Source organism: Candidatus Chryseopegocella kryptomonas (genome assembly GCF_001536065.1).
GTDB classification, from domain to species: domain Bacteria; phylum Bacteroidota; class Ignavibacteria; order Kryptoniales; family Kryptoniaceae; genus Kryptonium; species Kryptonium kryptomonas.
Genome location: NZ_CZVW01000004.1, coordinates 1 through 57,671, shown reverse-complemented (window position 1 = coordinate 57,671; position 57,671 = coordinate 1). Strand labels below are relative to the sequence as shown.

General features: G+C 36.6%; 53 protein-coding genes (1 of these 53 running past the window's edge). 21 read left to right on the top strand and 32 right to left on the bottom strand.

Features of this window, described 5'->3' with window-relative positions; all coding sequences use genetic code 11:
- Positions 1 to 817: the 5' portion of a dual-specificity RNA methyltransferase RlmN gene (gene rlmN / locus AWW83_RS02400; protein WP_092347902.1), read on the bottom strand. Its footprint begins 242 nt before the window's first position; only the first 817 of its 1,059 coding nucleotides appear in the window; its start codon is at positions 815 to 817; the stop codon falls past the left edge of the window.
- Between the two features lie 132 nt (positions 818 to 949).
- Between rlmN and AWW83_RS02395 the strand changes: the two genes are divergently transcribed.
- From AWW83_RS02395 to AWW83_RS02370, 6 genes are read left to right on the top strand one after another with little or no spacing between them, the layout of a single operon-like run.
- Positions 950 to 1,270, top strand: a complete 321-nt coding sequence (locus tag AWW83_RS02395) for a cupin domain-containing protein (RefSeq protein WP_092347899.1) — start codon at positions 950 to 952, stop codon at positions 1,268 to 1,270.
- Positions 1,271 to 1,276: 6 nt separating this feature from the next.
- Positions 1,277 to 2,254, top strand: coding sequence for an aldo/keto reductase (locus AWW83_RS02390; RefSeq protein WP_092347896.1), 978 nt, complete (start codon positions 1,277 to 1,279; stop codon positions 2,252 to 2,254).
- A gap of 31 nt (positions 2,255 to 2,285) precedes the next feature.
- On the top strand, positions 2,286 to 5,339 hold the full coding sequence (locus tag AWW83_RS02385) for a M1 family metallopeptidase (RefSeq protein ID WP_092347893.1): 3,054 nt from the start codon (positions 2,286 to 2,288) through the stop codon (positions 5,337 to 5,339).
- A 3-nt stretch (positions 5,340 to 5,342) separates the two neighbouring features.
- Positions 5,343 to 6,119, top strand: coding sequence for a DUF3108 domain-containing protein (locus AWW83_RS02380; protein WP_092347890.1), 777 nt, complete (start codon positions 5,343 to 5,345; stop codon positions 6,117 to 6,119).
- A gap of 12 nt (positions 6,120 to 6,131) precedes the next feature.
- Positions 6,132 to 7,109 (top strand): NAD-dependent epimerase/dehydratase family protein, encoded by a 978-nt coding sequence (locus AWW83_RS02375; RefSeq protein WP_092347886.1) that lies wholly within the window; start codon positions 6,132 to 6,134, stop codon positions 7,107 to 7,109.
- The gene (locus tag AWW83_RS02370; protein WP_092347883.1) at positions 7,100 to 7,705 is read left to right on the top strand and encodes a class I SAM-dependent methyltransferase; all 606 of its coding nucleotides are present in this window, start codon (positions 7,100 to 7,102) and stop codon (positions 7,703 to 7,705) included. The genes AWW83_RS02375 and AWW83_RS02370 overlap by 10 nt, the downstream gene beginning before the upstream one ends.
- A 3-nt stretch (positions 7,706 to 7,708) precedes the next feature.
- On the opposite strand, the gene AWW83_RS02365 is transcribed toward AWW83_RS02370, so the two are convergent.
- The 12 genes from AWW83_RS02365 to AWW83_RS02310 all read right to left on the bottom strand — a co-directional run bounded on the left by AWW83_RS02365 (position 7,709) and on the right by AWW83_RS02310 (position 18,963).
- Positions 7,709 to 8,773, bottom strand: a complete 1,065-nt coding sequence (locus AWW83_RS02365; RefSeq protein WP_092347880.1) for a protein-glutamate methylesterase/protein-glutamine glutaminase — start codon at positions 8,771 to 8,773, stop codon at positions 7,709 to 7,711.
- Between the two features lie 20 nt (positions 8,774 to 8,793).
- Positions 8,794 to 10,515 carry a chemotaxis protein CheA gene (locus tag AWW83_RS02360; protein WP_092347877.1) on the bottom strand — a complete coding sequence of 574 codons (1,722 nt, stop codon included), beginning with the start codon at positions 10,513 to 10,515 and terminating at the stop codon, positions 8,794 to 8,796.
- 2 nt (positions 10,516 to 10,517) lie between these two features.
- On the bottom strand, positions 10,518 to 11,354 hold the full coding sequence (locus tag AWW83_RS02355; protein WP_092347874.1) for a protein phosphatase CheZ: 837 nt from the start codon (positions 11,352 to 11,354) through the stop codon (positions 10,518 to 10,520).
- 10 nt (positions 11,355 to 11,364) lie between these two features.
- Positions 11,365 to 11,748, bottom strand: coding sequence for a chemotaxis response regulator CheY (locus AWW83_RS02350; protein WP_200753986.1), 384 nt, complete (start codon positions 11,746 to 11,748; stop codon positions 11,365 to 11,367).
- Between the two features lie 14 nt (positions 11,749 to 11,762).
- The gene (locus AWW83_RS02345; protein ID WP_092347871.1) at positions 11,763 to 12,131 is read right to left on the bottom strand and encodes a response regulator; all 369 of its coding nucleotides are present in this window, start codon (positions 12,129 to 12,131) and stop codon (positions 11,763 to 11,765) included.
- A gap of 11 nt (positions 12,132 to 12,142) precedes the next feature.
- Positions 12,143 to 13,006 (bottom strand): CheR family methyltransferase, encoded by an 864-nt coding sequence (locus AWW83_RS02340; RefSeq protein WP_092347866.1) that lies wholly within the window; start codon positions 13,004 to 13,006, stop codon positions 12,143 to 12,145.
- A gap of 15 nt (positions 13,007 to 13,021) precedes the next feature.
- The gene (locus AWW83_RS02335) at positions 13,022 to 14,329 is read right to left on the bottom strand and encodes a HEAT repeat domain-containing protein (RefSeq protein ID WP_092347863.1); all 1,308 of its coding nucleotides are present in this window, start codon (positions 14,327 to 14,329) and stop codon (positions 13,022 to 13,024) included.
- Positions 14,326 to 15,648, bottom strand: a complete 1,323-nt coding sequence (locus AWW83_RS02330) for a flagellar assembly protein A (protein WP_092347860.1) — start codon at positions 15,646 to 15,648, stop codon at positions 14,326 to 14,328. Before AWW83_RS02330 ends, AWW83_RS02335 begins: the two co-directional genes overlap by 4 nt.
- Positions 15,645 to 16,142 carry a chemotaxis protein CheW gene (locus tag AWW83_RS02325; protein ID WP_092348122.1) on the bottom strand — a complete coding sequence of 166 codons (498 nt, stop codon included), beginning with the start codon at positions 16,140 to 16,142 and terminating at the stop codon, positions 15,645 to 15,647. The genes AWW83_RS02330 and AWW83_RS02325 overlap by 4 nt, the downstream gene beginning before the upstream one ends.
- A 64-nt stretch (positions 16,143 to 16,206) precedes the next feature.
- A complete protein-coding gene (locus tag AWW83_RS02320) occupies positions 16,207 to 18,075 on the bottom strand; it encodes a methyl-accepting chemotaxis protein (RefSeq protein ID WP_092347857.1) in 1,869 nt (622 codons plus the stop codon).
- Entirely contained in the window at positions 18,062 to 18,589 is a 528-nt protein-coding gene (locus AWW83_RS02315) for an ABC transporter substrate binding protein (protein ID WP_092347853.1), read from the bottom strand. Before AWW83_RS02315 ends, AWW83_RS02320 begins: the two co-directional genes overlap by 14 nt.
- Positions 18,586 to 18,963, bottom strand: a complete 378-nt coding sequence (locus AWW83_RS02310) for a response regulator (RefSeq protein WP_268761446.1) — start codon at positions 18,961 to 18,963, stop codon at positions 18,586 to 18,588. Before AWW83_RS02310 ends, AWW83_RS02315 begins: the two co-directional genes overlap by 4 nt.
- 329 nt (positions 18,964 to 19,292) lie before the next feature.
- Between AWW83_RS02310 and AWW83_RS02305 the strand changes: the two genes are divergently transcribed.
- Both AWW83_RS02305 and AWW83_RS02300 read left to right on the top strand, forming a co-directional pair.
- Entirely contained in the window at positions 19,293 to 19,607 is a 315-nt protein-coding gene (locus AWW83_RS02305; protein WP_143713863.1) for a hypothetical protein, read from the top strand.
- 61 nt (positions 19,608 to 19,668) lie between these two features.
- A complete protein-coding gene (locus tag AWW83_RS02300) occupies positions 19,669 to 20,433 on the top strand; it encodes a c-type cytochrome (protein WP_092347844.1) in 765 nt (254 codons plus the stop codon).
- Here AWW83_RS02300 and hypF read toward each other — a convergent pair.
- From hypF to hypA, 3 genes are read right to left on the bottom strand one after another with little or no spacing between them, the layout of a single operon-like run.
- Positions 20,420 to 22,702, bottom strand: a complete 2,283-nt coding sequence (hypF, locus tag AWW83_RS02295; RefSeq protein ID WP_092347841.1) for a carbamoyltransferase HypF — start codon at positions 22,700 to 22,702, stop codon at positions 20,420 to 20,422. The genes AWW83_RS02300 and hypF overlap by 14 nt on opposite strands.
- A complete protein-coding gene (gene hypB, locus AWW83_RS02290) occupies positions 22,689 to 23,360 on the bottom strand; it encodes a hydrogenase nickel incorporation protein HypB (RefSeq protein ID WP_092347838.1) in 672 nt (223 codons plus the stop codon). The genes hypF and hypB overlap by 14 nt, the downstream gene beginning before the upstream one ends.
- A 17-nt stretch (positions 23,361 to 23,377) precedes the next feature.
- Complete coding sequence (gene hypA, locus AWW83_RS02285) at positions 23,378 to 23,719, bottom strand: hydrogenase maturation nickel metallochaperone HypA (RefSeq protein WP_092347835.1); 342 nt, start codon at positions 23,717 to 23,719, stop codon at positions 23,378 to 23,380.
- A 162-nt stretch (positions 23,720 to 23,881) separates the two neighbouring features.
- Between hypA and AWW83_RS02280 the strand changes: the two genes are divergently transcribed.
- Entirely contained in the window at positions 23,882 to 26,665 is a 2,784-nt protein-coding gene (locus AWW83_RS02280) for a TonB-dependent receptor (protein WP_143713862.1), read from the top strand.
- Positions 26,666 to 26,708: 43 nt separating this feature from the next.
- On the opposite strand, the gene AWW83_RS02275 is transcribed toward AWW83_RS02280, so the two are convergent.
- Positions 26,709 to 27,062 (bottom strand): DF family (seleno)protein, encoded by a 354-nt coding sequence (locus AWW83_RS02275; RefSeq protein WP_092347829.1) that lies wholly within the window; start codon positions 27,060 to 27,062, stop codon positions 26,709 to 26,711.
- Positions 27,063 to 27,143: 81 nt separating this feature from the next.
- On the opposite strand from AWW83_RS02275, the gene AWW83_RS02270 reads away from it, so the two are divergent.
- Positions 27,144 to 28,781, top strand: a complete 1,638-nt coding sequence (locus AWW83_RS02270) for an Ig-like domain-containing domain (protein WP_092347826.1) — start codon at positions 27,144 to 27,146, stop codon at positions 28,779 to 28,781.
- On the opposite strand, the gene AWW83_RS02265 is transcribed toward AWW83_RS02270, so the two are convergent.
- Positions 28,778 to 29,803, bottom strand: coding sequence for an alcohol dehydrogenase catalytic domain-containing protein (locus tag AWW83_RS02265; RefSeq protein ID WP_092347822.1), 1,026 nt, complete (start codon positions 29,801 to 29,803; stop codon positions 28,778 to 28,780). The genes AWW83_RS02270 and AWW83_RS02265 overlap by 4 nt on opposite strands.
- A gap of 85 nt (positions 29,804 to 29,888) precedes the next feature.
- Between AWW83_RS02265 and idi the strand changes: the two genes are divergently transcribed.
- Complete coding sequence (gene idi / locus AWW83_RS02260; RefSeq protein WP_092347819.1) at positions 29,889 to 30,428, top strand: isopentenyl-diphosphate Delta-isomerase; 540 nt, start codon at positions 29,889 to 29,891, stop codon at positions 30,426 to 30,428.
- A gap of 2 nt (positions 30,429 to 30,430) precedes the next feature.
- Here idi and AWW83_RS02255 read toward each other — a convergent pair whose 3' ends face one another.
- The 5 genes from AWW83_RS02255 to AWW83_RS02235 are packed head-to-tail and all read right to left on the bottom strand — an operon-like array spanning position 30,431 to position 35,829.
- Positions 30,431 to 31,456 (bottom strand): alcohol dehydrogenase catalytic domain-containing protein, encoded by a 1,026-nt coding sequence (locus AWW83_RS02255; protein ID WP_092347816.1) that lies wholly within the window; start codon positions 31,454 to 31,456, stop codon positions 30,431 to 30,433.
- 4 nt (positions 31,457 to 31,460) lie between these two features.
- Positions 31,461 to 32,684 (bottom strand): 3-hydroxyacyl-CoA dehydrogenase, encoded by a 1,224-nt coding sequence (locus tag AWW83_RS02250; RefSeq protein WP_092347814.1) that lies wholly within the window; start codon positions 32,682 to 32,684, stop codon positions 31,461 to 31,463.
- A gap of 21 nt (positions 32,685 to 32,705) precedes the next feature.
- Positions 32,706 to 33,278: a hypothetical protein gene (locus AWW83_RS02245; protein ID WP_092347811.1), complete on the bottom strand. Its 573-nt coding sequence runs from the start codon at positions 33,276 to 33,278 to the stop codon at positions 32,706 to 32,708.
- Positions 33,256 to 34,767 carry an N-acetylmuramoyl-L-alanine amidase family protein gene (locus tag AWW83_RS02240; RefSeq protein WP_092347808.1) on the bottom strand — a complete coding sequence of 504 codons (1,512 nt, stop codon included), beginning with the start codon at positions 34,765 to 34,767 and terminating at the stop codon, positions 33,256 to 33,258. The genes AWW83_RS02245 and AWW83_RS02240 overlap by 23 nt, the downstream gene beginning before the upstream one ends.
- Before the next feature lie 21 nt (positions 34,768 to 34,788).
- Positions 34,789 to 35,829 carry a proline iminopeptidase-family hydrolase gene (locus tag AWW83_RS02235; RefSeq protein WP_092347805.1) on the bottom strand — a complete coding sequence of 347 codons (1,041 nt, stop codon included), beginning with the start codon at positions 35,827 to 35,829 and terminating at the stop codon, positions 34,789 to 34,791.
- 188 nt (positions 35,830 to 36,017) lie between these two features.
- Between AWW83_RS02235 and AWW83_RS02230 the strand changes: the two genes are divergently transcribed.
- Genes AWW83_RS02230 through AWW83_RS02220 form a run of 3 tightly spaced genes read left to right on the top strand, consistent with a single transcriptional unit; the run spans position 36,018 to position 39,538 of the window.
- On the top strand, positions 36,018 to 37,295 hold the full coding sequence (locus AWW83_RS02230; RefSeq protein ID WP_092347801.1) for a two-component system sensor histidine kinase NtrB: 1,278 nt from the start codon (positions 36,018 to 36,020) through the stop codon (positions 37,293 to 37,295).
- Positions 37,267 to 38,691: a sigma-54-dependent transcriptional regulator gene (locus AWW83_RS02225; RefSeq protein WP_234697227.1), complete on the top strand. Its 1,425-nt coding sequence runs from the start codon at positions 37,267 to 37,269 to the stop codon at positions 38,689 to 38,691. The genes AWW83_RS02230 and AWW83_RS02225 overlap by 29 nt, the downstream gene beginning before the upstream one ends.
- A complete protein-coding gene (locus AWW83_RS02220) occupies positions 38,666 to 39,538 on the top strand; it encodes a UbiA-like polyprenyltransferase (protein WP_234697226.1) in 873 nt (290 codons plus the stop codon). The genes AWW83_RS02225 and AWW83_RS02220 overlap by 26 nt, the downstream gene beginning before the upstream one ends.
- Here AWW83_RS02220 and ilvN read toward each other — a convergent pair.
- The 9 genes from ilvN to rtcA all read right to left on the bottom strand — a co-directional run bounded on the left by ilvN (position 39,535) and on the right by rtcA (position 48,083).
- On the bottom strand, positions 39,535 to 40,095 hold the full coding sequence (gene ilvN / locus AWW83_RS02215; protein WP_092347791.1) for an acetolactate synthase small subunit: 561 nt from the start codon (positions 40,093 to 40,095) through the stop codon (positions 39,535 to 39,537). The two genes, AWW83_RS02220 and ilvN, sit on opposite strands and share 4 nt — an antisense overlap.
- A gap of 18 nt (positions 40,096 to 40,113) precedes the next feature.
- Complete coding sequence (gene ilvB, locus AWW83_RS02210; RefSeq protein WP_092347788.1) at positions 40,114 to 41,853, bottom strand: biosynthetic-type acetolactate synthase large subunit; 1,740 nt, start codon at positions 41,851 to 41,853, stop codon at positions 40,114 to 40,116.
- A gap of 23 nt (positions 41,854 to 41,876) precedes the next feature.
- Positions 41,877 to 42,635, bottom strand: coding sequence for an SDR family NAD(P)-dependent oxidoreductase (locus AWW83_RS02205; RefSeq protein WP_200753985.1), 759 nt, complete (start codon positions 42,633 to 42,635; stop codon positions 41,877 to 41,879).
- A gap of 65 nt (positions 42,636 to 42,700) precedes the next feature.
- Entirely contained in the window at positions 42,701 to 43,636 is a 936-nt protein-coding gene (miaA, locus tag AWW83_RS02200; RefSeq protein WP_092347785.1) for a tRNA (adenosine(37)-N6)-dimethylallyltransferase MiaA, read from the bottom strand.
- 9 nt (positions 43,637 to 43,645) lie between these two features.
- Positions 43,646 to 44,317: a protein-L-isoaspartate(D-aspartate) O-methyltransferase gene (locus AWW83_RS02195; protein ID WP_320409420.1), complete on the bottom strand. Its 672-nt coding sequence runs from the start codon at positions 44,315 to 44,317 to the stop codon at positions 43,646 to 43,648.
- A 2-nt stretch (positions 44,318 to 44,319) separates the two neighbouring features.
- The gene (locus tag AWW83_RS02190) at positions 44,320 to 45,000 is read right to left on the bottom strand and encodes a glycosyltransferase family 2 protein (RefSeq protein ID WP_159421079.1); all 681 of its coding nucleotides are present in this window, start codon (positions 44,998 to 45,000) and stop codon (positions 44,320 to 44,322) included.
- Positions 44,993 to 45,808, bottom strand: a complete 816-nt coding sequence (gene cdaA, locus AWW83_RS02185; RefSeq protein WP_092347779.1) for a diadenylate cyclase CdaA — start codon at positions 45,806 to 45,808, stop codon at positions 44,993 to 44,995. The genes AWW83_RS02190 and cdaA overlap by 8 nt, the downstream gene beginning before the upstream one ends.
- Positions 45,808 to 47,019, bottom strand: a complete 1,212-nt coding sequence (gene folP / locus AWW83_RS02180) for a dihydropteroate synthase (RefSeq protein ID WP_092347776.1) — start codon at positions 47,017 to 47,019, stop codon at positions 45,808 to 45,810. Before folP ends, cdaA begins: the two co-directional genes overlap by 1 nt.
- Positions 47,016 to 48,083: an RNA 3'-terminal phosphate cyclase gene (gene rtcA / locus AWW83_RS02175; protein WP_092347773.1), complete on the bottom strand. Its 1,068-nt coding sequence runs from the start codon at positions 48,081 to 48,083 to the stop codon at positions 47,016 to 47,018. Before rtcA ends, folP begins: the two co-directional genes overlap by 4 nt.
- 150 nt (positions 48,084 to 48,233) lie before the next feature.
- Here rtcA and AWW83_RS02170 point away from each other — a divergent pair, with 150 nt between their 5' ends.
- The 7 genes from AWW83_RS02170 to AWW83_RS02140 all read left to right on the top strand — a co-directional run.
- Positions 48,234 to 50,789, top strand: a complete 2,556-nt coding sequence (locus AWW83_RS02170) for an Ig-like domain-containing protein (protein ID WP_092347771.1) — start codon at positions 48,234 to 48,236, stop codon at positions 50,787 to 50,789.
- A 72-nt stretch (positions 50,790 to 50,861) separates the two neighbouring features.
- Positions 50,862 to 52,157 carry an NfeD family protein gene (locus AWW83_RS02165; RefSeq protein ID WP_092347768.1) on the top strand — a complete coding sequence of 432 codons (1,296 nt, stop codon included), beginning with the start codon at positions 50,862 to 50,864 and terminating at the stop codon, positions 52,155 to 52,157.
- A 21-nt stretch (positions 52,158 to 52,178) separates the two neighbouring features.
- Complete coding sequence (locus AWW83_RS02160) at positions 52,179 to 52,937, top strand: slipin family protein (RefSeq protein ID WP_092347765.1); 759 nt, start codon at positions 52,179 to 52,181, stop codon at positions 52,935 to 52,937.
- Between the two features lie 13 nt (positions 52,938 to 52,950).
- Entirely contained in the window at positions 52,951 to 53,865 is a 915-nt protein-coding gene (locus AWW83_RS02155; RefSeq protein WP_092347762.1) for a PfkB family carbohydrate kinase, read from the top strand.
- Between the two features lie 19 nt (positions 53,866 to 53,884).
- The gene (locus tag AWW83_RS02150) at positions 53,885 to 54,640 is read left to right on the top strand and encodes a hypothetical protein (protein ID WP_092347759.1); all 756 of its coding nucleotides are present in this window, start codon (positions 53,885 to 53,887) and stop codon (positions 54,638 to 54,640) included.
- Positions 54,627 to 57,224, top strand: coding sequence for a glycoside hydrolase family 2 TIM barrel-domain containing protein (locus AWW83_RS02145; protein WP_092347756.1), 2,598 nt, complete (start codon positions 54,627 to 54,629; stop codon positions 57,222 to 57,224). The genes AWW83_RS02150 and AWW83_RS02145 overlap by 14 nt, the downstream gene beginning before the upstream one ends.
- 16 nt (positions 57,225 to 57,240) lie before the next feature.
- The coding region (locus AWW83_RS02140; protein WP_159421078.1) for an AAA family ATPase at positions 57,241 to 57,671 on the top strand (431 nt) is incomplete at its 3' end.

The window sequence follows — 57,671 nt, the reverse complement described above, 5'->3', positions numbered from 1 at the left end:
CTCTATCATTTAATCCATCAAAGAGAATGTATTCATAAGTTATCCTCAAACCGATTTTATCGTAGTAATACTTCAACGCTTCAATTATGGATTGAATTGAAACTTTTTTCGCAAGCGGGATTAATTTCGCTCGTAGATTTTCATCAAGTGTGTGAAGTGAGAGAGCTATTTTAACTTTTTTATCTGAATCAGCAAGTTCTTTGATTTTATCCGGGAGTCCGACGGTTGAGACGGTAAGTTTCCTTGCGCCGATTCTTATTCCATCGTCGCTTGTGATTATGTCAATAGCTTTCAAAAGATTTTTCAAATTCAGAAGTGGCTCACCCATTCCCATAAAAACTATGTTGGTTATTCTTCTTTGTGCAAGTTTCTGCGCCTGAATGACCTGATCAACTATTTCTCCAGCTGTTAAGTTTCTTCTGAAGCCCATCGCTCCGGTTGCGCAAAATTTACAATCAATCGGACATCCAACTTGTGTTGAAACACAAAGCGTAAGCCGTGATTCATCTGGTATCAAAACGCTTTCAATTTTTTCGCCATCTTTAAGCTGGAATAAAAATTTTACAGTTCCATCGCAATTTGATTTTTCAAATGTTAGAAGTTTTAACTCGTTTATCTGCGCAATTTGGGAAAGTTCTTCCCTGTATGACTTCGGTAAGTCGGTCATTTGTTCATAATCGTCAACCTGCTTATTGTAAAGCCATTTGAAAATTTGCTTTGCGCGGAATTTTTCCCAGCCAAGTTCCATAACCAGATTTTCAAGTTCGGGCAAAGTTAATCCCTTCAACGATATATTTGCTTTGTTGATTGTCTCCATTTTAAGATGAGCCAAATTGTTTTTTCTTGTAGAAAATTTATCAAAAGTCCGAGTTTTTCACAAAAATTTTTTCAAACTTTGCTTTCTATCGTCTTAATTTTTAAATTTTTAACAAAAAAGATTTTTTGAGAAATGCCGATCTTCATTGAACGCGGAAAATGGCTCGGCAAGGGAAAAGAAGAAATTGAAATTGATTGGGAAGAAAGAGGTTTTACATGCGATGTCTGGATTGATCCACCGGGACAAAGATGGGAAAATTTTATTCACGATACGGATGAACTTGTCACACCTCTAAATGTTACACTTGAAATTGAATGCGATGGCGAAGTTGCGGAGCTTCATCCCGGAGATGAATGGTTTATCCCGCGTGGCTCGGTTCATTCTGTAAGAAATAAAAGCGATGAAGTCGCTTACTGGCTTTATGGATACAGCATCTCTAAAACAAAAGCATAAATTAAAATGGAATACAGACAATTCGGTCAAACGGAAATCCAAATCCCTGTCGTAACATTTGGGGGTTGGGCTATTGGTGGATGGTATTGGGGCGGAACTGATGAAGAAATTTCAATTAAAGCAATTCAAAAAGCAATTGATCTTGGAATGAATTGCATTGACACAGCGCCTGTTTATGGCTTTGGACTTGGTGAGGAGATCGTTGGAAAAGCAATTAAAGGGAGAAGAAATGAAGTTATAATAGCAACGAAATGTGGTTTAAGATGGGACGCCGAAGAAGGTGAATTTTTCTTTGATACCTATTTCAACGGTAAAAGATATTATGTTTACAGAAATGCACGAAAAAAATCAATCATTGAAGAATGCGAAAGAAGTTTAAAACGACTTAACACAGATTACATAGACATCTATCAAATTCACTGGCCAGATAAAACAACTCCTGTTGATGAATCGCTTGAAGCATTGACTATACTTCAGGAACAGGGGAAGATAAGAGCTTTCGGAGTGAGCAATTTTGATCTAAATCTTTTGAAGGAAACGCTTAAATACGCAAGGGTTGAAAGTAATCAGGTAAAATACAGTTTGATAGATCGCGGGATTGAGAATGAACTTGTTCCGTTTTGCATTGAGAATAAAATTTCAATTCTTGCGTATAGCCCGCTTGAACAGGGATTGCTCACGGGCAAAATCACGATGGAGACAGAGTTTAAAAGCGGAGATTTAAGAAAGAAACAATTTTGGTTTCAACCCGAAAACAGGAAAAAAATTCTTGATGCGCTTGAAAAGATAAAACCGCTTGCGAAGGAGAAGAACGCAACGCTTGCTCAAATTGTAATTAACTGGACTTTTTCACAACCGGGGGTTACAACAGCAATTGTCGGAGCAAGGACACCGGAACAAGTTGAGGAAAACGCAGGGGCTGTGAATTTTAAATTAACAGACGAAGAAATTCGCTTCATTCGGGAGGTCTTCACTTTTGAATAGGTTTATTTTCCAAAACTTATGAGATCAAGAGATGGGATATAGAATTTTGAAAATTGCTGGCTTCACTTTTTTATTTCTGCTGTTAAATTCTGCTTTTGCTCAAAGATATGGCTATTTTCAACAGCGCGTTGATTACACGATGGATGTTTTTCTTGATGTTAAAACTCACAAGCTTTCGGGCAAGCAAATTGCAATTTACCAGAACAACTCGCCGGATACGCTTTACGAAATTTATTATCATCTTTATTTGAACGCTTTTAAGCCTGGAAGTTCAATGCAAGTAAGAGGTGATGTTATAAAAAACGGGCTTGGCGATAGAATAAGAGCAATGAAACCAGACGAATACGGCTGGACAAATGTTAAGTATGTTAAAGCAAATGGTGAAGAGATTGATTTTGAAATTTTTGATACAATTTTGAAGGCAAAACTTAAAAATCCACTCGCCCCGGGTGATTCAATTTCGCTTGAAATGGAATTTGAATCGCAAATTCCTAAACAAACAAGAAGAAATGGAAGAGACAATCGTGAGGGAATTGATTATAGTATGGCTCAATGGTATCCGAAAATATGCGAGTATGATTTTGAAGGTTGGCATGCGGATCAATACATTGAGCGTGAATTTTACGGGGTATGGGGAAATTTTGATGTGAAAATAACTCTGTCGTCTGATTATCTTGTTGGGGCAACGGGAGTAATTCAAAATCCTGATGAAGTTTTGTGCGGTTATGAACTTGGCGCAGTTGATACAGTCATTTTTCCAGTTCAATGGAAAAAGACAAAGTCAGAATTGAAAACATGGCATTTCAAGGCTGAAAATGTCCATGATTTCGCTTGGGTTGCGGATAGAGATTACATTCACGAAATAACATGGCTTTCGCTCGGCGCTGATACTGTTATAATTCATCTTCTTTATCAACCCGATGTTTATATGCTCTGGCGTGAGACTGGAAAATTTACGCGAGAAATAATAAAACTTTACAGCGAATGGTTTTATAGGTATCCTTATAAAAGTTTTACCGTTGCACAAGCAGGTGATGGAGGAATGGAATATCCAATGCTGATAATGATAACGGGAAGAAGAAATAGAACAAGTATGATTGGAATTCTTGCACATGAAATAGGGCATAACTGGTTTTATGGTTTGATTGGAAACAATGAAACGAAAGAGGCGTGGATAGATGAAGGCGGTGCAAGTTTTGTCACTCCGCGTGTTTTCAAAAAAATTCTCGGCGAAAAATGGAAAGATTTTTCCGGGATTAATGCTTTCCTAAGACCTGAATCAGATATTTACGGCGGATACAGAAACTATATAAGATTTTCGCAACTTGGATATGAAGAGCCAGTTTTACTCCATTCTGATTTTTTCCGTGAATCGGTTTCATATACGAATGCTGTTTATGGCAAAGGCGCTTCTGTTTTTGAAATGCTTGAGTATGTTGTCGGGGATAGTGTGTTTGATAAAATAATGAAGGAATTTTTCAAAGAGTGGGCTTTTAAACATCCAACGACGAAAGATTTTGAAAGAGTTGCGGAAAAAGTAAGTGGAATGGAGCTTGATTGGTTCTTTGATCAATGGTTGAAGACGACGAGAAGATGTGATTACGCAATTGAAAAATTTGACGGGAGATGGGAGACAAAAGACGGCGCAAGAAAATATGTCGTGAAAGTTAAACTCCGAAATCGTGGTCAAATTGTTATGCCCGTTGATCTTTATTTTCATTTCAAAGATGGAACTTATCAAAAAGTTATCATTCCGCTTGATCTTCAACTTAAACCAAAACAAGAACCAGGTGCAATTGTTTTGCCATTTTGGTTCTGGGTTAATCCAAGTTATGAATTTGAAATTGCTTTTGATAAAGAAGTTGAAAGCGTTGAAATTGATAAATCTCTGAGATTGAGGGATATAAACCGACTTAACAACAGGGGCGGATTTTTGAATAAGTTCCAGGTTAAATTTTTGGAGCAGACACAGTTAAACCCACCGCTTGATAGATATTGGATAAGTTTCAGACCTTCAATTTGGTTTTCACAGGTTGATGGTATAAGGGCTGGGATTGTTTTTAAAGGTGCTTATCTTTTTGATTATCACGAGACAAATTTCGGTTCTTGGTTTAATTCAAAGACGAAAAATTTTGATTATCTCATAAATTATCGCAACACGACATTGCCCGTGCTCGGGAGGATGAGTGGATTTAACGCTAAACTTTTCAAGATTCACGGGTTGAGAAGAATTTATTTTGAAATTTCAAAGGACATAAGACCGCTATATTTGACAGTTCCGCCGTTTTATAAGGTTTCATTTTTCTTTGAGCATATTTCAAATGTTGAGCGTAAACTTCCGTTTTTAAATTTAAAATTTGATCTTGGGAAGTTTAACAATGTTGGGTTCAAATTCTCGGTAAATTCACGAATTGATGCGACATCGTTAAGCGGGGATTTATTTTTCAAAACATCAACCGCAAACAGCACGAATTATTTCACAAATCTTTCTCTTGAATTAAAGCAGAGGACGCTTTTTAACTCATTTGACTTTTCAACTCGTTTATATTTTGTTAATTCATACGGTCAAGTGCCATCGCATGAGAAATTTTATTTCATTGCTAATCCATATGAGCAATTTTTTGCTCGCTCTTTCAGAATGATTTATTTGGTTGACGAGAGATTTTCTGAAAAGGTGCGTCTTTTTATGAAGGGTGGTTTAAATTTGCGTGGATATTTTGACAGAAGTGATGTATGGATAACAAGAGGCGGAAGTGTTAATTTTGATTTTTCCTTTTTGAGAGTTCAAAATTTTTTGTTTTTCGGAGCGATTGATTTTTCCGCTTTTTCTGATTTAGGAGTTTTCAAAATTGGAAATCTTGGAAATGTTCAAACGCAGCAGTTTCGTCCGATAAATGCAGACACTTTTTGGGCTTATGATTCTGGCTTTGAAATTAAGTTTCAACCTTTTACATTTATTCCATCGGTTGCAGAGGAGATTGTGAATAGGTTTAACAGATTGAACATAACGGCGGTTTTTCCGATTTTGAGATCTGGCGAGAAAATAAAGTTTAGATGGGCTTTTGAAATAAAATCTGAAATTTAAAATATGAAAAAATTTTTTCTGATTTTACCTTTTGCGGTGCTTTTTATTTATTTCGGTGCGAGCGCCGTTCCACAAAATAACTTTAAACTTGAAGATGAATACCTTGAATATCACGCTTTCTGGGGTTTCATAAACCTCGGCAGTATAAAGATATGGACTGAAACAGATGGAGAATATGTTAAGTCACGTTTTCTGATGGATTCAAATCCGTGGCTTTTCTTTATAAGCATTCATTACGGCTTTGAAAGTGAATTCAACATTGATTCGCTTCTTGATGCAAAGTTTTTAATTTATGAGATGATAAAGGGAAGAAAAGTTGTCACAATTTTTGAGCGGATGGGAGATAAAATCGTCGCCGTTCAAAAAGATGTTCAAACAGGTGAAGTGATAAACATTGTGGAGAAAAATACACGAAGTTTTTATAATGGCATCGCAGCTTTTTATCTCACGCGCAAACTCCTTGGAACAGGTCAGAAAATTACCGCACCAATTTTGATTCAGCTTGATGTCAAAGATGTTGAGATAAATTTCCCAAGCGAAAATTCAACGATTAAATTTGGTGATTCATTGATAAGAGCGAAAAAAATAAGCGGATTTATTCCGTTTGTTGCCGAAGAGATAGCTGGTGTAACTGGCGATTTCATCGCTTATTATTCGGATGATTCAGCAAGGATACCTATAAAAGCGTATTTTAAAACTTCTGTTGGTAGTGTTAGAATTGAACTTGTAAAATGGAACAGAGATAAATGGAAACCACCTCAGGTTGCGGATAAAAAATAAACTCAACCGAATATGAAAGCGCTTGTAACGGGAGGAACTGGTTTTATAGGAAGTCATCTTGTCGATGAACTTTTGAAGCGTGGTTATAAAGTAAAATGTATCGTGAGAGATACAAGTAATTTGAGATGGCTTGAGGGAAAGGATGTTGAAATTGTGAAGGGAAGTTTGTTTGATGTTGGTTTCCTTGAAAATGCAGTTAAAGATGTTGATTATGTTTATCACATTGCTGGTGTGACGAAGGGGAAAAATTACAAAGATTATTACGCTGGAAATGTTGAGACAACGAAGAATTTGCTTGATGCATGTTTGAAAAATCAAAATCTTAAAAAGTTTATACTTGCAAGCAGTTTAGCAGCTGTTGGTCCAGGCGAAGACGCTATCCCTGTTGATGAATTAACACCATATCATCCGATAACTTCTTACGGTAAAAGCAAAGCGGAGGCTGAAAAAGTCGCTCTGTCTTACAAGGATAAAGTTCCCATTGTTATAGTTCGTCCGCCATCGGTTTATGGACCACGAGATACTTATACATTTGAAATTTTCAAATATGTTAAATTTGGTTTTCTTCCCGTTGTTATACCGCAGGAGCAAATTTTGAGCTTGGTTTATGTTTCTGACCTCGTTGATGGTTTCATACTCGCTGGTGAAAGTGAAAGATCAACAGGGGAAATTTATTTTATCTCGGGTGAAGGAATTTACACATGGAGAGAGATTGAGGATGCGGTTTTGAAGTCGCTTGATAGAAAAGTTATAAAATTGAAAATTCCAGCGCCGTTTTTGTATTCTTTTGCATTTATATCCGAGATGTTTTTCAAAATCCGTGGTAAAGCATCGCCTTTAAATGTTGAGAAAGTGAAAGATTTAAGGCAAAAAAACTGGGCTTGCTCAATTGAAAAAGCAAAAAAAGAACTCGGCTTTGTCCCAAAGGTATCACTTGAAGAAGGAATGAGAAAGACAATGAAATGGTATGTTGAAAACAAATGGCTCTGAAAAAATTTTTTAGAAAAATTTTCGCCCTTGCGTATGATTTTTTTATGTCGCCTGTTGAAAGAACTGGATTAAGAAAATTGAGAAAGAAAATTTTACGCTTGGTCAAAGGTGAAAATGTGCTTGAACTCGGAGTTGGCACAGGATTAAATATACCTGTTTATCCAGACGGGGTTAAAATCATCGGCGTTGAACCGAAATTTGAAATGCTGGAAAGAGCAATTAAGAGAGCGAAAATTTTTAAAAGCAATGTCTCTTTCATATGTGCGAGTGCTGAAGCGTTGCCATTTGAAGATGAAAAATTTGATACAGTTTTCGCAACTTTCGTGTTTTGTGAAGTTAACAATCCTGAAAAAGGATTTTCTGAAATCCTGCGGGTTTTAAAATCGGGTGGAAGATTGATTTTGCTTGAACATGTCCGACCTGATGGAAAGTTTGCATCAAAAATTTTTGACATAGCAAATCGTTTTACTTCAATTTTTGGTGAAAACATAAATCGTAGAACAGTTGAACTTGCACAGAGGTCGGGGATAAAAATTGAGAAAGTTGAAAATATCTATGACGGTGTTGTGAAGTTGATAGTCGGGATGAAACCATGAACCTTAAAAGCGATTATCCGCCACAATTTTCGCAATTGCTTCGCCAATTTTATCAAGTGGAATGATGCTGTCTGCGATTCCAGCGTCAACTACTGCTTTTGGCATCCCATAGACGACGCATGTTTCTTCGCTTTGTGCGATGATGTATCCACCTTTTTGCTTTACCTTCTTCAATCCTTCAAGTCCATCTTTTCCCATTCCTGTCATAATTACACCTAAAACTTTCTCACCAAAAACTTCGGATGCGGATTCCATCATCACATCAACTGACGGTTTATAAAGCGTATCGGGTTTATCAACAATTCTTACAACTTTTTCACCCAAAACTTTTTCAAAGATCAAATTTTTCCCACCTTGCGCAACGAGAGCAAGTTTAGGTTTAACAACATCACCACTTTGTGCTTCTCTTACTTCAATTTTGCTCACGGCATTTAATCTTTCTGCAAGCAATTTTGTAAAGTTTGGAGGCATATGCTGTGCAATTACAATTCCTGCGGGGAAATTTTCAGGTATTTTTGAAAGGACTTCTTGAAGCGCCATCGGTCCACCGGTTGAAACACCAATTGCAACGAGTTCAAAATCTCGTCTAATTTGAGTTAATTTTATCTCATTGGAAATTGGCTCCGGCTCACGCTTGTAAATTTTGCGTCTGATGTATTTGCTGTTTACAATTGATTTGACTTTTTGAATTAATTCATCTTTTATCTTGATTATGTCAAGCGAGACATAGGAGAGTTGTTTTGGTATGAAATCAACTGCACCAAGTTTCAGGGCTTCAAGCGTTACCTCTGCTCCTTCTGTTGTGAGTGAGCTTACCATCAAGACAGGAACTGGGCATTCTTTCATTATTATTTTCAACGCCGTCAACCCATCCATTCGTGGCATTTCAACATCAAGCGTGACTAAATCAGGTTTAAGATTTTTGATTTTTTCAATTGCTTCCGCTCCATCTCTTGCAGTTGCTATAACTTTTATCTGCGGGTCAGATTCAAGCATCATTGATATTGATTTCCTCATAAAAGCGGAGTCATCAACGACAATGACTTTTATTTCACTATTTGAATCCATAACTTGGAAAAAATTTTTTATTAAACAATGAAACTAAAAGAATTTTCAGCGGACATTTTAAAAATTTGTGCGACATCAATTATCATTCTCACTGTCCCATCGCCAAGTATCGTTGCTCCCGCAATTCCTCTTGTATTGTTAAGATATGAGCCAAGAGATTTTATGACGACTTCTTTTTGCCCTATCAAACCGTCAACAACCACACCAAGTTTTTTCTCCGCAAGACCGAGAACAACGATGTAAAGATATTTTTTCTCATCGCCATTGGTTTTCAAATTGAAAATTTGCTCAAGTCGCACAAGCGGTAAAACCGAATCTCTCAAACGGATCATTTCTTTGTTTTTTATTCTGTGGATTTGTTCTTGTTTTATTCTGACGACTTCAATCACAGACGAAAGCGGTATGATGAAAATTTCATCACAGACATTGACGAGAAGTCCCTGTATTATTGCAAGCGTTAAAGGAAGTTTCAAGATAAATTTTGTCCCGTGTCCCGGCGTTGATTGAACATCAATCATTCCATTTAACTTTGTTATATTTGCTTTGACCACATCAAGCCCGACGCCTCGTCCAGATACATTCGTCACTTTGCTTGCTGTGCTGAAACCCGGAATGAAGATGAAATTTAAAATATCTTTATCGCTTATTGACATCGCTTCCTGCTCGGTCAAAAGTTTTTTCTCAATTGCTTTCCTTCTTATTTTCTCCGGATCAATCCCACGCCCATCATCTTCAACCGATATGACTATGTAATTTCCTTCGTGTTCTGCTTTTAAAATAACTTTGCCTTTTTCAGGTTTGCCAAGTTTTTTTCTCTCCTCAGGTGGTTCAATCCCGTGGTCAATTGCATTTCTTATTATATGAACAAGCGGGTCGTGAATGTATTCAATTACAGATTTATCAACCTCTGTCTCTTCACCGTAAATGAAAAGTTCAACTTCCTTGTTCATCTCTCTTGAAAGGTCTCTCACAAGTCGTGGGAATTTGCTGAAAACTTTTGCAATCGGCAACATCCTCGCACGCATAACAACATTTTGAAGTTCCGATGTCAAATAATCAACTTGAGAAACGGTATCTATTAACTCACGTGCTAAAGTTTCACCTTCAAACTTTTCAACCACATTTGAAATTATCTGTGATAACCTATTTCTCCCAAGCACAAGCTCACCCACAAGATTCATAAGCTCATCAAGCCGTTCAACATCAATTCGTATCGTCTTATCAATTACCTTTGTTTGTGCCTTTTGAGATGTGCTTTGTTCTTCCGTTAGCTTTTCATTGTTTTCGCTTAAATCCTGCTCAACTTTTATCTCCGAACTTTCTTCATCACCAATGATTTCACCACGGCTTATTTTTTCAAATTTTGCGACAACATTTTCAATTTCAATCGGGCTTAAATCCTTCGCTTCAAGTTTTGAAAGCAATATCTTCATCAAATCAAACGCCTCAAGCATTACATCCATTATGTCAGGTCTGACTTTTAATTCACCTTTTCTGAGTTTGTTCAAAATGTCTTCAAATTTATGTGTGAGTTCGCTCATTTGCTCAAATCCGATAAATGAAGATGTCCCTTTTATCGTATGGACATATCTGAAAATTGCGTTTAAAAGCTCGGTATCTTCGGGTCTTTTTTCAAGTTCAATCAAATCATTGTCAAGTTTTTCAAGAAGTTCCTTTGTCTCAATTATGAAACTTTCTACAATTTCCTTCATTTCCTCGTCAAAAATTGCGGGAACCGACATATTCAAACCTCTTGATTATTTTTATCTTTGTTGAAAAGTTTATCAATTTCTTCCTGCGATGCTATTCCCTCGTTTTCGTCAATTGTTTTTAAAGATTTTGGTGAATTTTTTATGATCTCATCAACAATTTCCTGTTTTAAGCTTGATTTGTCATATTCAGCCGATGGGTTAAATGATTTCTCGGAAAAATCCGAATATGTTTCAAGTTCATGTTTCCTTGTTTCCGTATTTCCAAGTTTTGAAAGCAGGTGCGTGATTTTTTCTTGAACTGAGCCGATAAGATAATTTATCGCCGATATCTGTTGTGCAGTTATATCTTGAAATTGAAGTGCATACATTATGTTTTCCGCATTTTGCTTGACTTCCGATAATTTTTCAAAGACATCATCAAACCCGTTGCAATTTGATAAAACCTCATAAAATTTCCCCCATAATTCTTTTACACTTTCAAGATCTCCTTTTTCAATTTGCTTTTTTATTCTTCTTGCCAATTTTTGTTGTTTTTGATAGCAAAGTTTCATAGCGGAGATGTAACCTTTGATCTCTCCAAATTTTAAACTCATTTCATCAAGCGCATCAAGAATTTCGGTTGTTGCCATTTCCGTTGTCTTTGTTACGGTGTTAAGTTGATTTGACGCTCTCGGGATTTTATTTGAGCTTTCTTCAAGGGATTTATTTATCTCCGCAAGCATTGGTCCAACTTCCCTGACGAAGACGAAAAGCTCTTCAAGAAACGGTATTACCCTCTGACCAAGTATGAAAATTGCTTTTAACTCTTCTATCTCACGCAGGATAAAATCAATTTGCTTTATAAAGTTGGATTCTTTTTTCGCTTCCATAATTCGCCTCCTACAATGTTTTCAGAATCTGTTCAATTTTTTCCTTTAAAATTTGCGGTGTGAATGGCTTAACAATGTAATTATTTACCCGAGCTTGAAGTGCTTCAAGCACATCTTGTTTCATACCTCTTGTCGTGACCATAAGGATCGGGATGTTTGCAAAGTTTGGGTCTGAACGAACCGCTTTCGTCAGTTCAAGTCCTGTCATATTCGGCATGTTCCAATCAGTTATGATAAAATCAATTTTTTCAGCATAAAGTTTTGCAAGCGCATCTTTGCCATCTTCTGCCTCAACTATGTCCGTGTATCCGATGTTTTTCAAAGCATTTATAACTATCCTTCGCATAGTTGGTGAATCATCAACAACAAGAAATCTGATTTTGCCATCCTCCATAATTTTCACCTCCTTTAATTTAGATACTTTGAAACCTCGTATTGAATTCGTTTTGCGTTAAATGGCTTGATAAGGTATGAATTTGCACCAAGCTTTAACCCCATGTCAATGCTTTTTCCATCCGACAGAGAAGAAAGAATTATTATCGGAACATCTTTAAATCTATCATCCGAACGAAGAATTTTTATTAGTTCAAATCCATCAAGATTTGGCATGTTTATGTCCGTTATGATTAAATCAACCGAATTAACTTTTGAGAGAACCTCAAAAACTTCCATCCCATCTGACGCTGTGAAAACCTTATATCCGAGATTTTCAAGTGCAAGTGAGACAAATTTTCTTATTGTCGCAGAATCGTCAACTACAAGAATTGTTTTTGACATGGCTTCTCACCTCACTCTTTTTTATATGCGACGACTTTGTCAAAATAAACTATTTTGAACGCCTTTGTCACATTTCTCAATGTCTCTGAATACCCGATCACAAGATACCCCCCACGATTGAGCGAGTCGTAAATCCACGAAACCACCTCTTTCCTTGCATTCTCATCAAAATAAATGAGAACATTTCTTAACAGAACAAGATCAAAATTTCTCATCATCACCATCTGAAATCTATCCATCAAGTTCAATTGCTCAAACCGAACAAGTTTTTTTATTTCTTCGCTTATTTTAAATTCGTCGCCGTTGCAATTGAAATATCTTTGTAGATAATTTTCTGGAACATAACGCATTGAATACTGCCTGTAAATTCCTCTTTTTGCAACCTCAATGACTGAACTGTTTATGTCCGTTCCGATGATCTCAAACTTAACATCTGGAAATTTCGGTTTTATTTTTTCAAGGTAAATCATCGCAATTGTGTAAGGTTCTTCGCCTGTTGAACATCCTGCGCTCCAAATTCGCAAAGTTCTGAAACCATTTTTCGGCTTTGATTGAATAAGTTCGGGTAAAATTTTCTCCTCTATGACTTTTAACTGCAATTCATCTCTGAAAAAATATGTCTCGTTTATCGTTATCAACTTGAACAAAATTTCAAGTTCTCGTGCTCTGAAAGGTGAGAATTTGAGAAAATCAAGATAAGCCCTATAAGATTTCAAGCCAAGCGCTTCAATTCTCGGGCGAATTCTTGACTCAATGAGATACTTTTTGTTCTCTGGAAAGTAAATCCCTGTTAAGCGAGAGATGTAATCTCTCAATTCAAAAAATTCTTCGTCAGTTAATTTCAAACTTTCTATTTCTCTTTGGGAAAATGACATCGTGAATTTTTGTTTTTATTTTGCGAAGTTTAAACCGAACATATCTGCGTAATCTCTGAAAACTGGATCGTCCAATTCCTGCAATTGTTTCATTATTTTTTCAAATGTCTTCACATCAAGCGAAACCAAAAGATTTAAAACTGTGATTTTCTTTTCGTGTTCAACATCGTAAAAAACATTTGTTAATTTATCTACAACCAATTTTCTCAATCCCACATCCTCAAAAATTTTACCGCAATTGTAAAGCAAGATCTCAACAAGGTCAATGAAATTTTCTGCGTTTGTTTCGTTTTCAAGCGAAAATTCTAAAAAATCTTGGGCATTTGAGTTCAAAATATCAATCGCTTTTTCAGTTAGTTCGTTTCGCTCACTCAAAAGATTAAGGATAAATTTTTTGACATAATCGTGTTCAATCCATTTTGAAGCGAAGTTCAAAAAGTTGAGTTTAAATTCCCGATCGTCGGTTTCATTGAAAATTTCAATTGCCTTCTCAAAGAATGATTTGAAGAAATGTTTATTTGATTTAAATTCGCATTTTTCACGAGCGCATATATTGACGATTGAAACGATAGCCATTTTTTGAATTGCGATGTTTCTGTCAAATGTTAAAGACATTAAAAATTCAAGATTCCGTGAATCTCCCGCCTTCCCGATTGCTTCAACTATTGCACATTTTAAAATTGGATCGTCGGCGGTCGCAAATGTTTCGGTAAAAAACTCGCATAGGATTTTCTTTAAGCCAGAATTTTTGCACAACTTTCCAAGCGATTCAACTATTTGAGTTTGTGCGAATGTAAGAATTTGAAATGCATCAATTAACTTCCCAATCGCTTTATCATTTCCGATATTTCCAAGCGCTTCAATTGCAGAAGTTACAACATTTGGGTCTGGATCGTTTAACTTTTCAATTAAAAAATCGGTTACAGAATCATCCCCGATCAGCCCAATCACATCAATAGCCATCTTTCTTATGTCCTTGTCATCGTGATTAGCAAGTTTTATCACATCTTTTAAAGCAGATTTCCCAAACTTTACAAGCAATTCAGCGGATAAATTCCTCAATTTAAGATCTTCACACAGAAGTAAATTTGCGATGCCTTTTATGATTTTATCTTTTGTGCCATCAAATTCATTTGCAATGTGCCAAAGAGAATTTGCGACGGCATCTCTTACTCCTTTATCTTCATCTTTGAGAAGTTCAATCAACTTATCCAGAACTTCTTCTCTATCACCAAATCTCACGCTTGCTTCAACAGATAACCTTCTTTCATCTGGATCAAAAGAATTTAACCCAGCGATAATTGTTTCATAAACCCTGCTCATGTTTCTTGAATTTTTGTTCTTACAATTATCCCCATGTCTTCTTCAAAAATTGAATTTTTCATATCAAAACTTATTTCTTCTTTCGCACCGTTAATTTCAAGATAAGTGTTTTTGTAAATCGTCCCGTAAACAATCAACCTTGCTTTGCCTGCTTTTCTCATATCTTCAAGTATGTTTTTCTTCATATTTTCAAGTTGTTGAAGTCGTTTTGGAATTTCATCTCTCCATTTCATAAGGTTTTGAAGTTGTTTTTCTTGTTCCTCTGGTAGTTCGCCCCAGTCAATTTTCAATCTCGCAAGTGCGTAAATTTCCGATTTTACACCTTCAAGATATGCTTCAAGCCGACGGATTTCGGCGGTAATTTTTTTGATTTTTTCAACTTGAGCATCTCTTCTTCCGATGATTATGACAGTTCTTGAATATTCAGCACCGCCAATTGTTTTAACTTCTATTTCTCCTTTTGTCATTATTGTTCCGCCAATTATCACTGCATCTTTTGCGATTAATTTCCCACCACATAAAATGTTTGCGTTAACTGCTTCACGCTTTATCACGACATTTCCATCCGCAACCAGATTTTGATTTGTTATGTATCTTAACGATACATCGCCGTGGACATAAAGTTTACCCCGACCGTAGCCAATGAATCCACCCCCAATTAAAGCATTTCCCTTTACTTCAACATCTGCATCTTCAATGTTTCCATAAACTTCAAGATTTTTCCCAACTTTAACTTTTGCACCTGATTTTATATCTCCGTTTACAATTAAACTTCCAATGAAATTAACCTCGCCAAAAGTTACATCAATGTTTCCGTTGATTTTCAAGACGGGCGTAACTTCAATTGTTCCATCTTCATTTAAATGAAGGTTTCCGTCGGCTGTTGCAATTATAGTTTTATCAGATTCTGAAAAAGTGACATTTTCACCAAGATAAATGCTGTTTGCTGGTTTGCCCGCTTTTGCTTTTAAAGTTTCACCCGTTACAGCAATTCCATCAACTCCTGATGTTGGAGGATAAATTGTTGCAATTCTTTCTCCTGCTTTAACATTTCGTATCAATGTTTTTTTGCTCATGTCAAATTCAAAAGATATGTAGCCATCTTTACCATCAACAGGCGGATTTCCCTCTGCAATTAAAAATTCACCTTCCTCTGGATTTTGAATTATCTTTTCAATCTCATCAAGTTTGATTCCCTGAACCACGCTATTTGAATTTAAAAACCTCACGATGTCATCAACGCATTTTTCTTTCAACTCGTCTTTTGATTCAATGATTAAAAAAGCTTTGAGTTTGTCTGGCGAAATTTTGACCTTCATTGTGCTTGAAACGATTCTTTTAATGTTTGCTTCTCTTCAACTGTTAAAATTTTTTCAAGGTCAAGAAGTATTAAAAGACGATCCTCAAGCTTTGCAATCCCAGTTATATATTCACTGTCAATTCCTGATACAAGTTCTGGTGGTGGTTCAACAACATTTTTTGAAACCCTTAAAACTTCGCTCACGCTATCAACTATAAATCCAACCGTTTTCCCGTTTAAATCAACAACTATTATCCTTGTATTTTTGTCATACTCTTTCAGCGAAAGCCCAAACCTTTTTCTCAAATTTACTATTGGAACAACCTTGCCCCTTAAATTCATCACACCCTCAATGAAACTCGGTGCATTTGGCACTTGCGTTATTTGGACAAGACGATTTATCTCTTGAACTTTGAGTATATCAACGCCAAATTCTTCACTACCTATCTTAAAACTTACAAGCTGAAGCATCTCCGCATAATTTTCGGTATTTACGACATCTTGAAGATTCATTTTTTCCTTCTCCATTTATTTTGAAAACTTCTTATTATATTTTCGGAAAAAATTCGCTGTCTCTTTAAACGCCATTTCCACCGATCCTGACAAATTTCTCATAACTTTCTCTTCCAATTCCTTGACCTATGTTGAAACGCATAACCATTTGTCTTAATCTTTCTGTTAGCTTGCTTAAATCTTCAACTGCTTTTGCTATTTGATGAACGCCTGCGGATGTCTGCTCTGCGATTGAGCTTATTGATTCAACTGCCTTGCTTATATCTTCACTTACCCTTGATTGTTCTCTATTTGCCCTTGATATTTCCGAGATCAACTGCGATACATCGCCTGCGTTTTTGACTATTTGCTTCAAAGCGAGATTTGCATTATCGGCAAGTTGAATTCCCGTTTCCGCAACTTTAACACCTGATTCCATAATTTTCACAACTTCGTTCGTATCGTTTTGTATTTGTTTTATCATTTTGCTTATTTCTTTCGTTGCTTTCATCGTTCTTTCCGCGAGTTTTCTTACTTCATCTGCCACAACAGCAAAGCCACGCCCTTGCTCCCCTGCTCTTGCTGCTTCAATTGCTGCATTTAAAGCCAGCAAATTTGTTTGATCGGCGATATCTTCAATCACATCAATTATTTCACCTATTTGATTACTGCTTTTCCCGAGAACTTGAACGCTTTGAGCTGAATTTCTGACAACCTCCGCAAGCCGATGCATTTGTTCAATCGTTGAGATAACCGCCTTGCTTCCTTCTTCCGCAAATGAACTATTTGCACGAGCAAGTTCTTCGGCTCTTTCGGCTTGATTGGCGTTTTCAACTATCGTTCTTGACATTTCCTCTATCGCTGAAACTATCTCTGCAATCTGCCTTGCTTGATCCTGAACTGCGGTTGACATCTCCTCTGTTGAAGTGCTAATTTGAGAACTTGAATTTGCAACAGCATTGCTTGTGTCAATTATCTCTTTGATCAAAAATTTCAAATCAGAAATCATCTTGTTTAATCTTCCAGCAAGCACACTGATCTCATCATCGCCATCTATCGTTATCTCTTTTGTCAAATCACCATTTGAAACTGATTCAATCACATCAAAAATTTTTTGAAGTTTAACTTCAAGTGCCTTTTTCTGCTCTTGAATAACTTTTTTCGCCTCCTCCGCTTCAATTCTTAATTTTTCCGCAAGTTCTCTCTGCGATGTTATCGTTTCAATTGAATTTCTTATGTTCTCAACCATTTTGTTGAAAGACCTGACAAGTATCCCAATCTCATCTTTTCTATCCTTGCAATCTTCAATGCTTACATTCACATCTCCTTGCGCAACGAGTTCGGATGCATAACGAATTCTTTCAACTGGATTGACAAACAATTTTAACACGATATATCCGAAGACAAGACCGAGCAAAATTGCGAAAACGATAAAACCAAAATTTATAAAATGTGCTTTTGAAAGAGTTTGCTTTAATTCTCCTTTCAACAAACCAAATCTCACATATCCGACAAATTCATCACCACGATAAACTTTCGCTTGAACATCAAGCACTGGTTCTTTGTCTATTGAGAGTTCGGAATAATTTATATCCCCTTTGAAATTTTCAATTTTCTTCATTTCACCAGAGATGATGTCAAAATTTTTCTGCGCCAGAATTTTACCATCTTTGCTATAAACGGCGATATACTTTGTGAAATTTTCAGTGTAGAAATTTTCAATCGTTTGTTTGAGTTGATTTTCATCTTGTAAAAGTATCCCGAAGATAGATGCTTGTGAGAATTGTTTTACAGTTGCCTCTGCCCTTTTTATAAACTGTCTTTCAATCTCTCTCCCGAGAATCATTGAATAAATTAACGATACAACTATTGCCGTCCCGACAACGATGAATTCAATTCCAATGAATGTTTTATATTTCCATTTGAGATTGTTGAATTTTTCAATTAGCCACATATTGCACCCTCTCCTTATAGTTTTCTGGTATGTTTATTTGTAATGCGTTTGCGATTTTGTTATTGACGAAAACTTTTATTTCTTCACCTGAAACCTCAAGTGAGAAAAGACCACCTTCTTTTACAAGTTCAGGATCGGGAACTGCAACAGGGATTTTGTTAAGAAGTGAATTTTTGAATATATATTCTCGGGCGATTGGATGTGCTGAAACATCTTTTTCATCAATAATCCAGATGAAGTCAACTCCATTTTTCATAAGTTCTGCAAATTTTTGCGAAACATCTTTCAACTCTTTGACATCCGCTATGAAAATTTTAATCCCAGCTGAAAAAGCCGAGCGTTGCAACTTATCCACAATGCCTGGATTTTTATCAAGTTCGCAAAGTATCCCGACTTTTTGCGTCGTCGGTTTAAATGATTTCATCATGTAAAGATATTGAAGTGGAGTTGCTCGCTGTGAAAGGGCAACGAAATTAAACAAAAATAAAGCGAGTAAGATAATCGCTTTCTTCATTTTTTACCCTCCCAATTATTTTTATTTTTTGGATTTGCAAGAAGTTGAGTTATGATTTTTTCAAGAAGCGCAAGATCAATGGGCTTTTGTAAAACGGAAACTATCCCGAGCTCTTCAATCATGTCTTTTGTTATCTCATCCGCATAACCAGTCAAAATCAAAATTTTAAAATCACGCTTAAATTTTTGAATTTCTCTTATCATTTCAATTCCCGTCATATCAGGCATCTTGTAATCAGCAATTAAAATGTGAAATTCAGTTTCAATTGCTTTCTCAATTCCTTCCCTTCCATTCCTTGCTTCAATCACCTGCAATCCAAGTATCGTTAGAAATTCTTTCAATGTCACACGCACGAGCTCATCATCATCAACCAGAAGGATAATTTTTTTGCATTTTTTGAGTTTTTATGTTCTTTTACACCAGATTTTGAACTCTAAAACTGTGCCATTGTCAAGAGTTGATAATTTTGAAAATTTTAAATGTTTTTCTTGGGAATTGTTGGCTAATATTATGCAAGTGTTTGAAGGGGGTGAATAAAATCAGACAGTATCAAAAGAAACCTTATTTAGTTAAAGGTTTGTTATAAATTTTGAACTTCTTTTAAAACCAAAAACGGAGTGCTACGATGCGGGCAATAAAATTTTTTGCGGTTTTGGGGCTTTTGTTAATTTTCTCTATTTCAACCGCCATTCCTCAGGGCAAGATGGATTCAAAAACCACCTCTGCAAAGAAAGTGACTTTAAAGGGTGAAGTTCTTGATCTTGCCTGTTATGTTGCTGGTGAGAAAAAAGGCGCTGAACATAAAAGATGTGCTGTTATGTGTATCAAAGGCGGTGAGCCGATAGGAATTTTAACAGATGATGGCAAGGTTTATCTTGTCGTTGAAGACCACGCAAAACCAGAACCATATGAAAAATTAAAAGAATTTGCTGCGGAAAGGGTGACAATTACAGGTGCATTCTATCAAAGAGGTGGTTTGCCCGGCGTTGTAATTGAGTCAGTTGAGCCGGTGAAATGATAGAAATGAAGGGCGGGTTTTAAAACCCGCCCCCGTAAAAAAATACATTAGAGCCCGCCTTATGAAGCAAGGCAACACCTTCTGGTTAATTTTTTCAATCATATTATCCTCAGTAATTCTCTCAATCTTGCTCTTTTATTCGTTAAGAATGCCAAGTTATTCACCAGCTTGGAAAGGGAGGGAAATCGCTTATAAATATGGTTGTTTCAATTGTCACGGATTTGAAGGGCAGGGGAAGATAAAAAATCCAACTTATCGCTACGATGAAACCCCAGCGTGGCAGGGTGAAACTGCAATGATGTTCATTTTGAACGAAGATGAATTGAGAGAATGGATACTTTATGGGAAGCCGGAAAGATTAAAAAACATAGACCACGGCGGAGTTATAAAAATGCCTGCTTATAAAGGAATTATACCTGAAAAAGAGTTGAATTATTTGATTGTCTATCTAAAAGCGGTTATGGGTTTAATTGAGATTGACAATGATAGTGCAAAAATTGGCCACAAGATTGCTAAAAATTCCGGATGCTTTGGATGCCACGGTCCTTATGGAATGGGTGGAATGCCAAACAAAAATTCATTTAAAGGTTATATCCCCGGATGGGATGGAAAAGATTTTAAAGAACTTGTCAAAGATGAAAGCGAGCTCAGAGAGTGGATACTTGAGGGAAATATAAAACGATTGAAGAATCACCCGATTGCAAAAATTTTCATTCAAAAGCAAATTATAAAAATGCCAGCTTATAAAGAGATTTTGACGGAAGATGAGATTGAGCACATTATCTCGTATATAAAATGGTTAAGGGGAGAGGTTAAATCACATTGAACAGCGCAACCACCGCTTGACCGAGTGATAAACCGCCATCATTTGGGGGAACTTTTGAGTGAGTGTAAACTTCAAAACCTGCTTTTATAAGTTTTGAAGTTGTCTTCTCTGTTAGAAGAGAATTCTGAAAGACGCCACCACTTAACACAACTTTATTTATCTTTGTCTCTTCCTTTATCTTTTCTGAAACGGAGAAAATTATGTCTGCGATCGTGTTGTGAAACTTTCCCGAAATTTTCTGAACCGAGACACCCTTTAAAATGTCTTCGGCTATTTCTTTTATTCCAGATTTAAAAGTTATCACCCAAGGTTTTTTATCATCAATGATCTCAAAGTTATAAGAATCAACTTCGTTTTCGTCAGCTAGCATTTGAAATTCCATCGCTGCTTGCGCTTCGTAATTTACTTTTAATCTAACATCGCAGATTGCAGAAACAGCGTCAAACAATCTTCCAACTGCAGATGTAAGCGGTGAATTAACCCCTTTTTGAATCATCTTCAAAAGGATTTTGAGTTTATTGCTTTCGGTTTGAATTAACTTCTTAACAAATGGAATTTCAAGATTGATAAAATCATTGCCGAATGTATTATAAAGGTATGACACAGCCATTCTCCACGGTTCTTTTATCCCCACTTCGCCTCCGGGCAACGGGATATATTCAAAATGTGCGACTCTTTCAAATTTTGAAGGTTCAGCGATCAAAAATTCCCCTCCCCAAATTTTCCCATCCGTTCCAAAACCTGTCCCATCAAAAGCAACACCTATAACTGGCTCAGATAAATTATTCTCTGTCATACAACTTACAATGTGAGCATGGTGATGTTGCACGGGAATTTTCACGGGAATGTCAAGTTCAAGAGCATATTTTGTTGAAAGATATTCGGGGTGCATATCGTAAGCGACAATTTCGGGATTTAGATCAAAAAGTTTTTTGAAATGTTCAACGCCTTCAATCAGAGATTTTAAAGTTGCCCAGTTTTCAAGGTCTCCGATGTGATGACTTAAAAAGGCGTATCTTCCTTTTAAAAAGCAAAATGTGTTTTTCAAATGTCCACCAAGGGCGAGAATATGTTTTTTTGTCTCAAACGGGATTTTAACTGGATAAGGAACATAACCACGGGATCGCCTTATAATCGTCGGTTTTTTGTTGATCACAACAGCAACAGAGTCATCACATCTTATATGTATTTCACGATTGTGGATGAGAAAGAAGTCAGCGATGTTTTTCAATCTTTCAAAAGCGTCATCGTCTTTGTATGCAATTGGTTCTTCTGTTAAGTTCCCACTTGTCATCACAAGTGGAATGTTAACTTCTTTCATCAAAAGATGATGAAGCGGTGTATATGGCAACATAACTCCAAGATAGGCATTTTTTGGTGCAACTTCATCAGCAATTGGACAGTTTTCCTTTTTTCGTATTAAGACGATCGGTCTTTGAATTGATGTTAAAAGTTTTAATTCTTCTTCATTATAAACGCAAATTTTATCAAGCCAGTCAATTTCAGGTATCATAATTGCAAATGGCTTTTCAATTCTCATTTTTCTTTTTCTCAATTCTCCAACCGCTTGATTATTTAAAGCATCACATGCAAGATGATAACCACCAAGTCCTTTTATCGCAACTATGAAACCATCCTTCAAAATTTTCGCTGTTTCTTTTATCGCATCATCACATTTTATTTCGTTAAATTTGTTGTCAAGAAGTTTTAACGATGGACCGCAAGCGGGGCAAGCATTTGGTTGAGCGTGAAATCTTCTATTTGAAGGGTCGTGATATTCGCTTTCACATTTATCGCACATTTTAAAAACAGACATCGTAGTTTTTGCTCTATCATACGGGACATCAATTATGATTGTAAATCTGGGACCACAATTTGTGCAATTTATGAACGGATATCTAAAACGTCTGTCTTTCGGATCAAAAAGCTCGCGAAGGCAATCTTCACAGGTTGATACATCAGGAGAAATTAAAACAAATTTTTCTTCCCCACCTTTGCTTTTCTCTATGAAAAATTCAGTATAACCTTTAACTTCAGATGGCTCTGTTAAAATCTTCTCAATAAGTGAGAGCGGAGGGGCTTTTTCAGGTATTGATTTTATAAATTCTTCAATTGCAATCTCATCGCCTTCAACTTCAATATAAACTCCGTTAGTATCATTGTAAATGTATCCTTTTAGATTAAATTCATTTGCGAGCTTGAAAATAAACGGTCTGAAACCAACACCTTGAACTATTCCTTCAATGTAGATTTTTTTAGCTTTTAACATTTTCTTTGAATCTTTTGACTCTGTTCCTGAACCAGTTTATCCATTCGTCAAGCCCGTCTCCAGTCCTGCACGAGATTGGGAAAATTTTTGCGGTTGGATTTACTTCAAGGACATTTCTTTTGAGTTCATCAATTTCAACACCGGCGTAAGGTAAAAGGTCAATTTTGTTAAGCAGGACAACTTCAACTTCGTGGAACATCAAGGGATATTTTTTCGGTTTTTCCGCACCTTCAACTACGCTGTAAACCATCGCTCTTAGATCTTCACCGAGATAAAATTCCGCAGGGCAGACAAGATTTCCAACATTTTCAATGAAAAGAATGTCAAACCCATCAAGTTTAAAATCGTGAAGTGCGTTGTGGATCATGCGAGCATCAAGATGACAGACATTTCCGGTTGTGATTTGATAGGCGGGAATTCCAAGTGCTTTGATTCTATCGGAGTCAACGCTTGTTTGCAGATCTCCTTCAATTACAGCGATTGCGAATTCATCTTTTAGGCGTTTTATCGTTTCTTCAAGGACTGAAGTTTTACCTGCGCCAGGAGCTGACATTATATTGACTGTAAAAACCCCATGCTTTTTAAAAATTTCTTTGTTTTCCTGAGCGATTTCTTCATTTGCCTGTAAAATTTTTGCCCCAACATCAATTTTATGCATTTTAGACCTCCTTTTGTTTATTCAATTTCAATATACTCAATTCTCATCTCTCGCCCTGAGATGATTTCAAGGACATTTTCACAATTTGGACAGAAAAGATTGAAATCATCAATTTTTTCAAGTGTAAAATTACATGTCTTGCAGATTGCTTTAAACTTAACAATTTCAATTTCAAGTTGAGCGTTTTCAGCAGGAGTTCCATTTTTGGCGATCTCAAATGAAAATTCAAGTGCTTCTTTTACGACCCCGCTAAATTCTCCTATTTGAACTTTGATTTTTTTGATAGTGCTTGAATTGTGGTTTTTGGCTTCTTTTTCTGCAATTTCAATGATGCTTTGTGCAATCGCTAACTCATGCATCAAATCACATCCATTTCTTTGATAAAATTTTAAAAAATTTCGCAGAGATAGTCAAATTTAAACAAGTTTTGGAAGGTTCACAAAAATGTCAATTTTCTCTTGACAAATTATCATTTGCTTTTTAAATTTAGGTTGAAACAAAAACAAAAATCAAGCCCTGCCATGAGACACACTATATTTCTTGTTATTTTAAGTTTAATCATTGGGGGTTCAATTTCAAAAGCGCAAATTTCAACAGCTCAAATTGAAGGTAGAGTTATTGATAATGAGGGTAAACCACTTTCTGATGTTGAGATTGTGGTTAAAAATGTTGAAACGGGTTTAACACGAGGTGCTATAACTACAAAATCTGGGACATATCATATTCTGGGGTTGCAGCCGGGGAAATATGAGATAACCGCATTACATGTTGGTTATAAGAAGGCTACTACTACGGTTGAGGTTTTAATTGGTCAAACAGGAATTGTTAACTTTACACTTGTGCCCGAAGCCATTGAGCTCGGTGCTGTTGAAGTTGTTGCAACTGCGCCGGTTTTTGAACTTAAACGCACCGATGTTTCTATGCCTGTAAGACGCGAGCAAATAGTTAATTTGCCTCTTGACACGAGAAATGTTATGAATTTAGCAGCGTTAGTTCCCGGGATAAAGTATTATTCGCCAATCGGTGGTAGATCTTTACCCGAAGCCGGTTCGCTGCCTCAACTTAGATTTATTCAACTTTATGTTGACGGTGTTGAGTGGAAAAGCTATTATAACGGGAACATCGTAGGAATTCCACAAACTGGATCACCTCTACCGCAGGAAGCAGTTCAGGAATTCAGAGTTGTATTAAATGCTTTTGATCCCGAATATACAAGAGGGACATCTTATGTGATTTCAGCAGTTACTCAAAGAGGAACAAATGAATTCAAAGCAACAGCTTTTGCCAATTACAGACATAAAAGTTTAAATGCTCGTGGTCCTTTTCAGAGTGTTAAACCTGACTACAACCGCCAGCAACTTGGGTTTGCTCTCTCTGGTCCAATAGTTACGGATAAGTTATTTTTCTTCGCATCCTACGAGTTAAACAATGAGAAAAATTATATTGATGTTGTTCCTGGACGACCTGCATATGCGCCAAATATATGGGATCAATATCGTGGAACTTTTGAATCACCAACTGCAAATCACACAGGTGTTTTAAGATTAACTTATCAACCATCAACTGCTCATACTTTTGATTTGATTTGGGCAACAAGATATATGGACAGCAAATTCTTTTTTGGCGGGACATTTGCTTACACTGCTGGAATTTACGGCAAGTATCATATAAATTCAGTTTTATTAAGAGATACCTGGATAATTTCTTCAAAGGCGATGAATGAACTTACATTGCATTACTTGAGATGGAGACACGATGAACCGTTGATAAAAACTGGACCTGCTTATATTTATCCAAGCATAGCTTTGGGGCGCGGAACTTTCCCAATAAAACTTGCTGAAGATCATTACAGAATAGTGAATAAGTTCACTTATAATTTATCAGATTTTTACGGTGAGCATATTTTTAAAGCGGGGGTTGAGCTTACGAGAACAACTTCTACCCCGTGGTTTCCGTATTATTACTACGGTCAATTTGTTTTTGACACCGATACAAGCACATTGCCAAGAACTGCAACAATTGGCATTGGCTTTACGGATCCTTACACTATGAACGACGCTGAGGGTCACTTGGACGGATGGACAGTTGGTGCCTTCATCCAGGATAAATGGACACCTGTGCCACAATTTACATTGAGCTTTGGCTTAAGATGGGATGCGGATATAAATACATTGAACAACAAATTTAAAGTAAGATGGGCTGATAGCACTGAATTAACAAGTAAAATTCCGCCTGAGTATTTCAATAGGGGTGACAGAGAAAACGATCTTGATAATTTTGCCCCAAGAATTAGTTTCTCTTGGGATATGTTTGGAACTGGAAAAACAATTTTAAGAGGTGGTTATGGGATTTTCTTCGACAGGTTACCTAACTTTATTGCTTATTTTGAGCAACTCTATTCAAAGTGGGGGATATATACTTTTATAAATCCGGGCACAACCGATCCTAATGTTTTGCGTCAAAGAATTTTACAAGGCGAGGGCACGATACGCCCAACGGTTTATTTGCTTCACAAGCGTATGTTAACCCCAGCAGTATATCAATGGTCTATCGGGATAGGACAACAGATAACACCAACCCTTGGTCTTAGTATTGATTATGTCAATAATCACGCTACAGCATTGTATGTGCAAACAAATGCTAACTACTACATTCCAAGCCAAGGCAAAAGAGCTATTTCAAATAGGTATGGAGATATTTATCTCTGGGGAAGTTATGGAAGAGCTTTCTATCATGGATTTTTAACAAACATTTTGTATAAGACAACAAAATTAACAGTGCAGTTATCATATACATTGTCTTGGGCTTATTCTGACTTTGATGGTGTAACTCCACCAGCATATCCGTTTGCCTCAAGCTATAGCAGGCAAAGAAGTAGTGCGGATGAAAGACATAGATTTGTTCTTAATTGGATAATTAACCTGCCATTTGATTTCCAATTCAGTGGGATTGGCATTTTTGCCTCACCAAGACCTTACAATGTTATAGTTGGCATGGACTTGAACGATAACAATTTCTTTGATGATGATTGGCCGAATAATACAAGGGTGAAAACTCTTGATTGGCGTAAAATTAGAAACTGGTATAAGCAAGTTGATATTAGATTGAGCAAAACATTTAACTATAGAGGATTTAAAGTAGCGATCGTTTTTGATGCGTTCAATGTGTTTAATTGGTTTAATGCAGCAAGTTACTTTAATAGAATGTTTGACGCAAGAGGGAATCCACTTTCTAATTTTGGTCAGCCCAATAGCTCCTATGCCCCGAGATATCTCCAGCTTGGTTTTAGATTTTTCTACTTGTAATCTGAACACAAGGGGGATAGTTTAATGCTATCCCCCTTATTCCTCAACAGCAACCGCCGGCTTCTTTTATGCCTTCGTAGAAACTTGCATCTTCAAGCGCCTCTTTTATCATTTCAACAGTTGGAGCACCGTGAAATTTATCACCAATTCTGTAAACTCTGCACATCAAAGCATAATTCCCGCTATCAATGTAATTTGGGTCAACATCAACTCCGTTAACTCTTATCGTGGGGGAACCAGGGAATTTATATCTTTGCGCATCTTCTTCACTTTTTATCTCAATTTCCTCAATCTCATAATGATTTAATCTCACCTTTGAAATTGCCTCCATAAGATTTTTTCGGGCAATTTCGTGATTTGGACAATCGGAAAAATAGAGAAATTGAATTTTGATCATTTTTGTGTCAACCTAATTTTTTTTTAAATTTTTATGCGTTCAATTTTCACAACATACTGCAAAAAAATTTAATTCCTGTTGATGAAAAAAACTAATCTTGTTTTTATCTTTGCTCTTGTTTTCCTCGGTTGCGCAACTCAAGTTCCACCATCGGGTGGTCCACCAGATACAACTCCACCTCAAATAATCAAAACATATCCCGAAAATCGCACAACAAATTTCAAAGATGATTATGTTGAAGTTGAATTCAGCGAGTATGTTGATAAACGCTCGGTTCAGGATGCAATTTACATCTCACCTTATGTTGAAGGCGAAATTAAGTTTAAATGGTCAGGAAGAAAACTTAAACTTATTTTTCCCGAAAAATTAAAAGAAAACAAAACTTATGTCATTACATTTGGGACTGAAATAAGAGATTTAAATGCGGGAAATAAAATGAAAGAATCTTTTGCGCTTGCTTTCTCAACAGGTTCAAAAATTGATTCAGGAAGCATCGGTGGTAAAATTTACGCTTCAAAGGAAAATTTCATGGTGTTTGCTTATTTGATTGACGGAATAAATCCAGACACACTTTCACCACTGCGCACAAAGCCCGATTATGTTACACAAGCGGGGAAAGACGGAAATTTTAAACTTCAATTTTTAAAACTTGGCAAATATAGATTGATTGCTATTAACGATAAATTGCGAAACCTTCTATATAACCCGAATGAAGATGAATACGGTGTTTTCTGGAAAGATGTGGAAATTGACTCTTTGACTCCATCTGTTGAAAATATCATCTTTAAAACAACAATTGAAGACACAAGCAAACCTTTCGTTTCGTCCGTTAATGTGATTGATGCCTCACATATACTTGTTAAGTTTTCGGAGAAGATAATTTTGAGCGAAAAATCTTTCAAACTTGAAAATAGTGCTGGTTCTTTAAACCTTGTGCCACAGATTTATCCGGATAGCACAAGAGTAATTTTGATAATTTTTGATAAACTTCTTAACACTGGTAAATATAAACTTTTCATTTCAAAGGTTTCAGATTTAGCCGGGAATGAAATTGAACCCCAAATTTTTGAACTATCACCCGAGCCACGCAATGAATTTCCGCAGGATACGACCGCACCATCTCTGATTTTTTCAACCCCATCCGATGATGAAACTGAAATTGATTTAAGCGCAAATATAAAACTTCTCTTTGACGATATTTTAAATCCAGGTGTTGGGGCTTCTCTTGTTGATTCATCTGGCGCTGGAACAGAGATAAAAATTGAGCAAAATTTGAATTCGCTTGAAATTAAGCCAGTTGAAAGTTTAAAGGCAAATGAATTGTACACACTAAATGTTTTCAACATTCGCGATGTAAATGGAAATGTTTTTAAAGATACTTTGAAAATAACTTTCAGAACACTTGATCCAGCAAATTTTGGAGCAATTGAAGGAAATGTCGTTTGTGATGATACTGTTTCATCTGTTGTTGTTTCTGCGTTTGAGGTTGGAAAGAAGAAGATTTTTCAAACTAAAACGAAGTGTAATTCAAGGTTTATATTTGAAAAAATTCCACAAGGTAGATATTTGATTGAAGCGTTCATAGATTCAAATGGAAACGGGAAATATGATTATGGTAAAGTTTATCCTTTCATCCCATCGGAGAGATTTAGCGTTTTCCCAGACACTGTCAAGGTCAGAGCAAGGTGGACGACGGAAAATATAAATGTAAAGTTTTAATCAAAAATTATCATGCATTTTAATGAATCCCCGGCGTTTGCAGTCATCATAAATGCATCAAGCGTGTTTTCAATTCTAAATCTGTGTGTTATGAAATTTTCCGCTTTTATGACGCCTTCGCTTATTAATCTCAGGGCTTCTCTTGTATCATCTGGACCAGCGGAATAACTTGGTATAATTGATATTTCGTTGAAGTAAATATCAAATGGCTTAATTTCAAGTTTTGCATCTTCGGGAGTTGGTGTGAAAAGCAAAAGTTTCCCACCTTTTGCGACAAGTTCAAGTCCAAAGTTAATTGCTTCAATCGTTCCAGGACCAACTATCACAATGTCTGCCATATATTGATTTGTAATTTGAGCAATTTTTTCTTTCACATTTTCAGTTTCAAAATTTAACACATAATCAGCACCGTTTTCAATTGCTCTATCAAGTCGGAACTTTACTTTGTCAATGCCAATTACGATTTCAGCGCCGTAAAATTTGGCAAGTTTAACATTTACTTGACCCATAAACCCAAGTCCAAGGGCGACGACATAATCGCCGGGTCTAATCAATGCTTTTTTAAATGCTTTAACGGAACAAGCAACGGGTTCAATCAAAGCCCCATCTTCAAATGAGATGTTATCTGGAAGTTTTAATGTATCGTTTTTCAAATTCACTTCTGGAACTTTAACATATTCAGCAACTCCACCGGGAATTATTTTTGACTTTCTCCATGTTTCACACATTACAAAGTTTCCTCTTTGGCAATATCTGCAACTCATACACGGAGCGTGATGGTGGATGAAAACTCTATCACCAATTTTAAATTCCTTAACATTTTTTCCGATGTCAACGACGATGCCCGAAAGTTCGTGCCCTATGACAAGTGGTGCTTTTTTTCGTATATACCATTTCATTGTATCACTTGAACAAATTCCACTGGCTTTCACTTTTACAAGGATTTCATCATCTGATATACTTGGTATTTCAACTTCTTCAATTCTTATATCGCCGAAATCATATAACTTTGCAACTTTCATATTCAAAGTGAGTTTGTTAAGAGCAAAATTTTTAATAATTTATCAATGCTATCTCTGTTATCAAAATTTAAATTTTCAAGCGAAGATGAACCAAAGAGATTATGTGATTATCGTTGATAGAAAAAACCGAAAAATTGGCGCAATGGATAAATTAATGGCTCATAAAAAAGGAGTTTTACATCGTGCTTTTTCAGTTTTTATTTTTGATTCGGATGGAAATTTAATTTTACAGCGTCGCTCTGAAAATAAATATCATTCACCGCTTCTGTGGAGCAATACTTGTTGCGGGCATCCGAAACCAGAAGAAACTTTTAAATCAGGTGCGTTGAGAAGATTGAAAGAAGAACTTGGGATCAAATGTAAAATTAAAAAGTTCGGGACGATAACTTACAATCTGGAAGTTGGCGATTTAATTGAACACGAATATAATACGCTTTTCTTTGGTTTTTACGATGGTGAGTTTAAACCCGATCCGAATGAAGTTGCGGAGATTAAGAAAGTTAAGTTAAATCCTTTGCTTAAAGATGTTAAGGAAAATCCACAAAATTACACGAAGTGGTTTGTTTTGATTTTGGAGCGGTATTCCAAGGAATTGAAAAAGATAAGTCGTATGAAGAAGTTATAATTTCACGGGTTTATCTCATACTTTATTCCATCACGCACAGCAAGGCGCTCAAACGCTTCTTGAATTTGATTTAATCGGTATTTTCTTGAAACAAGCTCAATTAGTTCTGTTGAATTGTCGCTTAAAAAATTGTAAGCTTTTTTCACATCTTTTGATGTGAAATGGAAAATTCCTTTTATTGTTATTTGATCGTAGTGGATTCTCGTTGCATCAAAATTTACTTTTGTTCCTGCTGGGCAACCACCGAACAAGATAACTTCACCACCTTTTGAGACAAGTTCAACGCTTTTCTCCCATACCTCTGGTTTTCCCGTGCATTCAATTATTGCATTTGGTCCGATGCCAAATGTGATTTCATTTAATTTTTCTTCAAATTCATTTTCAGAAGAATTCAAGATGAAATCAGCACCGAATTTTTTCGCAACCGCAAGACGCTCTGCGTGTTTTCCAGCAACGATTAAGTTGACATTTAAAAGTTTTTTAATTGCCAGAGCAAAAATTAAGCCAATTGCCCCATCACCTATTATCAGGACAAAATCACCATCACGCACATTTAAATTTCTTATCCCATTCATAACGCATGAAGTTGGTTCAAGAAATGCTGACTGTGTGAAGGAAAGATTTTTCGGTTTATGAAACATATTTTTCCCGACAATTCTTGCTGGAACTTTTGCGAATTCGGAGTAAGCCCCAAAGAAGATGCTTTCAAAAAGATTTACGCATAAATTTTCATCGCCACGCTTGCAGTAATAACATTCACCGCAGGATGCAGAGTTTGCAAACATTACTTCATCACCTTCTTTAAAGTTCTTGACACCATGCCCAACCTTGTAAATTATTCCCGAGCATTCGTGTCCGAAAAGCATCGGGAAGTTAAACTTGGGATGCCCACGCAGATACATTTTAAGATCAGTCCCACAAGTTAGAGCGGATTGAACTTTTATAACGACTTCGCCATCAGATGGCTCTGGAATTTCAACATCTTTGAGCTCAATCGTTTTAAAGTTTGTCAAAAATGCGCTTAACATTTTTTCAACTTAATTTTTTTGCAAGTAAAAGAGCAGGTTTATATCTTTCGGATAAAAGCTCTTCCCTTGCGAGATTTAGAAAGTTGAAAACATTTTTCAATCCGATTTGTTCAGCAAGTTCAAATGGTCCTGCTGGAAACTTAACGAGTCGGAATGCAAGATTTATGTCGTCTTCAAGAGCAAGATTTTCCATCAAAGCGTAATATGCTTCGTTTATAATCATTGATACTGTCAAAGCGACAACAATTTTTTGTGAATCGTTGAGGTTATCTTTTTGGCTCAAAATTTTTTTGCAGATTGTATCCGCAAGATTTAAGAATTTTTTGCTGAATTTGTAATTTATTTTCTCTCTTTTGAAAAAATCTTGAAGTTTTTTCTCTTTCCCAACATAGTAATAAAATCCTGAATTCGTTTTCCTTCCGAGAAGACCCGCTTCAACAAGTTTCGTTTGAAAAGCCACAGGTCTGAACCTTTCTTCAAAATTAAATCTTTCATAGATTGATCTTGAAACAATATAATTCACATCAACTCCGACATAATCAATCACTTCAAAGGGACCCATTTCAAGTCCGAAAAGTTTAAAAGCAGAATCAATTTCTTCAATTCCCGCAAGTCCAATTTCATAAGCTCTCAGCGGTTCAAGATAAAAATGCCGTGAAATTCTATTGACGATAAAGCCAGGGGAATCTTTCACAACTATTGGAGAATGACCAATGCTTTTGAGGAAGCTAACGGTTTTTTCAACTGTATCATCGGATGTGTGCTGCGCTTTTACAACTTCAACAAGTTTTAAAACATACGGTGGATTGAAAAAGTGCGTTCCGATGACTCTGTATGGATTTTCCGTAACGGATGCGATCTTTGTAACTGATAGAGAAGATGTGTTCGTTGCAAGTATAGTCGTAGGATTGCATCTATCATCAAGTTCGTGAAAAATTTTTCTTTTAACTTCAATATCTTCAATCACTGCTTCAAAAACTATGTCTGCGCTTATGAAATGTTTTAACTTCGTGGTTGGGTGAATCTTGGTGAGAATGCCTTGAAGTTGCTCTTTCTTAATTGTTCCAAGTTCAAGCGCTCTTTGAAGGTGTCTTTTGATGTTTTCAAGAGCATTTTGCAATGTTTCGTTTGATATGTCAAAAAGAATAACATCATAACCTGCTTGAGCCATAACTTGCGCTATTCCGCTTCCCATTCTTCCTGCTCCGACTACGCCGATTGTGTTCATTTCTCAAAAGTGATTTTGTTTTTAAAAGAAACTTCCATCCGAAACTTTGTATCTTCTTATTGATTCAATTGTTGCGGATTCAAATTTTTCATCTGGATTTGAAACTTTTATCTTTATCTTTGCAATTTTTACCTCAGCCTGTTCTGAACCCTCAAACTTAACATTTATCTCAACATCATATCCGCCGATCTTCGTTTCTATTTTGTCCGTTTTTCTTTCAGCTTTTATAAAACTTTTTCTGTTAAGCATTTCCCACGCTAAGACAAGTGTTTTCTCAAGATTTTCAATTTTTCCTGCGTTTGAAATTTTTATTTCAAAACTTGCTTCGTCAATTTCTGAATAGCCGGTTGATTTAATTATCACTTCATTTGTCGTGTCTCTTTTAATTGAAACCCTGTAAAAGATTTTCGCTTCGCCGGGATAAAAACTTCTGCTGTCAAACGATTTTCTCTTTTTAACTTTTGGTGCAAGTTCAACCGCTCTTTCAAGTCCTTCTCTTGCAAATTTAATTGCTTCTTTTATTCCGGAAAATGTTTCAGAATTCAAAAATGTTAACAACACAAGGACATATTTAATCAGCGATTGAAGATTCATATTCTTCTTTAAATTTTTTAACTGCGTTGAAAATTGTTCTTGCTATTTCCCATTGTTTTGTTTCGCTACGAAGATATTTTTCATCCTGTGGATTTGAAAGATAGGCGGTTTCAATCAAGACGCTTGGCATTGATGCTCCAACGAGAACATAAAAACCAGCTTGACTTACTCCATTTACTCTTATGTTCAAAGAATTTTTCGCTTCGTTATTCAAAATTTCCGCAAATCTTTCGCTGTTTTTGACATAAACATTATGAGCCATTGCGGTTAAAATGTAACTTTCATCTGTTAAGTGTTTGTATCTTTCTTCATAGTTTTCTTCAAGTTTTATCACTGCGTTTTCTCTTTCTGCGATTCTGATGGCATCTTCAGTTTTCCCGGGGCGGAGGATATAAACTTCAAATCCGCTTGCGGGGTGCGGTTTATAAGGCATAGAATTGCAGTGAATACTTATGAAAAGTTTACCATTGTTTGAATTTGCAATTTGACCTCTTTTATACAGTTCAACGAATTCATCTTCGTCTCTTGTCATTACAACTTTGACATCAAGTTTTTCAATCAATGTTTTCAATTTTTTTGCGATTGCAAGCGTTATATCTTTTTCCTGCGTTCCATAAACTCCGATTGCTCCGGGGTCTTTGCCACCATGCCCGGGGTCAATTACGACAACATCAATTAAAAATTTCTTTTTTACATTTTCAAGGTTTGAGCGTGCTTCGTTCGTGTAAAGCGCTACGAGTATGTCATCTGTCTCTTTGTCAACGATGACTTCATAATGTTTTATTTTCGGGATGAGTTTAAAAGATAGTTGAACTGAGCTACCGTATGGTATTATTTCAATTTTGCTTACGAGATTCGGTGCGGATAATTTTTTTATTTTTGAGATGTCAATTTTTGCGTTTGCAATTGTTATATAAAGCCAGTTGTTTTGTCCAAGCCATATTTCATAATCTTTGATTTTTCTTGCGGTTCTGATTCTCAAAAGATAGCCATTGCTTCTTCTGTCAATGGCAATATCATAAACATCAAAGGCAGGGAAAGCGGGTTCAATTGACTTTGGAGCAGGGATTGAAGCAATGATTAAATTATTTTTTTCGTCAAAATTGAACTCATTTTGAAAATAACGTTTGAAAATTTCCGAAAAATACTTAACAGGGACGAAAATTTTTCCTGCGCCCGAGACGACCTCAACGGGGAGCTGAATGATTTTTGTTTCGTTTTCAGATGAAATGACTATAAACGGATTTTCGGAAACAAGTTTGAAGGTGTTGTCTGAAATTTTGAATTGAATAAAACCGTTTACAGTGTCAGCTGTATATTCAACTTTTAAAAGATTCAGCAAATCAGGAAGAGAAATGTAAAGAGTTCTTGCTTCACGAAAGGCAGGGATGAGCTCAACTTTGTCGTTTATTTTTACTTTGAAGACATCGGATTTTGAAATTTCAATCGCAATGAAAAACAACAAAATATATTTGAGAAATTTTCGCATCAAGTTGAGCTCAAAATTTTTTTAAAATTCAACCTTTGTTTTCCCTGCATCAACTTCTTTTATGAATTTGATCAAACCTTTGAAGTAAGTTTCTTGGTCGTCATACATACACATATGGCTTCCGTTTGGGCAGAAAAGATAACTTCCGTTTTGCACCTGCGTTGACATCCATTTCATATGTTCTGGGTCCATCGTGTCATATTTTGCTCCGATGATGAGAGTTGGGACTTTGATTTTATTTAAATCTTTTGACCTATCCCATTTTTCAAGTCGTCCCGAGATTCCAAATTCACTTGGTCCCTGCATTAAGACATAAATTTTTTCATTTGTATGTTTAAAAGCTCTAACGACAGGGTCAGGCCATTCTTCAACAGGCATTCTTAAAACATGTTTGACATAGTAATGTTTCAAGAGCAAGTCTATATATTTTGGATTTTTGTAATCACCTTTTGCTTCAAATTCTCGTATTTGTTTTAAGACATCTGGCGGTATGTCTTTTGATAAAACCTCATCTGCATATTTATCGTATTCGGGACAGCTTGACATCATATTTGAGATGATCAATGCTTTAAGATTGTCTTGATATTTGAGCGCATATTCCATTGCTAAAATTCCGCCCCAGGAATGACCGAGCAGATAGAAGTTATCTTTGTTGAGCCCAAGAGCTTTTCTCACTTGTTCAAGTTCTTCAACGAATCTTTCCGTTACCCAGAGTGAGCTATCATCGGGTTGATCTGAATACCACGAGCCGAGCTGGTCGTAGTAGATAAATTCTATTCCTTCCTGTGGGAGGAAACTTTCGGCGCATTCCCAGTATTCGTGTGTTGAGCCAGGTCCGCCGTGCAAAAACAAAAGTTTAATTCTCGGATTATTTCCAAATCTTTTCGTCCAGACCTTGAAAGTTCCCCTTGGCGTTTCTATTGAAATTAACTTTATTCCGCCCGTTTTCACTCCTTTTTCTTCGCTCTTAAAATAATCTTTAAGTGAAGGCGTCTTTCCCTCCTTTGAGCAAGAGGTTAAAAGAATTGACATTCCGAAAAGCAACGGAATAAATCTAATCATTGCAAAACCTCAATTAGTTTTTTGATAATTTACCAAATCTTATGTCAAGTGTCAAGATTTTTGGACTTTTGAGAAACTGGCATCTGGATAGGGCGGTTGTTGGATCTTGGTTTGTTTTGCTTTTAAAAATTGATTTTTAAAGCAGTTGTTCGTAACTTTAAAACGAAAAATTTAAACTTTGTTGAACTATGGAACAGCGAATTCTTAGCCAAATTGAGGAGTTTCTGGAGGAAATAGATAAATCTTTGAGAGAGGAACTATCTTCAAATTTTTCTTCAATCAAGCGTGAAGATATTGAAAAGATCCACGAAATTTTGATAAAATACATTCACAAGGTAATTGAACTTGCCAAGAAAGGTCGCTCGGTTCACGAGAGAGTTTTGCATTCAATAATTCAAAATTATTCCGATGCAGTCATAGCTCTTGACAACGATTATAAAATTTTTTTCTGGAACAAGGGCGCTGAAAGGATTTTTGGTTATACGGCGGAGGAAATGCTTGGTAAGACAGTTGACCCAATCATACCGCAAGAGTTAAGAGAGAAGGGAGAACTTGAGTGGTTGTTTGAGGAGACATTGAGACGTGGATATATTGAGAATTATGAGACGGAAAGAATCACAAAGGACGGAAGGAGAATAATTGTTAATCTATCGCGAAGTTTGATAAAAGATGAAAGTGGCGAAATTCTTGGGAGCATTGCAATTGTTAAGGATGTGACGAAAGTTAAAGAGCTTGAAAAGCAAATTCAACATTCTGACAAACTTGCTTTGATAGGTCAGATTGCAGCTGGAATTGCTCATGAGATTGGGACGCCGTTAAATGTGATCTCTGGGAATGCTGAGTACATTATGATGGAGATGGGTGAAGATAATCCTTACAAGGAGGAGCTTGAGACGATAATTTCGCAGGCGGAGAGAATAGCAAATCTTATAAAACAGCTTCTTGAATTTGCCAGACCGAGAAAACCAAATTACAAGAAGGTTGATGTTAATAAGGAGATTGCTCATGTTGTTGAGCTTTTGAGACATCAATTTGAGAAATCAAATATAAAGTTGAATTTAAAATTTAGCGACGATCTTCCTTATATCTGGGCTGATTGTTCGCAGATTCATCAAGTTTTTTTGAACATAATTGTGAATGCAATTCAAGCGATAAATGAAAACGGGTTGATAGAGATTGAGACATTTGCGAGGGATGGATATGTGAATATAAAATTCAAAGACAACGGTGTTGGAATTTTGCCTGAACATCTTGATAAAATTTTTGAGCCGTTTTTTACGACGAAAGAAGCTGGAAAAGGAACAGGGCTTGGGCTTGCTGTGAGCAAAAGAATTACGGATGAGCATCGTGGTAAAATAGAGGTTGAAAGCACGCCTGGAAAGGGAACAGTTTTCACTGTTAAATTCCCAACATACACAACAAAGGAGGATGAGCAAGATGATGGAGGAGAACCTGGGAGCACATAGCATCAAAATTTTAGTTGTTGATGATGATGTCAAAATGCTTGAGCTTTTGAAGAAGGTTTTAACAAAGCGAGGATACATTGTTGAGACATCGCCAAGACCGAAGGAAGCACTTGAAAAATTTTCCAGCGATGGTTTTGATATAGTTGTGACGGATATAAATATGCCTGAAATAAATGGGCTTGAGATTTTAAAGCAGGTGAAATCAACTGCACCTGACACAATCGTAATTATGATCACTGCGTTTGCAACCGTTAGTTCAGCAGTTGAATCAATGAAGCTCGGAGCATATGATTACATCATAAAGCCGTTTAATATGGAGGAATTCATTTTGATAATTGAACGAGCAGCGGAAAGAATTTCACTTAAAAAAGAGCTTGAATTTTTACTAAGAGAAGTTCAACAGAAATACTCTTTTGGAAATATCATCGGAAAAAGTCCGCAGATGCAAAAAGTTTTTCAACTGATAAAGCAAGTTGCGAACACAAATAGCAATGTAATAATTTATGGGAAGAGCGGGACAGGTAAAGAGCTTGTTGCAAAAGCAATTCATTACAACAGCCCGCGCAGAGATAAACCTTTCGTTGCTGTAAATTGTAGCGCAATTCCCGAAAGTTTGCTTGAATCAGAACTTTTCGGTCACGAAAAAGGAGCATTCACGGGAGCTGTAAGCTCAAGAAAAGGACTTTTTGAAGAAGCAAACGGTGGGACGATATTTCTTGATGAAGTTGGTGATATGTCTTTGGCGATGCAAGCAAAACTTTTAAGAGTTCTTGAAGATAAAGAGATAAGAGCGGTTGGAAGCGATAAACCTAAAAAAGTTGATGTTCGTGTTATAGCAGCTACGCATAAAGACCTTGAAAAAGCAGTTAAAGAAGGAACATTTCGCGAGGATTTGTTTTATCGTTTGAATGTCATACCGATTTATCTTCCAGAGTTAAGGGAAAGGGTTGAGGATATACCGCTTCTTGTTGAGTATTTTTTGAAGAAATATGGCGAAGAAGCGGGAAGACCGAATATAAAAATATCTCGTGAGGCGCTTGCCTGTTTGATGAAGTATTCTTGGCCTGGGAATGTGAGAGAACTTGAAAATTTAATTGAACGACTTGTGGTTTTATCAACAAGTGATGAAATCAAAGTTGATGATTTGCCACCTCATATAAGAGTTTGCAAAGCTGAAAACATCGTTGAAGAGCTTACACTTGGTGAAAAGATAACGCTTGAAGAGCTTGAAAAAAGATATATTTTGAAAGTTTTAAGAGAAACCGGATGGCACAAATCAAACGCAGCAAAAATTCTCGGGATTGACAGAAGAACGCTTTACAGGAAAATAGAAGAATATAAACTTGAAGAACCTGAAAACACGGTTGAAGATGATGAATCCGAAGGCGCTGATTGATAAGCTGATAACTTACGGTAGGATGATAAAATTTTCTCACACTCTTTTTGCTCTTCCATTTGCACTTTCAAGCGTTGTCTTTGCTTCACTTCATTACAGAGTTACAGCCGAAAAATTGTTTTGGATTCTTGTTGCAATGGTTGGGGCACGAAGTTCAGCAATGGGGTTTAATAGAGTTGTTGATAAAAAATTTGATGCGTTAAACCCAAGAACAAAGAACAGGGAACTTCCATCTGGAAAGATAACGACATTTGAAGCCATTGTTTTTATAATTTTTTTCTCTGCTCTTTTCGTTTACGCATCGTATAAACTTAACAAACTTTGCTTTTATCTTTCGCCTGTGGCACTTGCTGTGGTTTTCTTTTATTCATTTACCAAAAGATTTACATGGTTTTCACATCTTTTTCTTGGGGTTTCTCTCGGGCTTGCTCCTGTCGGGGCATGGCTTGCAATAGCAGGAAGATTTGATTTAGCTCCAATTGTTCTCGGGTTTGCAGTTTTGACTTGGATTTCCGCTTCAGATATAATCTATGCGTGTCAGGATTATGAGTTTGACCTAAAACATGGTCTTTATTCAATACCTCAAAAATTCGGGATTGAAAAAGCTTTAAAAATTTCATCTACAATTCATCTCTTAACATTTCTGTCTTTCGTCGCTTTAAAATATATCCTAAATCTTGGGACAATTTACACGATTGGATTGATCTTGATAGGCGTTCTTTTGATTTACCAGCACAAGATCGTTTCAGCGAATGATCTCTCAAAAGTTAATTTTGCCTTCAACAATATAAACAGTTTGGTGAGCACGGGATATTTTGTCTTCGTCTCGCTTGAAGTTATGTTTTAATCCTTGTTTGTTTCGTTCTCGGGTTTTTGTCTGGCTTTCTTTTTTATCATTTTGATCTCTTTGGACTCGTAAACTTCACCTTTGAATTCTCTTTTTAATGCCACAACGCCAGTCCTTGCAAGTTCAACGATTCCATAAGGTGCGAGCATGTTTATCATCGCTGTTATTTTGTCGCTTTTGCCCGTGACTTCAACAGTCAAAGTCGTCGGCCCTATATCAACAACTTTTGCTCTGAAAATGTCTGAAATTTCAATTACATCGCTTCTTGTGTAGGGATTAACCTTAACCTTTATCAAAGCAAGTTCTCTTTCAACGAACGGTTCGTTTGTTAAGTCAACGACTTTTAAAATGTCAATTAACTTGTTAAGTTGCTTTATTATTTGCTCAATCTGATCATCGTCTCCATTTGTTACAATCGTCATTCTTGATATGCTTGGGTCTTCCGTTGGTCCAACGGATATGCTTTCAATGTTATAACCTTTTGCGCTAAAAAGTCCAGCGATCCTCGTCAGAACTCCGAATTTATTTTCAACAAGTATTGAAATTGTATGTTTCATCTTCCCTCCAAAATTTTTTTAATGTTCAATCATATCTTTCACCGAGCCACCTATTGGAATGTGCGGGAATACATTTTCTTCATAAATGGTCTTGAACTCAATTAAAACAGGTTTATCTCTCAAAGCAAGCGCTTTTTTCAATGTTGATTCAACATCTGAGGTCAATTCAACTCTAAAACTTTGAATTCCATAAGCATCGGCAATTTTGATGAAATCAGGACAAGATTTGTCAATTAAAATCTCATTGAAAAATTTTCTCCAGCGAAGTTCTTGCCATTGTCTTGTTATATCAATGTGACCATCGTTGAAGATTAAAATTTTCACTGGAAGATTGTATGCTGAAATTGTTGCAAGTTCCTGTATGTTCATTTGAAATCCTCTGTTTCCATTTAGAGATATAACGGGTCTATCTTTTACAGCCATTGCGACTCCGATTGAAGCGGGAAGAGAAAATCCCATCGTCCCTAAACCACCACTTGTTATATGAGTTCTGGGGTAAAGGAATTTAAAAAATTGTGCCGTCCACATTTGAAATTGTCCTACATCCGTAACGATGACCGCATTTCCGCCAGTTAATTCACGGAGTTTTTCAATCACATATTGAACACGAATTTCTCTTCCGTTTTCATACTTTAATGGATGTTCTTCTTTCCACTTTTTGATTTGTTTGAGCCATTCTTCCGTATTCAAATTTTTTACAAGTGGGATTAATTTTTTAAGCGCATCTTTTACATCGCCGACGATGGGGACATCAACTTTGATGTTTTTGCTGATTGAAGCAGGATCAATATCAATGTGAATTTTCTTTGCATTCGGAGCAAATTTATTCACATCACCCGTAACTCTATCATCAAGTCGTGAACCAATTGCGATGACGCAATCAGATTCATTCACCGCAAAATTAGCATACCAAGTTCCGTGCATCCCAAGCATTCCCAGAGAAAGAGGATCATCTTCTGGATAAACTCCCTGCGCCATCAATGTCGTCGTCACGGGTGAATTTATCTTCCTTGCAAATTCTCTTAATTCAGCAAATGCATTGCTTGCTATGACACCACCGCCGGCGATTATAACAGGTTTTGATGAATTGTTAATTATTTCAGCAGCACGTTTTATTTGACCTGAATGAGCGGAATAAACAGGATTATAACCGCGGAGATTTACTTTTTCTGGATATTCAAATGTAAATTTTTCGGACAATATGTCTCTTGGTAAGTCAACGAGAACGGGTCCAGGTCTTCCTGTTTTCGCAATATAAAAGGCTGATTTTATAGTTGTCGTAAGTTCGCTTATTTTTGTGACGAGAAAATTATGCTTTGTTATAGGTCTTGTTATACCGACGATGTCAACTTCTTGAAATGTTTCATTCCCAATTAATTTCGTCGGAACTTGTGCTGTGAAGATTACGAGAGGAACTGAATCCATGTTTGCATCTGCAATTCCTGTGACGAGATTTGATGCGCTTGGACCAGATGAAGCGATCACAACGCCGGGTTTTCCACTTGCCCTTGCGTATCCGCTCGCTGATAAAACCGCTCCAGATTCATGTCTTGCAAAGACGATTTTTATCTTTGCTTCGGATGAATCGCTACCTGCAATGTCAATTAAAGCGTCAAATATCCCTAAAACTGCATTTCCGGGGCAACCAAAGACAACTTCAACATTTTCTTCAATTAGCGAACGGATGAAAATTTCAATCCCTGTTAAATTTTTTCCGTAAAATTCTTTGTTAGGATTAACCTTTGTGGATTTTTCCATTTTTTTATGAAATTAATTTTTGATTATCCACAGAGAACAGAGCCACCATTTACGCTAATCGTTGCTCCAGTTATCCAGTTTGCAAGTTCAGATGCAAGAAAGAGAACAGGTCCTGCTATTTCTTCTGGACCAGGAATTCTGCCAAGCGGTATTGTGCTTTTGACCTGTTCAACGAAATTTGGATCTTTGAAAACTTCTGCGCACATATCTGTATTGACCCAGCCGGGGGCGACGCAATTTACAAGTATATTGTATTTCGCAAGTTCAACCGCAAGCGATTTTGTAAAAGCAATTATCGCTCCCTTTGAAGCTGCATAATGAGAATGAAATGCTTCTCCACGCTGTCCAGCGGTTGATGAAATGTTTATTATCCTTCCCCAACCTTGTTTTTTCATTATCGGGACAACTTCGTTTGTAAAAAGATAAACGCTTTTTAAATTTACATCCATTGTCTCATCCCAAACCTCCTCTGGCATCTCTCCAATTGCTCCATATGTCCAGATACCGGCGTTATTTACAAGGACATCAATTCTTCCAAAATAATCCATAACTTCTTTCACCATTCTCTTCACATCTTCGGATTTGCCAACATTTCCTTTTACCGCTATGGCTTTTCTGCCAAGCCTTTGAATTTCTTCAAGCGTGGATTTTGCTGCGTTTTCATTAACATGATATGTGATTGCGACATCCGCATTTGCTTTTGCAAATAAAATTGCTGTTGCTCTGCCAATTCCTCTTGAACCACCTGTAATGAGAGCAACACGACCTTGAAGATTTATCATAGTCCCTTTTTGATTTTAAGATAAAAAATCACTCAACAATTGTCAAGTTAAATTCCCCGTATTTGTCAGGATGGTATATGAGTATTGAAAATTTCAATCACTTTATCAGCAAGCTTCTCAAAGTCGGTGCTTTCATCAACATCAAGCCAGATTATTCGCTTATCCTGTCTGAACCAGGTCAATTGCCTTTTTGCGTATCTTCTTGAATTTCGCTTTATTAGGTAAATCATTTGCTCGTATGAAATCAAGCCGTCAAGATAGTCAAAGACCTCTTTATATCCGACGGTTTGAAGTGAATTTAAATTTTTGTCAAATCCAAGTTCTCTCAATTTTTTCACTTCTTCAATTAAACCATCCTTTATCATTTTATCAACCCTTTCCTCAATTCGTTTGTAAAGTTTTTTTCTGTCCCAGTTTAGACCGATTTGAATTGTTTTGAAATTTATCTCGGGTTTTATTTCCTTTTGCATCTGCGAGATTGGTTTGCCCGTGATGTAATAAACTTCCAACGCTCTTATTATTCTTTTTAAATTGTTCGGGTGTATTTTCTCCGCTGACACTGGATCAACCTTCTTCAACTCCTCATAAATTGCTTCTTTCCCAAGTTGGCTTGCTTTTCGGTAAAGCATCTCTCTTAATTCCCAGTCCGCACCCGGTCCTTCAAAAAATCCATCAATCAACGACTTAACATAAAGTCCTGAACCACCAACGATTATCGGAATTTTTCCTCTTGAAAAAATATCTTCAATTATTTCTCTACCTTTTTCACCAAATATACCAGCGTTAAATTCTTCATTCGGGTCAAGTTCATCAATGAAGTAATGTTTTACCTTTTGGCGTTCTTCAAGTGTGGGTTTGGCAGTTCCTATGTCCATATATCTGTAAATTTGCCGTGAATCGGCGGAGATAATTTCTCCATTTATCTTTTCAGCAACTATCAAGGATAGTTTCGTCTTCCCCGATGCAGTTGGTCCAACTATCGCAAGTGCTTTTCTTTCCATAGTTTAATTTCATTTGCCATTGTTTCTTGATGTATTTTCACTCCATCCCTCTTTCCCAATGAGCGGGACAAATTTAAAGCCAAACTTTTTCTTTATGCTAAGTTTATTCTCGTCAATTTTTTTCACGATGTAAAGTTCTTGAACATCAAGGTCTCCAATCGGTATGACGAGACGCCCTCCGACTTTGAGTTGTTTTACGAGTGATTTTGGAAGTTTAGGCGCAGCTGCTGTGACAATTATCCCATCATAAGGTGCGAATTCGCTCCAGCCAATTGAGCCATCTCCAACTGTGCCGATGACTTTATATCCAAGTTTTGAAAGTGTCTCAAGCGCTGTCTTTAAAAGTTCTTCATATCTTTCAATTGTAAAAACTTGAGCGCCCATTTCCGCAAGTATCGCTGCTTGATAACCTGAACCAGTTCCAACTTCAAGAATTTTATCTCCTGGCTTTACTTCAAGAGCTTCCGTCATATAGGCAACGGTGTATGGCTGTGAAATTGTTTGAGAGCAACCAATCGGGAGCGCAGAATCATCATAAGCATAGTGAATAAATGCTTCGGGGACGAAAAGATGTCTTGGAACTTTTTCCATTGCACGCAGGACGTTTTCGTCTTTTATCCCACGCCTTCTCAAAAGTTCAACCATCGCCTTTCTTTCTTCCTCAAATCTTCCCAAATTCACTTTTAAAGTTTGTTTTTCCAGAAAAAACTTTGAACATAAATTGACACAAAATTGAATGTGTCTTTGAAATGTTTTATATAACTTCTCTCACCGTTGTAGATCGTCTCAATGTCAACAAATCCAACTTTGAATCCATGCAGAAGAGCCTTTATCAAAAATTCGCTCTCAAATGCAAACCTGTCACTTTTAACATCAATGCTTTTAATCACTTCAATTTTTATCAATCTGAATCCGCACTGACTGTCAAGAATTTTTTGACCTGTTCTTAACGAGATTAAAAAAGAGGTCGTCTTGTTTGAAAAGATTCTCTCAATTGGCATTGGTTTTAAATTCTTCATCCTGTTTCCAATCACGATGTCAAAACCTTCGTTAAACTTTTCAAAAAATTTCGGGATTTCATCTGGATTATGTTGCAGGTCTGCATCAAGCGTGAGAACTGCGGTATAGTTATTCAACTTTGCAAATTCAAATCCAGTTTTCAAAGCTTTGCCTTTGCCGTAATTTTTATCAAGTTTTAAAACATTCGCTCCGGAATTTAAAGCAATATCTCCTGTTTTGTCTGTTGAGCCATCATCAACAACAATTATATCATTTGCTGGTATGAATTGCGAAACTTTTTGGATTAATTTTCCAATTGTTCTTTCTGCATTATACGCTGGGATTACGGCACAAAATTTATTCACTTTGAGAAACCTCTTCAAAAATTTCTTTTGGAGATTTATCCTGCGCTTGAAGTTCTGAAAGAAGTTTTTTCCTCAATCCCTCCGGTGATAATCCACGTGTTAATTTTCCAGATTCAGCTATTGAAATTGTCCCTGTTTCTTCGCTTACGACGATGACAATTGCATCGGAGATTTCGCTCAGCCCCAAAGCTGCTCTGTGCCTTGTCCCAAGAAGAAAATTTCCAATTTTTAATTGTGCGCTCAAAGGAAGCGTGCAAGCAGCTGCTTCAACTCTATCGCCTGAAATTACAACTGCGCCATCGTGAAGAGGAGACCTTGGGAAAAAGATCGTCATTAAAAGTTCTTTCGTCACCTTCGCTTGAATTGGAACTCCGGTTTCAATTATTGACCTTATCCCCGTCTGTCGTGGTATGACAATTAAAGCCCCGATTTGTTTCTGAGACATTTCAGCAACCGCTTCAACTATTTCATCAATTACTGCGGTGACATTTGGTTTAAAGACGAGCCGAAACAGTGGATTATTTCCGACGAGCATAAGAAGTCGTCTTAACTCTGGCTGAAATAAAATTATAAAGGCAAGAACCCAAACATCGCTCACAAATTTTAACATCCAATTTAAAACTTTTAAATTCAACATCTCCGAAACAAATGATAAAAACACGAGAAACAAAAGCCCCAGAAATATCTGTGCTGCTATCGTCCCACGCATCCAAATGTAAAGTTGACGAATTATCAAACTCACAATTAAAATGTCAATCAAATCAACAAGCGAAAGGCGAAGAAAACCTATTTTTAAAATCTCAACCATTAAATTTGAGTTTGTTTAATTTGAACCTGCTTTATTGCATCCACAATTTTAACAACCCTTGCCATTTCCTTAACATCGTGGACTCTAACTATATTTGCGCCATTCCATACGGAGATAGCAACCGCTCCGGCTGTCCCTTCAAGTCGTTCTTCAACCGGAAGATTTAAAACATTTCCGATAAAAGATTTTCTTGAAACTCCAATTAAAACCGGATACCCAAGCGATTTAAACTCACGAAGTCGTCTGATTATTTCAAGATTGTCAATTAATCTCTTACCGAAACCAATTCCGGGATCAACGATAATTTGTTCAATTCCTACGCTTTTCGCTATTTCAATACTTTCGTAAAGATAAGAATAAATTTCGGAGATCACATCATCATAATGTGGATTTTGTTGCATCGTTTTAGGAGTTCCTTTTATATGCATAAGCACGATGCTTGCTTTATAACTTGCGACAATATCTGCCATTTTTTTGTCAAATTTTAAACCGCTTATATCATTTACAATCACTACGCCTTCTTCAAGCGCTTGTCTTGCAACTTCTGATTTATATGTGTCAATTGAAATTGGGACATTGGTTCTTTTGACAAGTTCTTTTATAACGGGAATTACTCTTCTTAATTCCTCCTCAATTGGGACGGGTTCAGAGCCGGGGCGTGTTGATTCACCTCCAACATCAATTATATCCGCACCATCTTCAATCATCTTCATTGCGTGTTCAATCGCAGAATCAAGTGTGAAATACTTTCCTCCATCTGAAAACGAATCCGGCGTGACATTCAAAATTCCCATCACATATGTCCTTTTTGAAAAATCAAAAATTTTTCCGCCAAATTTATAAACTAATTCATCGTTGAAAAATCCATTTTTAGCAAGTTCAATTTTCTCTGCAAGTTCTCTCCCATCGCTGGAAAAATTTTTTAAAGCATTCAAAATATATCCGAGATTTTCTTCTTTGATTGAAAGCAAAAGATTTCTTTTTCCGTTTTCATCTGACTTTGAAACGAAGACATCCGCTTTGAAAAATTTTGCCACCTCTCTTGAAATGAAGAGAGCAACTTCATCGCTTACATTTTCAATTTTGAAGTTCAAATTTAAAAATTTTTCCGGCTTCAATTCAGATGAAATTTCGCTTTCAATCTCGCCAAATCTTGAAATTTCCTCAAACGCTTCTTCCTTACTTGAAATTTTCAAGGTTCTTACTTTCATATGTCTATCTTTGCTGGTTTTATTTTTACTTTGAATGCTTCGCCCAATTCTGAAATTTCAAAATCAACATCAAGAAACTTTTTTATTGTATCCATATTTGTCTTGAGATGGTTTGTAATTTTTGATGTCGTAAATTCCGAGACATCGTTTGCGATTGAAAGCGGAAGCAAAATTTGATCAGCCATATATTCGTCAATTGCTGAATCTGATGAGATGAATTTTAAAAATTTTTCGCACGCTTCTTCGGCGACAACCTCCGCACGTTTCCCTTTTTCGCCAAGATTTGTATAACAGCAGACGGAATTTTCAAAAATTCCAGTTATTGCTATCGTTGTATTTTTTGAATATGATGGCAGGTTATCAATTGTTGTTTCAATTTCGCCGTAATTTTTCAAAATTTTTTCGGCGGTTTTTGCCTGTCTTTTTGCAACTTCATCTGTTAAGTTTGTGTGTGCGGAGTAAATTTGAATTTTCAAAAGTTTCCCACGCTCGGTGAGGTTTAATGCTTTTATCTCGTTTACAGGGTTTATAATTGCTTTAATTTCGCCACCACCGTGCGGATAAAATCCGGCTCTTTTCATTTCAACTTTTATGTTAAGCCCAATTTTGCTCATAAAGTAAAGCCAGCAATTTTTGATGTAATCAAAAGTTGGACTCCACGAAACATGAGTCCCACCGGTGATTGAGAGAACGGAAGTTGCTTCCGCAAATGAAAGTGGCAGATAAAGAGTTTGAAGAACAAGCGAAGTTGAGCCGGCTGTCCCGATGTCAAATTTAAAATTCCCCGCTTTTATCTCTTTTGGGGAAAATTTTATTCTGCTTGATTTTAAGGTTGCACCTTCAACGATTGCATTTGAGATCAGAGCAGACGCTTCAATTGCTTTCAAATGCTGTGCTTGTATTCCCGGATTTGGTCTGTTTGCTCGGATGTTGATCATTTCAAATGGTTTTAAAAGTAAAACGGACAGTGTTAGCGATGTCCTTAAAACTTGCCCACCTCCTTCTCCGATTGACCCATCAATTAAGACGAAGCCAGTTTCATTTTTGATTTTTAACTCCGCCATTTTTCGGTGTGAAAAATTTTTGCTTTTTCAAGTTAAAGATAAACAAAAAAATGGTTTTTGTAAAATTATGCGAATTTACCCAAAAATTTGTTGCGTGATGTTTTGGCATTTCTTATCTTTAAATTGAGATTTTAAATAAACTTTGTGATCATGATTTTAATCTTGATGTTTCTGCCGGGCTTAATCAAAACACAGGATTTGAAAAATTATTTTAAACTTGCTGGCGATGAATTTGGCGTTCCATCTGAACTTCTTGAAGCGATTGCATTTGTGAATACGAGATGGGTTCACATAGAGCCTGAGAAATTTGCTCCACCTTGCGATGGAAGACCACCTGTTTACGGGATTATGGGTTTGAGAGATGATGACTGGTTCGGGCATAGTTTGGTTGAAGGGGCTAAATTGCTTAATCTCCCGATTGAAGTTGTGAAAAAAGATGTTTATCAAAACATAAGGGCGGGTGCATCTCTACTTGCAAAATTTTCATCTGAAAAAGGTTTGAAAAAAGGAGTGTCAAGAATTGAAGATTATAAAGATGCCGTTGCAAAGTTCAGCGGAATCCCACAGCCGGAGATAGCGCAGATTTTTGCTTATGATGTTTATAAAGCTCTTTCAACGGGTTTTGATGGTTTCGGGATAAAAATTGAGAAGATGGATGTTGATTTATCAATTTTTCCGAAAAATTTATTTGAAAAGGCGGGTTTAAAAATTGTAAATCCAGATGAAATAAATTCAGATGATTATCCGCCTGCGGTTTGGGATCCAAGCCCAAATTACACAGCAAACAGACCTTATACGACAAGAATTGTAATCCATGTAACACAAGGAAGTTTTGCAGGTTCTGTTTCGTGGCTTAAAAATCCATCTTCACAAGCAAGTGCTCATTATGTAATTCGCAGTTCAGATGGTTATATCGTTCAACTTGTGCGAGAAAAAGATAAAGCTTGGCATGCAAGATGTTGGAACAATTTTACGCTTGGAATTGAACACGAAGGATACATTGAGAATCCACAGGTTTGGTTTACTCCTATTATGTATCTTGAATCGGCTAAACTTGTGAGAAATATGGTTAACAGATGGAGCATTCCAGTTGACAGCAATCATATCATAGGACACAATTTCTGGCAACAGCCACAATGGCCTGTTGTTCGTCGGGAGTGGGACTTTGCAACTTATGATCCTGCTTCAACTTATCCAACATCCTGCAACAATCATACTGATCCTGGACCGGGTTGGAACTGGAGTTATTATTTAAATTTGATTCGGGCTGATCAAGTTGCTCCGAAAGTTGTTTCTGTTATACCAGAATCTGGGACACGCAATTTCCTTGCTTATAAATCAGTTGTCATCAACTTTTCAATACCTATGGATAAGTTATCTGTTGAGTCAAATCTTGTGATAAATCCAAGAGATACGGTGACATTGATTTGGAGTTCGGATCAAAAAACGCTTGAAATTAAGCCGAACAAGTTTTGGGAATTTTCAACAACATACACTATCAAAATTGACACGGGGGCAAAAAGTGTTTTCGGTTTGAAGATTGATGGAGATGGTGATGGGGTTCCGGGTGATCCGTATATCATTGAGTTTACAACGACAGCGCCGGATGTGACTCCGCCTGCTGTTGTAAAGGGTTATCCCGTAGGCGATGGTGTGAGCATTTATGCTGAGATGAAGTTCGTTTTTAATGAACCGATTGAAAGTGCAAGTTTATCAAGCCGTGTGAGATTGTTTGATGAAAACGATCAAATTGTTTCAATCACGAGCGGAAGACATATCATAAAAGATGATAAAAGCATCGTGACATTTAAACCAGCAAGTGTTTTAATGCGTGATAAAACTTATAAAGTTAAATTTTTGGCTGGGCTTAAAGATTTATTTGGAAATGCAACGGCGGAAGATTATGTTTTCACCTTTAAAACCGAACCCGGATTTTTCTATCAAGGAACTTTGATTGATTCTTTTGAAACGATCGGATCGTGGTGGAAACCATCTCAAAGCGGAAGCACCATCGGGGTTGATACGACGATGACAAATTTCGTGATAACAAGTGAGAAAAAAATAAGCGGTTCAAATTCAGGGAAATTAACTTATAAATTCACGGGTAATGCTGGCGGTGTTGTGAGAGTTTATAACGCATCAAAGCCTGGGATAGCGGATTCGTATGGAGACCTTGGCTTGTGGATTTATGGCGATTTAAGTGGAAATAAACTTGAATTGTGGTTCTACAATCCAAGCAATTACATTGTTGATCTTGGAAACATAAATTGGTATGGGTGGAGATTTATATCTTTACCAATTTCGTCAATTCCTGGGACAAGCAAACAATTTCACAGCATAGTTGTAAGACAAGTTTCGGGCGCAGATAAAGAAGGTGAATTGTATTTTGACGATTTACAGGTTGGTGGGAAAATTACATCTGTTTATTCAAGTGAAATTCCGCTTGATTTTTCACTTTCTCAAAATTATCCGAATCCATTCAATTCATCAACAATTATTGAGTTTAGTTTGGCGGTGAAAAGTTATGTTAAGATTTATGTTTATGATATTCTTGGACGAGAAATAAGCACAATTGTTGATGGTGAATTTGAATCTGGGGTTCACAGGATAAAATTTGAAGCCGATGACCTTCCTTCGGGGGTTTATTTTTATAGATTGATTGCGGGCAAATTTTCACAGACGAGGAAAATGATTTTGATCAAATGATTTTGTTTTCTTGCAACAATGCAACTTTTTTCGTAAAATTGATTTGAAGGAAAAATAAATAAGCCCCCGATGATGAGAAAGTTAATTTTATTTTTGATTTTTTTCACAGGTTGGGTTTTTGCGGATAATTTTGTTTATGTGATAAAAGTTGAAGGCGCAATAAATCCGGCAACAGCGGAATATATTTCAAATTCAATCAAGAAGGCAACCGAAGAAGGCGCTCAATGCCTTATCATAGAACTTGACACACCTGGTGGATTACTTGAATCAACACGTAGCATTGTCAAATCAATTCTCGGTGCGGAAATTCCTGTCATCGTATTCGTCTATCCATCAGGAGCACGAGCAGGCTCAGCTGGCGTCTTCATAACCCTTTCGGCTCATATTGCGGTAATGGCTCCGGGAACAAATATCGGAGCTGCTCATCCCGTCGGGATCGGAGGTGTTGGTGATACATCAAAAGTTATGGAACAAAAGATAACCAATGATGCGGCTGCTTTCGTCAGGACAATCGCTGAAAAAAGGAATAGAAATGTCAAATGGGCTGAAAAAGCGGTTCGCGAAAGTATATCTTCAACTGAAACGGAAGCATTAAAAGATAGCGTAATTGACCTTATAGCGAAGGATTTGAAAGATTTACTTGAAAAAATTGACGGCAAAGTTGTAAAGGTTGATTCAAGGGAAGTTGTTTTAAATGTGAAAGATGCAAGGATAAAATTTGTTGAGATGAACTGGCGTGAGAAACTCCTTGCTTTGATAAGCGACCCAAACATTGCGTATATTTTGCTTTTGCTCGGGATTTACGGAATTTTGTTTGAACTTTACAATCCGGGTTCAATTTTCCCTGGCGTGATAGGTGCAATTTGCTTGATACTTGCTTTTTATTCTCTTCAAGCACTGCCGATAAATTACGCGGGACTTGCTTTGATAATTCTTGGTATAATTCTTTTGCTTCTTGAAATTAAAATCGTAAGCCACGGTTTGCTCACAATAGGCGGTGCAATTTCACTTTTGCTTGGTTCAATAATGTTAATAAATTCACCGTTTGAACTTATGCAAATATCATTAACAGTTATAATAACAGCGGTTGCTTTAACTGTTCTATTTTTCCTTTTTGCAATCGGTATGGCTTTAAAAGCTCAGAGAAGAAAGCCAACGACTGGGAAAGAAGGATTAATTGGTGAAACCGGGATCGCACTTACGCAATTTAAACCAGCTTCAAATGGATGGGCTACAGGTCAGGTCAGAGTTCACGGCGAAATCTGGAAAGCAATGAGCCAAGATGAAATCAATCAAAATGAAGAGATAGTTGTCAGAGGAATTGAGGGTTTAACTTTAAAAGTTGAAAAACTTAACAAGAAGACATAAACCAAAAATGGAGGTCAAGCCATGACGATTTCACTTTTAACTGTAATAATCGTTTTTTTAGTTATCATACTTTCAAGTGCTATAAGAGTTTTGCGTGAATATGAAAGGGGAGTTGTGTTCCGACTTGGAAGATTAATTGGAGCAAAAGGTCCGGGACTTATATTTTTGATTCCGATAGTTGATAGAATGGTAAAGGTAAGTTTAAGAACAGTTGTGCTTGATGTCCCACCGCAGGATGTGATAACAAGGGATAATGTCTCAATTAAAGTTAATGCCGTCGTTTATTTTAGAGTTGTTGACCCTGAAAAAGCAATAGTTGAGGTTGAAGATTATCTCTATGCGACTTCACAACTTTCACAGACGACATTGAGAAGTGTTCTTGGTCAAAGCGAACTTGATGAAATTCTTGCCGAAAGAGAAAAGATAAACCAAAATTTACAGCAGATTATTGATGCCCACACAGATCCGTGGGGAATTAAAGTTTCAATGGTTGAGATAAAGCATGTTGATCTTCCAGTTGAAATGCAAAGGGCGATGGCAAGGCAGGCGGAAGCGGAAAGAGAAAGAAGAGCAAAAGTTATCAATGCAGAAGGAGAATATCAAGCTGCTCAACGACTCGCTGAAGCAGCTCAGATCATCGGTCAGTATCCAACAGCGATACAGTTAAGATTTTTGCAGACGCTTTCAGAAGTTGCATCGGAGAGAAATTCAACGACAATATTCCCGATCCCGATTGAGCTTATAAGACCATTCATTGAAACAGGAGATAAGAAAAAATAAGGAGGCGTAAGTTTTGGAACTACTTGTCGTTGGTTCAATAGCACTTGATACAATTGAGACACCATTTTCGCGTGTTGATGAAACACCCGGTGGTTCGGCTCTTTACATTTCTATTTCTGCAAGTTATTTCACAAGATCAATCGGTCTTGTCGGTGTTGTTGGAGATGATTTCCCTGAGGATGTCATAAGCGAGCTTCAAAGCAGAGGTGTTAATCTAAAAGGTCTTCAAATTATCCCAAACGGAAAAACATTTAGATGGGCTGGGAAATATCACTACGATATGAACACTCGCGAGACAATTTACACGCAGTTAAATGTTTTTGCTGATTTTAACCCTGTGATACCTGATGAGTTTAAATCAAGTGAGATTGTATGTCTTGGGAACATTGACCCTGTTCTTCAAATGAGAGTTCTTGATCAGGTTTATAACCCAAAGCTTGTAATCGCAGACACGATGAATTTCTGGATTGAGAGGAAATACGATGAACTTTTGGAGACATTGAAGCGTGTAAATGTTTTAATCGTAAACGATGCGGAGGCAAGACAAATTGCACGTGAGCCGAACTTGATAAAAGCGGGAAAGAAAATTTTAAATCTTGGTCCAGAGATTGTCATCATCAAAAAGGGTGAGCATGGCGCGGTTCTTATGATTGATAGTATAATTTTTTCAGCGCCGGCTTATCCAATTGAGGCGATTCAGGATCCAACGGGTGCAGGCGATACATTTGCCGGTGGTTTCGCAGGATGGCTTGCTAAAACGAAAGATTTCTCCGAGAAAAATTTAAGACGTGCAGTAATATATGGAAGCGCTATCGCTTCATTTTGCGTTGAAGATTTTGGAATTAACAGAATAAAAAATTTGTCCTGGAACGAAATCCAAAACCGATTTTTCGCATTTAAAGAATTAACAAAATTTGAGGTTGATTGAAAATTAAGTTTACACTGCGTTGAAACAGTATGAGGTCGTAATAAAAGTTATGGAAAAAAATGGTGGTTACGCTACGCTTGGCTATCTTTATGAGAATGTTCTTAAGTTCTTGGAAGAATCCAAAATCAAATGGAAAACTAAAACACCATTTGCAACGATTAGAAGGATAGTCCAGGATAAGCGTTTTTTCTTTCGGGTAAAACCTGGTTTGTGGGCTTTAATTTCATACAAAGATAATTTGCCATATGAAATTCTCGCGCTTCTTGAAGGAAAAGAAACTCCGAAAGAGGACTCAATCCATTCGTTTTATCAAGGCTTGCTTGTTCAGATTGGAGAAATTAAAGGTTTTAAAACATATATTCCGCCACAAGATAAAAATAAGAAATTCAACGGCAGAACTCTTGGTGAATTCGCAAGTTTAAAAGAAATCCTAAACTTTACATATCATAAAATTATTCGGCGGGTGAAAACAATAGATGTCATCTGGTTCAACGAAAGAGGATTCCCATCAAGTGCATTTGAAATTGATCATACCTCCGATTTTAAAAATTCACTTCTGAAATTTCTAGAATTGCAAGATTTTAACGCCAGATTTTATATTGTATCGCCAAAAGAGAGATATAAAGAATTTAAGTCAAGAATTGAGGCAAGTGCCTTTAAGCCGATAAATAGCAGGATTAAATTCTTAACATATGATCAAGTTTCTCGGTGGCATAGCAAAGTTTATGAACTTATGTTGATAGAAAAGCAAATCACAACAAATGCTGAAAGATAAGGTGAGAAAAATTTTTCTACTCGTTTTACTTCTGTCTTTTTCAATCTTTAACTTAAACGCACTTCAAGGTGAAGAAAGAAAATTTTTCATCAACGGTCAACCGACTTTGATCGGAATTGATGCTGGAATGTTTCAAGATACGAATACGAGGTTAAAAGTTGATCTTTCTGGCAAATGGCTTGTAAAAGTTGAAGGAGAAAAAAAATGGTCGGAGATTTTGATACCGTCCGCTTATGATTTTAATGGAAAGGTTATATTCAGAAAAAGTTTTGAACTTCAAGATTCCGTTGTGCATGATAGAGCGCTTTTTCTCGTCGCTTACGGTATAAATTACGAGTGTCAAATTTTTATCAATGGTCAATTTCTCTCAAAACATATCGGAGGTTATACTTCTTTTGTTGTTAGAATCCCCGAGAGGATGTTGAACATAGGAGAAAATGTGCTTGAAATTCGTGTGAGCAATGAACTTAATTCAAAATCTACTATACCATTGCGACCGCAGGTTTGGGCGTGGAGAAATTACGGTGGAATTTACAGAGACATTTACATACTTGCGACGCCAAAAGTTTGGATTGACGATGCGAAAGTCAATTATTCATTCGGGACAAATTACGCCCTTTTGAACGGTGAAGTTGAAGGTTACATCGCTTCGGATGAAATATCAAAAATTTTTGCCGATAAAACTTTTGACTTGAAACTTCAAATCATTGAGAAAGATAAAGAAGTTTTTATAACCGAAACGCAACCAGTTAAGGTCTTGCTTGATAATTCAAGGAGTTTGAAATTTAAAATCCCATTCACAATCTTTAATCCTAAACTCTGGAGTCCTGATTCACCTTCGCTTTACATTTTAAAAATTATTGTGATGAATTCAGGAAAAATTGTTGATGAATATGTCATTGTCACTGGGTTTAGAGATTTGAAAATTTCTAACGGTGACATTTATTTGAATGGGACAAGATTAGTTTTGAAAGGAATTTCAAGGCATGAAGATCATCCTAAATTTGGGAGTGCGTTAAGTTATGAAGAAATGGAAAAAGACATTGTTTTGATAAAAAATATGGGTGCTAATGCGGTTCGCCTTGGGCATTACCCTGCACATCCGTATGTTTTAAATTTGTGTGATAGATATGGACTTTTTGTTTTGGAAGAAATTCCTGTTTGGAATGTCCCTGTTGATATATTGACATCTGCAAGATTTGTTTCGCTTGCGAAAGATTATGTTTCAGAAATGATAAACAGAGATAAAAATCATCCTTCTGTGCTTGCTTGGGGAATTGGAAATGAGTTTGATTCTGCGGATGAAAATGCAAGAAAATATGTCGGAGAACTTGCAAAATTTGTTAAATCAATTGATGATAGACCTGTTTATTACGCATCAAGAATGATAAAAAATGATTTATGTGTTGATCTCGTTGACCTTGCCTGTGTTAATGTTTATGTGGATGATGTTCAAAAGTTTGTTGATTACATCTCTTATTGGAAGAAAAAATATGCGGATAAACCTGTCATAATAACCGAATATGGAAAAGCGGTTCAAATTGGAAATAGGAACGGATATTCCGATCCACTTTCTTATGAGAGTCAAGCAAAGTATATACTTGAAAGATACAGATTGATTCAGGAGAGCGATTTTGATGGTTCATTTGTTTGGATTTTTGCTGATTGGCGTGGCGAAAGACCAATTCTAACGCTTCCCAACCCAGACCCTTATCTTTACACTATGGGAGTTATGTCTTACGATAGGGAGAAAAGACCTGCGTATGAAGTTTTGAAGGCGCTTTATACGGATGGAAAAGTTCCGCAACTTGCAATTGGTGATTATTCGGAAAATATCCCCGCCGTTTACACAATCGCTGGGATAATTCTTCTCTTGTTTTTGTCTTACATTTACTATTCATATCGCTGGTTCAGGGAAAACTTAAATCGTGCAATTTTCAGACCTTACAATTTCTTTGCTGATGTCAGAGATCAATATCTCATTTCAATCGGTCAGACGACAATCATCGCTTTGATAATATCTGCAACTCTTGGAGTTTTCAGCGCTGGAATTTTAAATCGTCTCAAAGAGAATGAATTTCTGGATTACATTCTCACGCATTTAATTTTTGTTGACTGGCTTAAAGTTAAGTTAATTTCAATCATATGGAGTCCTGTTTCGTCTTCGTTTTATTGTTCTTTGTTTTCATTTGCTTTTGTTTTAATTTTAACCTTGCTTGTTCAGTTTTTTTCAAGTTTTGTTAAAGTGCGTGTTTTTCTAACGCATTCGTATTCAATTGTCGTTTGGTCATTTTTACCTGTTATATTTTTGATTCCGATTGATATGATTTTATACAGAGTGATAACTGGCTTTGAATCTGGTGCAGTGATTTTGGGAATTGGTTTTGTTATACTTTTGATTTCCTTTGTCAGATTGATAAAAGGAATTTCAATAATTTATGAGGTAAAGCAGACAAGAGTTACACTTGTGGTTTTAATTTTAATTTTCGTTTTTTCAGCGCTGGTTTTGCTTTTTTATGATTATGAGTTTTCGTCATTTGCATATTTGAAATTTTTGGTAAACATTTTAAACAGTGTAAAATAAAATTTGGCAGGAGTAAATGTATCTATCACGGCTTGAGATATTTGGCTTTAAATCATTTGCTCACAAGGTTGAACTTAAATTTAACGGCGGGATAACTGCAATCGTTGGTCCAAATGGATGTGGAAAAACAAACATAGTTGACGCAATAAGATGGGTTCTCGGGGAGCAAAGGGCAAGCGTTTTAAGAAGTGATAAAATGGAAGATGTCATATTTAACGGAACGAAGGACAGAAAACCGCTTGGGATGGCGGAGGTATCAATTACAATTGAGAATACGAAAGGAATTTTGCCGATGGAGTATTCAGAGGTGACGATAACAAGGCGAGTTTTTAGATCAGGTGAGAGCGAGTATTTCTTGAACAAAGTCCCGTGCAGATTAAAGGATATAATTGATCTTTTTGCTGACACAGGTATGGGCGCAAATGCTTATTCGGTTATTGAGTTAAA

Bases quoted from the DNA above. Each gene is read 5' to 3' on its own strand.
- AWW83_RS02265 (WP_092347822.1), bottom strand. From the start codon at position 29,803: ATGAAAGTTGCAAAGTTATATGATTTCGGCGATATAAGAATTGAAGAA.
- AWW83_RS02145 (WP_092347756.1), top strand. From the start codon at position 54,627: ATGCTGAAAGATAAGGTGAGAAAAATTTTTCTACTCGTTTTACTTCTG.
- AWW83_RS02280 (WP_143713862.1), top strand. From the start codon at position 23,882: ATGAGACACACTATATTTCTTGTTATTTTAAGTTTAATCATTGGGGGT.
- AWW83_RS02300 (WP_092347844.1), top strand. From the start codon at position 19,669: ATGAAGCAAGGCAACACCTTCTGGTTAATTTTTTCAATCATATTATCC.
- hypA (WP_092347835.1), bottom strand. From the start codon at position 23,719: ATGCATGAGTTAGCGATTGCACAAAGCATCATTGAAATTGCAGAAAAA.
- AWW83_RS02330 (WP_092347860.1), bottom strand. From the start codon at position 15,648: ATGAAGGTCAAAATTTCGCCAGACAAACTCAAAGCTTTTTTAATCATT.
- AWW83_RS02250 (WP_092347814.1), bottom strand. From the start codon at position 32,684: ATGAACACAATCGGCGTAGTCGGAGCAGGAAGAATGGGAAGCGGAATA.
- hypF (WP_092347841.1), bottom strand. From the start codon at position 22,702: ATGTTAAAAGCTAAAAAAATCTACATTGAAGGAATAGTTCAAGGTGTT.
- AWW83_RS02335 (WP_092347863.1), bottom strand. From the start codon at position 14,329: ATGAGCAGGGTTTATGAAACAATTATCGCTGGGTTAAATTCTTTTGAT.
- AWW83_RS02390 (WP_092347896.1), top strand. From the start codon at position 1,277: ATGGAATACAGACAATTCGGTCAAACGGAAATCCAAATCCCTGTCGTA.
- AWW83_RS02245 (WP_092347811.1), bottom strand. From the start codon at position 33,278: ATGAATCTTCAATCGCTGATTAAATATGTCCTTGTGTTGTTAACATTT.
- AWW83_RS02350 (WP_200753986.1), bottom strand. From the start codon at position 11,748: ATGGAGGATGGCAAAATCAGATTTCTTGTTGTTGATGATTCACCAACT.
- AWW83_RS02340 (WP_092347866.1), bottom strand. From the start codon at position 13,006: ATGTCATTTTCCCAAAGAGAAATAGAAAGTTTGAAATTAACTGACGAA.
- ilvN (WP_092347791.1), bottom strand. From the start codon at position 40,095: ATGAAACATACAATTTCAATACTTGTTGAAAATAAATTCGGAGTTCTG.
- AWW83_RS02395 (WP_092347899.1), top strand. From the start codon at position 950: ATGCCGATCTTCATTGAACGCGGAAAATGGCTCGGCAAGGGAAAAGAA.
- AWW83_RS02240 (WP_092347808.1), bottom strand. From the start codon at position 34,767: ATGCGAAAATTTCTCAAATATATTTTGTTGTTTTTCATTGCGATTGAA.
- AWW83_RS02325 (WP_092348122.1), bottom strand. From the start codon at position 16,142: ATGAATCTTCAAGATGTCGTAAATACCGAAAATTATGCGGAGATGCTT.
- AWW83_RS02375 (WP_092347886.1), top strand. From the start codon at position 6,132: ATGAAAGCGCTTGTAACGGGAGGAACTGGTTTTATAGGAAGTCATCTT.
- cdaA (WP_092347779.1), bottom strand. From the start codon at position 45,808: ATGGTTGAGATTTTAAAAATAGGTTTTCTTCGCCTTTCGCTTGTTGAT.
- ilvB (WP_092347788.1), bottom strand. From the start codon at position 41,853: ATGGAAAAATCCACAAAGGTTAATCCTAACAAAGAATTTTACGGAAAA.
- miaA (WP_092347785.1), bottom strand. From the start codon at position 43,636: ATGGAAAGAAAAGCACTTGCGATAGTTGGACCAACTGCATCGGGGAAG.
- AWW83_RS02355 (WP_092347874.1), bottom strand. From the start codon at position 11,354: ATGGAAGCGAAAAAAGAATCCAACTTTATAAAGCAAATTGATTTTATC.
- AWW83_RS02315 (WP_092347853.1), bottom strand. From the start codon at position 18,589: ATGAAGAAAGCGATTATCTTACTCGCTTTATTTTTGTTTAATTTCGTT.
- AWW83_RS02205 (WP_200753985.1), bottom strand. From the start codon at position 42,635: ATGATAAATCTTCAAGGTCGTGTTGCTCTCATTACAGGTGGTTCAAGA.
- hypB (WP_092347838.1), bottom strand. From the start codon at position 23,360: ATGCATAAAATTGATGTTGGGGCAAAAATTTTACAGGCAAATGAAGAA.
- AWW83_RS02270 (WP_092347826.1), top strand. From the start codon at position 27,144: ATGAAAAAAACTAATCTTGTTTTTATCTTTGCTCTTGTTTTCCTCGGT.
- AWW83_RS02345 (WP_092347871.1), bottom strand. From the start codon at position 12,131: ATGTCAAAAACAATTCTTGTAGTTGACGATTCTGCGACAATAAGAAAA.
- AWW83_RS02275 (WP_092347829.1), bottom strand. From the start codon at position 27,062: ATGATCAAAATTCAATTTCTCTATTTTTCCGATTGTCCAAATCACGAA.
- AWW83_RS02370 (WP_092347883.1), top strand. From the start codon at position 7,100: ATGGCTCTGAAAAAATTTTTTAGAAAAATTTTCGCCCTTGCGTATGAT.
- AWW83_RS02235 (WP_092347805.1), bottom strand. From the start codon at position 35,829: ATGATTAGATTTATTCCGTTGCTTTTCGGAATGTCAATTCTTTTAACC.
- idi (WP_092347819.1), top strand. From the start codon at position 29,889: ATGAACCAAAGAGATTATGTGATTATCGTTGATAGAAAAAACCGAAAA.
- rtcA (WP_092347773.1), bottom strand. From the start codon at position 48,083: ATGGCGGAGTTAAAAATCAAAAATGAAACTGGCTTCGTCTTAATTGAT.
- AWW83_RS02165 (WP_092347768.1), top strand. From the start codon at position 50,862: ATGAGAAAGTTAATTTTATTTTTGATTTTTTTCACAGGTTGGGTTTTT.
- AWW83_RS02365 (WP_092347880.1), bottom strand. From the start codon at position 8,773: ATGGATTCAAATAGTGAAATAAAAGTCATTGTCGTTGATGACTCCGCT.
- AWW83_RS02255 (WP_092347816.1), bottom strand. From the start codon at position 31,456: ATGTTAAGCGCATTTTTGACAAACTTTAAAACGATTGAGCTCAAAGAT.
- AWW83_RS02230 (WP_092347801.1), top strand. From the start codon at position 36,018: ATGGAACAGCGAATTCTTAGCCAAATTGAGGAGTTTCTGGAGGAAATA.
- AWW83_RS02385 (WP_092347893.1), top strand. From the start codon at position 2,286: ATGGGATATAGAATTTTGAAAATTGCTGGCTTCACTTTTTTATTTCTG.
- AWW83_RS02225 (WP_234697227.1), top strand. From the start codon at position 37,267: ATGATGGAGGAGAACCTGGGAGCACATAGCATCAAAATTTTAGTTGTT.
- AWW83_RS02320 (WP_092347857.1), bottom strand. From the start codon at position 18,075: ATGTGGCTAATTGAAAAATTCAACAATCTCAAATGGAAATATAAAACA.
- AWW83_RS02360 (WP_092347877.1), bottom strand. From the start codon at position 10,515: ATGTCGGTTCCCGCAATTTTTGACGAGGAAATGAAGGAAATTGTAGAA.
- AWW83_RS02170 (WP_092347771.1), top strand. From the start codon at position 48,234: ATGATTTTAATCTTGATGTTTCTGCCGGGCTTAATCAAAACACAGGAT.
- AWW83_RS02160 (WP_092347765.1), top strand. From the start codon at position 52,179: ATGACGATTTCACTTTTAACTGTAATAATCGTTTTTTTAGTTATCATA.
- AWW83_RS02220 (WP_234697226.1), top strand. From the start codon at position 38,666: ATGATGAATCCGAAGGCGCTGATTGATAAGCTGATAACTTACGGTAGG.
- AWW83_RS02380 (WP_092347890.1), top strand. From the start codon at position 5,343: ATGAAAAAATTTTTTCTGATTTTACCTTTTGCGGTGCTTTTTATTTAT.
- AWW83_RS02305 (WP_143713863.1), top strand. From the start codon at position 19,293: ATGGATTCAAAAACCACCTCTGCAAAGAAAGTGACTTTAAAGGGTGAA.
- folP (WP_092347776.1), bottom strand. From the start codon at position 47,019: ATGAAAGTAAGAACCTTGAAAATTTCAAGTAAGGAAGAAGCGTTTGAG.